The 57671-nt window shown below is 43.7% G+C and carries 57 protein-coding genes, 2 tRNA genes and 1 pseudogene (1 of these 60 running past the window's edge); 5 read left to right on the forward strand and 55 right to left on the reverse strand.

Going from position 1 to position 57671, the window contains the following annotated elements:
* Nucleotides 1–312: 312 nt before the first annotated feature.
* From lysS to cysK, 10 genes and pseudogenes are all read right to left on the reverse strand, one after another.
* Nucleotides 313–1800 carry a lysine--tRNA ligase gene (lysS, locus tag V6B33_RS20530; protein WP_334219522.1) on the reverse strand — a complete coding sequence of 496 codons (1488 nt, stop codon included), beginning with the start codon at nt 1798–1800 and terminating at the stop codon, nt 313–315.
* A 341-nt stretch (nt 1801–2141) separates the two neighbouring features.
* Nucleotides 2142–2366, reverse strand: a complete 225-nt coding sequence (locus tag V6B33_RS20535; protein WP_334219523.1) for a helix-turn-helix domain-containing protein — start codon at nt 2364–2366, stop codon at nt 2142–2144.
* A complete protein-coding gene (gene folK / locus V6B33_RS20540) occupies nt 2318–2845 on the reverse strand; it encodes a 2-amino-4-hydroxy-6-hydroxymethyldihydropteridine diphosphokinase (protein ID WP_334219524.1) in 528 nt (175 codons plus the stop codon). Before folK ends, V6B33_RS20535 begins: the two co-directional genes overlap by 49 nt.
* Before the next feature lies 1 nt (nt 2846).
* Nucleotides 2847–3206: a dihydroneopterin aldolase gene (gene folB, locus V6B33_RS20545; RefSeq protein WP_334219525.1), complete on the reverse strand. Its 360-nt coding sequence runs from the start codon at nt 3204–3206 to the stop codon at nt 2847–2849.
* Nucleotides 3199–4032: a dihydropteroate synthase gene (gene folP, locus V6B33_RS20550; RefSeq protein ID WP_334219526.1), complete on the reverse strand. Its 834-nt coding sequence runs from the start codon at nt 4030–4032 to the stop codon at nt 3199–3201. The genes folB and folP overlap by 8 nt, the downstream gene beginning before the upstream one ends.
* On the reverse strand, nt 4016–4903 hold the full coding sequence (pabC, locus tag V6B33_RS20555; RefSeq protein WP_334219527.1) for an aminodeoxychorismate lyase: 888 nt from the start codon (nt 4901–4903) through the stop codon (nt 4016–4018). The genes folP and pabC overlap by 17 nt, the downstream gene beginning before the upstream one ends.
* Entirely contained in the window at nt 4903–5490 is a 588-nt protein-coding gene (pabA, locus tag V6B33_RS20560; RefSeq protein WP_334219528.1) for an aminodeoxychorismate/anthranilate synthase component II, read from the reverse strand. Before pabA ends, pabC begins: the two co-directional genes overlap by 1 nt.
* Nucleotides 5487–6896 (reverse strand): aminodeoxychorismate synthase, component I, encoded by a 1410-nt coding sequence (gene pabB / locus V6B33_RS20565; protein ID WP_442915574.1) that lies wholly within the window; start codon nt 6894–6896, stop codon nt 5487–5489. The genes pabA and pabB overlap by 4 nt, the downstream gene beginning before the upstream one ends.
* 5 nt (nt 6897–6901) lie before the next feature.
* Nucleotides 6902–7143, reverse strand: a pseudogene (locus V6B33_RS20570) (hypothetical protein).
* 159 nt (nt 7144–7302) lie between these two features.
* Complete coding sequence (cysK, locus tag V6B33_RS20575; RefSeq protein ID WP_334219530.1) at nt 7303–8232, reverse strand: cysteine synthase A; 930 nt, start codon at nt 8230–8232, stop codon at nt 7303–7305.
* 365 nt (nt 8233–8597) lie between these two features.
* Here cysK and V6B33_RS20580 point away from each other — a divergent pair, with 365 nt between their 5' ends.
* Entirely contained in the window at nt 8598–8759 is a 162-nt protein-coding gene (locus tag V6B33_RS20580; RefSeq protein WP_334219531.1) for a hypothetical protein, read from the forward strand.
* A gap of 143 nt (nt 8760–8902) precedes the next feature.
* Here V6B33_RS20580 and V6B33_RS20585 read toward each other — a convergent pair whose 3' ends face one another.
* The 9 genes from V6B33_RS20585 to spoIIE all read right to left on the reverse strand — a co-directional run bounded on the left by V6B33_RS20585 (nt 8903) and on the right by spoIIE (nt 20401).
* Nucleotides 8903–9805 carry a peptidyl-prolyl cis-trans isomerase gene (locus V6B33_RS20585; RefSeq protein ID WP_334219532.1) on the reverse strand — a complete coding sequence of 301 codons (903 nt, stop codon included), beginning with the start codon at nt 9803–9805 and terminating at the stop codon, nt 8903–8905.
* Between the two features lie 25 nt (nt 9806–9830).
* Nucleotides 9831–10712: an Hsp33 family molecular chaperone HslO gene (hslO, locus tag V6B33_RS20590; protein ID WP_334219533.1), complete on the reverse strand. Its 882-nt coding sequence runs from the start codon at nt 10710–10712 to the stop codon at nt 9831–9833.
* Nucleotides 10713–10725: 13 nt separating this feature from the next.
* Nucleotides 10726–11496, reverse strand: a complete 771-nt coding sequence (locus tag V6B33_RS20595; protein WP_334219534.1) for a type III pantothenate kinase — start codon at nt 11494–11496, stop codon at nt 10726–10728.
* 489 nt (nt 11497–11985) lie between these two features.
* Complete coding sequence (gene ftsH / locus V6B33_RS20600) at nt 11986–13959, reverse strand: ATP-dependent zinc metalloprotease FtsH (RefSeq protein ID WP_334219535.1); 1974 nt, start codon at nt 13957–13959, stop codon at nt 11986–11988.
* Nucleotides 13960–14084: 125 nt separating this feature from the next.
* Nucleotides 14085–14633, reverse strand: coding sequence for a hypoxanthine phosphoribosyltransferase (gene hpt / locus V6B33_RS20605; RefSeq protein ID WP_334219536.1), 549 nt, complete (start codon nt 14631–14633; stop codon nt 14085–14087).
* Nucleotides 14634–14636: 3 nt separating this feature from the next.
* Entirely contained in the window at nt 14637–16043 is a 1407-nt protein-coding gene (gene tilS / locus V6B33_RS20610; protein WP_334219537.1) for a tRNA lysidine(34) synthetase TilS, read from the reverse strand.
* Between the two features lie 66 nt (nt 16044–16109).
* A complete protein-coding gene (locus tag V6B33_RS20615; protein ID WP_334219577.1) occupies nt 16110–17102 on the reverse strand; it encodes a protein kinase domain-containing protein in 993 nt (330 codons plus the stop codon).
* A complete protein-coding gene (locus tag V6B33_RS20620; protein WP_334219538.1) occupies nt 17071–17811 on the reverse strand; it encodes a VWA domain-containing protein in 741 nt (246 codons plus the stop codon). Before V6B33_RS20620 ends, V6B33_RS20615 begins: the two co-directional genes overlap by 32 nt.
* 97 nt (nt 17812–17908) lie before the next feature.
* Entirely contained in the window at nt 17909–20401 is a 2493-nt protein-coding gene (gene spoIIE, locus V6B33_RS20625; RefSeq protein ID WP_334219539.1) for a stage II sporulation protein E, read from the reverse strand.
* A 464-nt stretch (nt 20402–20865) separates the two neighbouring features.
* On the opposite strand from spoIIE, the gene V6B33_RS20630 reads away from it, so the two are divergent.
* Both V6B33_RS20630 and V6B33_RS20635 read left to right on the forward strand, forming a co-directional pair.
* Nucleotides 20866–20942: transfer RNA gene (locus V6B33_RS20630), tRNA-Met, on the forward strand.
* A gap of 8 nt (nt 20943–20950) precedes the next feature.
* Nucleotides 20951–21022 (forward strand) — tRNA-Glu (locus V6B33_RS20635).
* 82 nt (nt 21023–21104) lie between these two features.
* Here V6B33_RS20635 and V6B33_RS20640 read toward each other — a convergent pair.
* From V6B33_RS20640 to V6B33_RS20765, 26 genes are all read right to left on the reverse strand, one after another.
* On the reverse strand, nt 21105–21575 hold the full coding sequence (locus tag V6B33_RS20640; protein ID WP_334219540.1) for a DinB family protein: 471 nt from the start codon (nt 21573–21575) through the stop codon (nt 21105–21107).
* Between the two features lie 150 nt (nt 21576–21725).
* Nucleotides 21726–22148 carry a S1 domain-containing RNA-binding protein gene (locus V6B33_RS20645; protein ID WP_334219541.1) on the reverse strand — a complete coding sequence of 141 codons (423 nt, stop codon included), beginning with the start codon at nt 22146–22148 and terminating at the stop codon, nt 21726–21728.
* Between the two features lie 74 nt (nt 22149–22222).
* A complete protein-coding gene (locus tag V6B33_RS20650; protein ID WP_334219542.1) occupies nt 22223–22615 on the reverse strand; it encodes an FtsB family cell division protein in 393 nt (130 codons plus the stop codon).
* Between the two features lie 46 nt (nt 22616–22661).
* The gene (yabQ, locus tag V6B33_RS20655; protein WP_334219543.1) at nt 22662–23309 is read right to left on the reverse strand and encodes a spore cortex biosynthesis protein YabQ; all 648 of its coding nucleotides are present in this window, start codon (nt 23307–23309) and stop codon (nt 22662–22664) included.
* The gene (gene yabP, locus V6B33_RS20660; protein ID WP_334219544.1) at nt 23306–23608 is read right to left on the reverse strand and encodes a sporulation protein YabP; all 303 of its coding nucleotides are present in this window, start codon (nt 23606–23608) and stop codon (nt 23306–23308) included. The genes yabQ and yabP overlap by 4 nt, the downstream gene beginning before the upstream one ends.
* Nucleotides 23609–23694: 86 nt before the next feature.
* Nucleotides 23695–23964, reverse strand: coding sequence for an RNA-binding S4 domain-containing protein (locus tag V6B33_RS20665; protein ID WP_334219578.1), 270 nt, complete (start codon nt 23962–23964; stop codon nt 23695–23697).
* A gap of 22 nt (nt 23965–23986) precedes the next feature.
* A complete protein-coding gene (gene mazG / locus V6B33_RS20670; RefSeq protein ID WP_334219545.1) occupies nt 23987–25453 on the reverse strand; it encodes a nucleoside triphosphate pyrophosphohydrolase in 1467 nt (488 codons plus the stop codon).
* Between the two features lie 9 nt (nt 25454–25462).
* Complete coding sequence (locus V6B33_RS20675) at nt 25463–27082, reverse strand: putative polysaccharide biosynthesis protein (protein WP_334219546.1); 1620 nt, start codon at nt 27080–27082, stop codon at nt 25463–25465.
* 184 nt (nt 27083–27266) lie between these two features.
* Nucleotides 27267–27803, reverse strand: a complete 537-nt coding sequence (spoVT, locus tag V6B33_RS20680; protein ID WP_334219547.1) for a stage V sporulation protein T — start codon at nt 27801–27803, stop codon at nt 27267–27269.
* A gap of 848 nt (nt 27804–28651) precedes the next feature.
* Nucleotides 28652–32185: a transcription-repair coupling factor gene (gene mfd, locus V6B33_RS20685; protein ID WP_334219548.1), complete on the reverse strand. Its 3534-nt coding sequence runs from the start codon at nt 32183–32185 to the stop codon at nt 28652–28654.
* Nucleotides 32186–32357: 172 nt separating this feature from the next.
* The gene (locus V6B33_RS20690; protein ID WP_334219549.1) at nt 32358–32588 is read right to left on the reverse strand and encodes an anti-sigma-F factor Fin family protein; all 231 of its coding nucleotides are present in this window, start codon (nt 32586–32588) and stop codon (nt 32358–32360) included.
* A 237-nt stretch (nt 32589–32825) separates the two neighbouring features.
* Complete coding sequence (gene pth / locus V6B33_RS20695; protein WP_334219550.1) at nt 32826–33383, reverse strand: aminoacyl-tRNA hydrolase; 558 nt, start codon at nt 33381–33383, stop codon at nt 32826–32828.
* A gap of 83 nt (nt 33384–33466) precedes the next feature.
* On the reverse strand, nt 33467–34120 hold the full coding sequence (locus V6B33_RS20700; protein WP_334219551.1) for a 50S ribosomal protein L25/general stress protein Ctc: 654 nt from the start codon (nt 34118–34120) through the stop codon (nt 33467–33469).
* Between the two features lie 219 nt (nt 34121–34339).
* Entirely contained in the window at nt 34340–35299 is a 960-nt protein-coding gene (locus V6B33_RS20705) for a ribose-phosphate diphosphokinase (RefSeq protein ID WP_334219552.1), read from the reverse strand.
* Between the two features lie 14 nt (nt 35300–35313).
* Entirely contained in the window at nt 35314–36687 is a 1374-nt protein-coding gene (gene glmU, locus V6B33_RS20710) for a bifunctional UDP-N-acetylglucosamine diphosphorylase/glucosamine-1-phosphate N-acetyltransferase GlmU (RefSeq protein WP_334219553.1), read from the reverse strand.
* A 1221-nt stretch (nt 36688–37908) separates the two neighbouring features.
* Complete coding sequence (gene spoVG, locus V6B33_RS20715; RefSeq protein WP_172255667.1) at nt 37909–38202, reverse strand: septation regulator SpoVG; 294 nt, start codon at nt 38200–38202, stop codon at nt 37909–37911.
* A gap of 193 nt (nt 38203–38395) precedes the next feature.
* Nucleotides 38396–38770 carry a RidA family protein gene (locus tag V6B33_RS20720; RefSeq protein ID WP_334219554.1) on the reverse strand — a complete coding sequence of 125 codons (375 nt, stop codon included), beginning with the start codon at nt 38768–38770 and terminating at the stop codon, nt 38396–38398.
* 15 nt (nt 38771–38785) lie between these two features.
* Complete coding sequence (gene purR / locus V6B33_RS20725; RefSeq protein ID WP_334219555.1) at nt 38786–39622, reverse strand: pur operon repressor; 837 nt, start codon at nt 39620–39622, stop codon at nt 38786–38788.
* Nucleotides 39623–39692: 70 nt separating this feature from the next.
* Nucleotides 39693–40547 carry a 4-(cytidine 5'-diphospho)-2-C-methyl-D-erythritol kinase gene (ispE, locus tag V6B33_RS20730; protein WP_334219556.1) on the reverse strand — a complete coding sequence of 285 codons (855 nt, stop codon included), beginning with the start codon at nt 40545–40547 and terminating at the stop codon, nt 39693–39695.
* A 258-nt stretch (nt 40548–40805) separates the two neighbouring features.
* Nucleotides 40806–40988, reverse strand: coding sequence for a small, acid-soluble spore protein, alpha/beta type (locus tag V6B33_RS20735; protein WP_334219557.1), 183 nt, complete (start codon nt 40986–40988; stop codon nt 40806–40808).
* A gap of 208 nt (nt 40989–41196) precedes the next feature.
* Nucleotides 41197–41466 (reverse strand): biofilm formation stimulator Veg, encoded by a 270-nt coding sequence (gene veg / locus V6B33_RS20740; RefSeq protein ID WP_064091133.1) that lies wholly within the window; start codon nt 41464–41466, stop codon nt 41197–41199.
* A gap of 383 nt (nt 41467–41849) precedes the next feature.
* Nucleotides 41850–42728: a sporulation peptidase YabG gene (yabG, locus tag V6B33_RS20745; protein WP_334219558.1), complete on the reverse strand. Its 879-nt coding sequence runs from the start codon at nt 42726–42728 to the stop codon at nt 41850–41852.
* A gap of 458 nt (nt 42729–43186) precedes the next feature.
* Entirely contained in the window at nt 43187–44065 is an 879-nt protein-coding gene (gene rsmA / locus V6B33_RS20750; protein WP_334219559.1) for a 16S rRNA (adenine(1518)-N(6)/adenine(1519)-N(6))-dimethyltransferase RsmA, read from the reverse strand.
* A complete protein-coding gene (gene rnmV / locus V6B33_RS20755; protein ID WP_334219560.1) occupies nt 44058–44618 on the reverse strand; it encodes a ribonuclease M5 in 561 nt (186 codons plus the stop codon). Before rnmV ends, rsmA begins: the two co-directional genes overlap by 8 nt.
* Before the next feature lie 129 nt (nt 44619–44747).
* On the reverse strand, nt 44748–45965 hold the full coding sequence (locus V6B33_RS20760) for a ubiquitin-like domain-containing protein (RefSeq protein WP_334219561.1): 1218 nt from the start codon (nt 45963–45965) through the stop codon (nt 44748–44750).
* 251 nt (nt 45966–46216) lie between these two features.
* Entirely contained in the window at nt 46217–46984 is a 768-nt protein-coding gene (locus tag V6B33_RS20765; protein ID WP_334219562.1) for a TatD family hydrolase, read from the reverse strand.
* A 498-nt stretch (nt 46985–47482) separates the two neighbouring features.
* Here V6B33_RS20765 and V6B33_RS20770 point away from each other — a divergent pair, with 498 nt between their 5' ends.
* Nucleotides 47483–48838, forward strand: coding sequence for an IS1182 family transposase (locus V6B33_RS20770; RefSeq protein WP_334219563.1), 1356 nt, complete (start codon nt 47483–47485; stop codon nt 48836–48838).
* A gap of 113 nt (nt 48839–48951) precedes the next feature.
* Here V6B33_RS20770 and metG read toward each other — a convergent pair whose 3' ends face one another.
* A complete protein-coding gene (gene metG / locus V6B33_RS20775; protein ID WP_334219564.1) occupies nt 48952–51012 on the reverse strand; it encodes a methionine--tRNA ligase in 2061 nt (686 codons plus the stop codon).
* Between the two features lie 378 nt (nt 51013–51390).
* On the opposite strand from metG, the gene V6B33_RS20780 reads away from it, so the two are divergent.
* Nucleotides 51391–51672 carry an AbrB/MazE/SpoVT family DNA-binding domain-containing protein gene (locus V6B33_RS20780; RefSeq protein WP_224878283.1) on the forward strand — a complete coding sequence of 94 codons (282 nt, stop codon included), beginning with the start codon at nt 51391–51393 and terminating at the stop codon, nt 51670–51672.
* 49 nt (nt 51673–51721) lie between these two features.
* Here the strand turns inward: V6B33_RS20780 and rsmI are convergent, their stop codons facing one another.
* The 9 genes from rsmI to V6B33_RS20825 all read right to left on the reverse strand — a co-directional run.
* On the reverse strand, nt 51722–52600 hold the full coding sequence (gene rsmI, locus V6B33_RS20785; RefSeq protein WP_334219565.1) for a 16S rRNA (cytidine(1402)-2'-O)-methyltransferase: 879 nt from the start codon (nt 52598–52600) through the stop codon (nt 51722–51724).
* Between the two features lie 29 nt (nt 52601–52629).
* Nucleotides 52630–53373: a tRNA1(Val) (adenine(37)-N6)-methyltransferase gene (locus tag V6B33_RS20790; protein WP_334219566.1), complete on the reverse strand. Its 744-nt coding sequence runs from the start codon at nt 53371–53373 to the stop codon at nt 52630–52632.
* A gap of 175 nt (nt 53374–53548) precedes the next feature.
* Nucleotides 53549–53923: a DNA replication initiation control protein YabA gene (gene yabA / locus V6B33_RS20795; protein WP_334219567.1), complete on the reverse strand. Its 375-nt coding sequence runs from the start codon at nt 53921–53923 to the stop codon at nt 53549–53551.
* A 14-nt stretch (nt 53924–53937) separates the two neighbouring features.
* Complete coding sequence (locus tag V6B33_RS20800; protein WP_334219568.1) at nt 53938–54765, reverse strand: PSP1 domain-containing protein; 828 nt, start codon at nt 54763–54765, stop codon at nt 53938–53940.
* 7 nt (nt 54766–54772) lie between these two features.
* Nucleotides 54773–55756, reverse strand: coding sequence for a DNA polymerase III subunit delta' (holB, locus tag V6B33_RS20805; protein ID WP_334219569.1), 984 nt, complete (start codon nt 55754–55756; stop codon nt 54773–54775).
* Between the two features lie 13 nt (nt 55757–55769).
* Entirely contained in the window at nt 55770–56210 is a 441-nt protein-coding gene (locus V6B33_RS20810) for a YaaR family protein (RefSeq protein WP_334219570.1), read from the reverse strand.
* A 152-nt stretch (nt 56211–56362) separates the two neighbouring features.
* Entirely contained in the window at nt 56363–56692 is a 330-nt protein-coding gene (locus V6B33_RS20815; RefSeq protein ID WP_334219571.1) for a cyclic-di-AMP receptor, read from the reverse strand.
* Nucleotides 56693–56813: 121 nt separating this feature from the next.
* The gene (gene tmk / locus V6B33_RS20820) at nt 56814–57443 is read right to left on the reverse strand and encodes a dTMP kinase (protein ID WP_334219572.1); all 630 of its coding nucleotides are present in this window, start codon (nt 57441–57443) and stop codon (nt 56814–56816) included.
* Between the two features lie 14 nt (nt 57444–57457).
* Nucleotides 57458–57671, reverse strand: partial view of an aminotransferase class I/II-fold pyridoxal phosphate-dependent enzyme gene (locus tag V6B33_RS20825; protein ID WP_334219573.1) — the 3' end only. Its footprint extends 1211 nt past the window's final position; the window shows 214 of its 1425 coding nt (coding positions 1212–1425); its start codon lies beyond the right edge, outside the window; the stop codon is at nt 57458–57460.

Below are 57671 nucleotides of genomic sequence, written 5' to 3' on the forward strand. Positions count from 1 at the left end.
CTACAGCATCAACACCGAAGTGTCAATAACTTTTTTTAAAGTTTTTTGTGTTGTTCGCCGTGTTTTGCGGCAACAGATAATAATATACCACCATATAAACCATGGCGCAAGATGTTTTTTCATGTTTTTTCATCTTTTTTATATTTTATTAGTATGAGTTAAAACATATATTTCCTTATTGTTATTCCACTTCTGGAATAGATTAAACTGGTATCTTCTATTTTTTCATTATCTTTCTTTCGCAGAAGTAGTTGCAAGGCATATATACAAAAAAGCAGCTGGCATCGGCCGCTGCTTTTTTTGCAAATGATATTAGTCGCGATGACGCATTAATGGGAACAGAAGCACATCACGAATGGATGGTGAGTTCGTCAACAGCATGACCAGTCTGTCAATACCGATACCTAGACCGCCTGTTGGAGGCATACCATATTCCAATGCTTCGATGAAGTCGTCATCCATCATATGTGCTTCATCGTTTCCTTCTTCTCTTTCTTTGAGTTGTGCTTCGAAGCGTTCTCTTTGATCGATCGGATCGTTAAGCTCCGTGAATGCATTTGCGTGCTCGCGGCCCACGATGAACAATTCGAAACGATCGGTGAAACGTGGATCTTCCGGATTTTTCTTCGCCAGTGGAGAGATTTCCACAGGGTGGCCGTAGATGAATGTAGGCTGAATCAGCTTATCTTCTACTTTTTGTTCGAAGAATTCATTTACGACATGGCCGTATTGCATATTGTCTTTAATTTCAATGCCATGCTCCTTGGCTAAAGAGCGTGCTTCTTCATCCGACATCGCTTTCCAAAAGTCAACACCGGTATGTTCTTTAACGGCATCAACCATATGAAGCCGGGTCCATTCAGGCTCAAGGTTCACTTCATACTCGCCGTATGGAACCGTTGTTGAACCGAATACTTCTTTAGCGATATGGGCGACCAGATTTTCAGTAAGCGCCATGATGTCGCGGTAATCTGCATATGCTTCATAAAGCTCGATCATCGTGAATTCAGGGTTGTGACGGGTTGAGACCCCTTCATTACGGAAAACACGTCCGATTTCGTATACTTTTTCAAGTCCGCCCACGATCAGACGCTTCAAGTGAAGCTCGATGGCGATTCTCATATACAGCGGCATATCAAGCGCATTATGATGGGTTGTAAACGGACGGGCCGATGCTCCTCCTGCAATGGAATGCATCATTGGTGTTTCCACTTCCAGATACCCATTGTTATCTAAGTATCTTCTCATCGATTGGATGATACGACTGCGCGCGATGAAGGTCTCCTTGCTTTCCTGGCTTGTGATCAGGTCAAGGTAGCGCTGACGATAGCGTTGTTCCACATCTTTCAGCCCGTGGAACTTTTCAGGAAGAGGACGAAGCGCCTTTGTCAGCAGGTGAAATTCTTTCGCTTTTACAGAAAGCTCTCCAACCTTCGTTTTAAAAACCGTTCCTGTAATTCCTACGATATCTCCAAGATCTGCAGTATTGAAGTACTCGTATGCTTCTTCGCCTACTGCATCTTTACGCACATAGATTTGGACTTGTCCTTCTAAATCCTGAAGGTGGGCAAATCCAGCCTTTCCTTTCCCGCGCTTTGTCATGATTCTTCCTGCGATCGTTACAGTAATCTCTTTTTCTTCTAACTCTTCTTTAGAAAACTCATCATATTGTGATTTGATTTCGGATGAGCTGTGTGTGCGGCCAAAACGTTTACCGAACGGATCCATTCCTTTTTCACGGATGGATTCCATTTTTTCGCGCCTTACGCGAAACTGGTCGTTAATTTCTTCATGACTCATGTGTTTTCACTCCTATTCTATCTGCTTTCCTGCTTTACTAGACTGATACGAATATATACCATACTATTTTACACAATATCCGGATTTGTAACACCCCTAAAGTTCCGGTTCTTAGAAGAGTCTAAGAAAACATCGAAAAAGGCCGTCCATCCATGCCACATCACACGAATGAATTCAGCCTTTTTTTAGATTGGTTACCCGGCGTTTACCTGGCTTTTTTTTCTCTTCTTGTTCTTCCCATCGGGGCAAGGATAAGCCCGTTGTCGTCCATTTTGATATAAACGATTTGTAACAAGGATCTTTCCTCCTTGTGATTATGTTCATCTATCAATTACGTGGAATTATTCACTATGTTCCAACTCACCCTGAGGATCAAGATCCTGCAGCGAAATATCGAGCACACCTGCAACCTTCACCAAGAAGTCTTCCTTCGGGATCCGGCTGCCTCTTTCCACTTCCCCCAGTACAGAGACGGAAATACCTAGTTCCCTTGCCAGTCCTTCCTGGGTGAAGCCTTTTAATTTCCTGAATGCACGAACGCGTCTTCCCCATTTATCTGTTTCCATAACCGAACTCCTTCTTTGTCAGGTATTTCGTCCAGAAAGCGAATGAACGGGGTCCTGAGAACAGGGTGCCCCAGAGACGGTTCAAGCTCTAAAAGCGGTATTAGAACGAATGCCCTCTCTTGCATCCTTGGATGTGGAATGAGAAGATTCTCTGATTCAATATTTTCGTGATCATAAAGTAAAATGTCAAGGTCGATTATTCTCGGCCCCCACTTGAACTCCCTTTTTCTCCCAAGGTCAATTTCCACCTGCAAGCATTGCTGTAACAATATTTCTGGACTTAAATCCGTACGAACTTCAATCACCATATTCAAAAATTTACCTTGTTCAGTGAACCCTACTGGTTCCGTTTCGTAAATGGACGATATCTTTAATACATTTATTTTACCATGATTATGGAGGATATTTATGGCTTTTTCCAAATAGGCCTCCCGTTCCCCCATATTCGATCCGAGAGAAATGTATGCGATGCTGTTCATGTTATCGACTCCTTGTAATCTCGACCGCCACCGATTGATAATGGCCGGGTATCGGGGGATCAGGCTTGATTAATGTAATCTTGCAGCTTTCAACGGCCGTAAATGCGCGCAGTATTTCAGAGGAAATCCTTTCTGCCACCGCTTCCACCAGATTAAAAGGCTCACCCTCTACCACTGACTTTGATATCGAGTAGACATCCGCATAGTTAACAGAATCCTCAAGACTGTCACTTCGTCCTGGCTTCCTTAGGTCAAGGTGAAGCTCTACGCTGACACGAAATCGCTGACCCAGTTTATTCTCTTCAGGGAATACCCCGTGATAGCCGTAAAATTCCATTTCTTTCAATATGATTTTATCCATCATCCCGCTCCTTTCCCATTAACGCATCCGTCATCTTTGCCATCCGTGCCATTTCTTTGACATCATGCACACGCACGAGCTGGCACCCTTTCTGGATGCCCCAGCATACTGTCGCTCCCGTTCCTTCCATCCGCTCGTCAACCGGAAGATCCAGCACATGACCGATGATCCTTTTTCGCGAGGTGGCATAAAGAACCGGATAACCGAGGGATACCAGGACATCAACATGCCTCATCATGTCAAGGTTCTGCTCGAATGTTTTGGCAAAACCGATTCCGGGATCGAGGATGATTTGTTCATCCTTCACCCCCGCTTTTTTTACAAGGGTAATACTTTCCTGGAGATCTTGTACCGCATCCCTCATGAACACTTCATACTCTTTATCCTCACGATTATGCATAAGGATGATCGGTACTCCATTTTCTGCCGCCACTTCGGCCATGAGCGGGTCTTTCTTCGCCCCCCATACATCATTAATGATGTGGGCGCCTGCCTCCAACGCCATTCTTGCAGTCTCCGCTTTATACGTATCGATTGAAATCGGTACATCCACTTCCTTGACCAGGGCTTCGATGATCGGGACCACCCGTGCTATTTCATCTTCAGCAGATACGGGGTCATGGCCAGGCCGTGTCGATTCGCCTCCGATATCAATGATGTCCGCTCCTTCCTCGACCATTTCCCTGGCACGCTTCACCGCATTCTGCACAGAGTCATACGATCCCCCGTCTGAAAACGAATCCGGTGTCACATTGAGGATCCCCATAATGAGGGTTCTACGGGTGTAGTCCAATTCATATTTGCCGCACTTAATCGTTTGTGGCATGATGGTTCCCTTCTTTCATGTCTTCAATGGAATATAAGTACATTACATACTTCTGATAATACTCATGAAGCTTTCTGACGTATAGACCGCTGCCGCCTGGATACACCCGGTTTCCCACCTGATTTACAGGGATGATTTCTTGTACCGAATTCGTAAAGAATATTTCACTTGCCGTATCCAGTTCACTTATACGATACAGACCCTCACGGACAGGAATTTGCAGATGTTGTGCCAAGGCCAGAATGAACTGTCTTGTAATCCCGTTCAGCAAACCCGTTTCAATGGAAGGAGTGTGGATCTCCCCTTCCTTTATCCAGAACATATTCGAGGTGATGCCTTCGCACAGATAACCGTCACCTGTGAGGAAGATTCCTTCTTTGTCCGGTGAAGGACCGATTTCTCTTTTAGCAGCGAGATTGTTGAGGTAATGATGAGATTTCAACCTCTCCTCCACTTCGGGTGTGCTCCTTCTTAATTGGAGGATGACACCTTCTTTTTCACGAAGCGGCCGGTGCGGCGGTAATTCCTTTTGAAAAAGAATGATGGTCCGTTTCTCGTAGGGAGCTGTCTGCAGCCCTATTTCGCAAGGTCCCCCCGACACATTCAGCCGGCAGTATGCATCTTCCCATTTATTTTTTCTTAAAAGCGCACGTATGACTTGCCGTATCTGTTCTTCCTGTATATCCGCTTTAATATTAAGTGCTGCAAGGCCATTTCTTAATCTGTCCAGATGATTCCCCAATAAAAATGGGTGACCGTGATACGTGCGAAATGTTTCAAAAACACCGAGCCCGTATAAATAACCATGATCAAAAGGCGAGATGGATGCTTCTGACTGATGAACGATGCTCCCATTCAAATAGATATACATTATGCCGGCATCCTAGCTTTCTTATACGTCTCAAGGAAGTTCTTCAAGATGATCTTACCCTGCTGCGTCATGATCGACTCAGGGTGGAACTGCACACCTTCGATTGCGAGCTCCTTGTGACGGATGGCCATGATTTCCCCCTGGGACGTCTCGGCTGTGATGTCGAAGCAGTCCGGCAGGGTTTCCCGCTTTACGATAAGTGAATGATACCTTGTTGCTTCGAAAGGGTTCGGCATTCCATGAAAAATCGTTTTCCCGTCATGGTGCATGTCCGATACCTTTCCGTGCATAAGCCGTCCGGCACGGATGACGTCCCCTCCGAATACCTGTGCAATCGATTGATGACCCAGGCATACGCCGAAGATTGGTATTTTCCCGGCAAAGTGCGAAATGGCACCGAGGCTGATCCCCGCTTCATCCGGACTGCAGGGACCGGGGGAGATCATTAAGTAATCGGGGGATAGTGCTTCAATTTCCACAACCGTGATTTCATCATTCCGTCTGACGATCAGCTCTTCGCCCAACTCTCCCAAAAACTGGACAAGATTATAAGTGAATGAGTCATAATTATCGATCATGAGTATCATCGTTGTTCCCCTTTTCCTTCCGCCATGGCTTTTGCCACCCAAAGTGCCTTGGCTTTCTTCAATGATTCCTTATATTCATATTTCGGATTCGAGTCGATGACGACACCTGCACCCGCCTGGATATATGCTCTATTTTCTTTCACAAACATCGTCCGGATGACAATATTCAATTCCATATCGCCGTTGACGCCTATCCAGCCGATCGATCCAGTGTAAATGCCTCTCCTCACCAGCTCGAGTTCTTCAATGATCTCCATCGTTCTTATTTTAGGTGCGCCTGTGATCGTCCCGCCTGGAAACACAGAACGGATGACATCGGCTCCGGTTTTGTTCTCATCCAGTGTTCCCTGGACATTTGAAACGATGTGCATGACATGGGAATACTTTTCAATGACCATGAATTCATTGACTTCAACGGTTCCATACTTGCAAACCCTCCCCAAGTCATTCCGTTCAAGATCCACGAGCATGACATGCTCAGCACGTTCTTTTTCATTATCGATGAGCTCTTGTGCCAGTGCTTCGTCTTCTGCAGCATCCTTTCCACGGGAACGCGTACCGGCAATCGGCCTTGTGCTCACTTCCATCCCTTTTTTCTTCACCAGGAGCTCGGGGGACCCTGAAACAATCTGGAATTCAGGGGTCTGGATGTAGCTCATATAAGGGGAGGGATTCAGTTCGCGCAGCTTTTTATAAACAGTGAAAGGCTCAGCCCCAAGTTCCTGAGACTGCCTCACCGATAAATTGACTTGAAAGACATCCCCCTGTGATATATAGTCCTGGATCCTTTTTACCGCTGTTGAAAATTGCTCTTCATCCATTGAGACGCCAATGTCGGCCGCACCCTCGTCAGGCAGCGCGACCTCTTCCGCTTCCTTTTTCCCAAAATGCTCTTGCCACAACGACGTCCATTTTTCCAAGCGGGCATGTGCCATGTCCTTCTCGCCCTGTGTCAGGATCATCGTCCACAGCATTTCATCCCTGTGGTCAAACACGACCCACTCGTCTAAATAAAAGAAGTACACTTCTGGAACCTCAAGGTCATCTTTGCTCAAAACAGGCAGTTTCTCAATTCGCCTGGCGTAATCATAGCTTAGAAAACCGATGACTCCTCCTTGAAAATCCGGAAGATCAGGCTGTCTCTTCGCTTTCAACGGCTGAAGCCATTTTTCCAGCTCGATCAGCGGGTCTCCCATTCTGGTTTCAGTGTTTTTGTCATCGTGAATCTTTAATCCTTCTTCCATACTTTCCAATACCGCTTTAGGCTGAAGTCCGGCAACACTATATCGTCCACCCCGGCCGCTTTCCAGCAAAACATGATGTGATTGATGCTTGCTAAGCTGTTCATATGCTGTGAAGAATTGTTCTTTCGTTGCACGGTTTTTTTGAAAATATAGGTGCTGCACTTCCTTCACACTCCTACTAGTTTATCTATTTTCATGATACATGAAGTTGAAGAAGGTTTCACTGTCGAAAGTTTGGAAGATGCGGATTGTGAGGGATGGTGGGTACAATTTAATACCGCTGTTGATTTCCGTGGAAGAATTCGCTTTCCGCGGGCGGCCAGTAAGCCTCCTCGTCGTAAAAGCTCCTGCGGGGTCTTACCTGTCTCGCTTTTTTCCCGCAGGAGTCTTCATCTTCCACTTCAATCAACAGCTAGATGGTCCTTTAAAATAAACTCATTACTTTAAAGAAGATGGACGAACAGGTTTCCCATGTCGATCGAGCAACTTCACTTATACCAACAATCTACTAGAAACAGCGAAATAAAAAGATCCCGAAGCAAAGGTTGCTTCAGGATCTTTTTATTCATTATTCATCATCAAATTGATAGAGAGGAGTGCTTAGGTAGCGCTCGCCGTTGCTCGGGATGACAGCCAAAACTTTCTTTCCTTTTCCAAGCTCTTTCGCCACTTTCAATGCAGCAAAGATGGCGGCCCCTGAAGAAATGCCCCCAAGGATCCCTTCTTCTTTCGCGGCTCTCCTTGCGTAATCGAAAGCCTCTTCATTGCGCACCTGGATCACTTCATCATAAATGGATGTATCAAGGATTTCGGGGACAAATCCCGCACCGATCCCTTGTATTTTATGGGGTCCCGGTTTTCCTCCGGACAAAATCGGGGAGTCGGTTGGTTCCACTGCGTATAACTTGATGGATGGATAATGCTCTTTCAGAACTTCTCCAGCACCCGTGATCGTCCCACCTGTTCCAATACCGGATACGAAGCCATCAAGCTGGTCACCCATTTGCTCCACGATTTCTTTACCGGTTGTTTCCCGATGAACTTTAGGATTTGCTTCATTTTTAAACTGCTGCGGCATGAAATATCCTTTTTCATTCGCTAGCTCTTCCGATTTGCGGATTGCGCCGCCCATGCCATCGGATCCCGGGGTCAATACAAGTTCAGCACCATATGCACGGAGAAGGTTGCGCCTTTCCGTACTCATCGTATCAGGCATGACCAGTACAGCATTATATCCTTTTGCAGCCGCCACCATCGCTAATCCTATCCCCGTATTCCCGCTGGTTGGTTCCACAATGGAATCTCCCGGCTTAAGATTGCCGGATTTCTCAGCTTCCTCAATCATGGCCAACGCGATTCTGTCTTTTACACTGCTGCCGGGATTCATATATTCCAATTTCAAATATACATCCGCACTATTTTCATCAACCAAACGATTAAGCTTCACAATCGGAGTCTGACCAATTAATTCCGAAATGGAATTTGCAACTCTCACCATTCATTCCTCACTCCTAATCCCAAGTAATTTTGTTGGATTTGTTTACTAAAATGTAACAATATTCAATATATTTGTCAACTAAAAAGCGAAGGGGCTTTGCTCAGAGGCGGGTGGCATAAGCTGAACCGGCCACGAAGGCGCTCTTTGCCTTCTTGGACGGGTTGGCTTATGACATGTGCCTCTAAGCCCTGGAGCTGGATTCAGAAAAGCGGAGGCGGGTTGGTCAGACCCGACAAGCATAAGCCAAATCAAGCGAAAAGGCCGGTCTTTGCCTTTTTGATTGATTTGGCTTATGACCTCGAGGGTCTACCCGCCGGAGCTGGACACTAAAAAGCGGAGGGGCTTTGCTCAGAGGCGGTTGGCTTGTGACATGTGCCTCTAAGCCCTGGAGCTGGATTCAGAAAAGCGGAGGCGGGTCGGTCAGACCCGACAAGCATAAGACGAATCAAGCGAAAAGGCCGGTCTTTGCCTTTTTGATTGATTTGGCTTATGACCTCGAGGGTCTACCCGCCGGAGCTGGACACTAAAAAGCGTAGGCGGGTTGCTCAGACCCGACAAGCATAAGTTCCCTATGCTACTCTATTCATCTTTTATCCCTTCTATGTTTCCTTCAAACTCATGCGATTATGTAAATTAAAAAAGACTGGCCGCTTGAACGCCAGTCTCCCCTTTATTGTTCACTTCCGTAAAACCATTCCACTTCTGCTTCCTCCCAGAAGGCTTCGGGAAGAAGCGGTGACTCCACCTGGTCAATGGCAAGCTGGCGGCGAATTTGTGATTCTACATCGTCATAACTGTAGTTTCTTTCTTTCATGATGTCTTCCAGAAGGTAGATCACGTAATCAGACCCAGATTTCAAAGGCTGACTCCACTCGCCTTCTTTCAACGAATCGAGTTCTTTCGCAGCATCAGGCGATAAAAGCTCCCCGTCTGCAGGGATATAACCAATCTCCCCGCCAAGGTGGGCGCTTTGAACATCAGTGGAACGTTCCATTGCCAGAACATCAAAGCTCGATCCGTTTTCCAGCTCTTTTATGACCTGACCGGCCTGCGATTCATCACGAACTGTAATCTGTTTCAAGTTGTACATTTTCGGGATTGAATACATTTCTTCGTTTTGTTTATAGAAGCTTTTCATTTCTTCTTCTGCGACTTCAACATCTTTTGTCAATAGCTCTTCCAATAATAAATCCGATTTGATCTGGGCTTTGACTGTTTCTTCATCATCTGTGTATTCTTCGTCGAACGAATTATAAACAGAACGGATTAAATCATACTCTTGATTAATCTCTTGTTCAGAAACTGAAATGTCATACTTTTTAGCGACTTTTTCAATGACCTTTTGATTAATCAATTGCTTAAGCTCTTGTTCACCGTATTTTTGTTCGAGTGAATAAAGCCATTCTTCTCTGGTAACAGAATCATCACCTACAGTGGCAACGACTTCGTTTCCTGCTTTTATCCCCCCCATGCTGGAGGATGCCTCAGGCTTTAACCAGAGGAATAAGGTGACAATGTTCGTGACAATCAATAACGCTGCTGCAATCAGTAAAGGTAAACGTTTAATTTTCATTGATTGTAATTCTCCCTAACGAGTTTTACTTTTTTGCTTCATCTTTGAGTTCTTCTAATTCTTTATCCGAGAATACATATGTCTCATTACAGAAATGACATTTCGCTTCTGCTTGCTGATCTTCATCGATTATGTCCTGGATTTCACTTTCGCCAAGGCTGATGATCGCGTTGGCGAATCGATCTTTTGAACATTGACACTTAAATGATACAGGCATCTTCTCGAGGATTTTCACTTCACCTTTTCCAAGCACTTCTTCCAGGACTTCCTCAGGAGTCAGCCCTTTTTCGATAAGTTTAGAAATTGGCGGGATTTTCGATAGTCGTTCTTCTATTTTTGTAATCGTCTCATCTTCTGTGCCGGGCATTAGTTGAAGGATGAATCCTCCCGCTGCAAGGATCGAATGATCTGGATTCACAAGCACTCCGACCCCGACAGAGGAAGGAACCTGCTCCGAAGTCACAAAATAATAGGTGAAGTCTTCTCCGAGTTCACCTGATACAATCGGCACCTGTCCAGAGAAGTGGTCTCTCATGCCAATGTCTTTTACGACGGAAAGAGTCCCTGACGTTCCCACTGCACGGCGCACATCAAGTTTTCCATGCTCGTTCAGATCAAAGTGAACATGCGGATTGGTGACATATCCCCGTACTTCACCCTTGGCATTGCTGTCCACAAGGATCGCTCCGATCGGGCCTCCGCCTTCCACTTTAACCGTTAATTTATTTTCTCCTTTTAGCATGGCTCCCATCATGACACCGGCACTGATGGAACGGCCCAATGCTGCTGAAGCAGTTGGCCACGTATCATGTCTTCTTTGCGCTTCACCAACGGCTTCCGTGCTGTTGACAGCATACGCACGCACCTGGCCGTCATACGCAAGTGCTTTCACTAAATAGTCGTTCATATACAGACTCCTTTCACTGGTTCATGTTTCGTTTATAAATCAATTTCAATCCTTTGAGGGTAAGGAACGGGTCCACAACATCAATGGAGGTCGATTCCTTGGAGATGAGAGCAGCCAATCCTCCTGTGGCAATGACAGTCGGTTCTTCTTTACTTTGCTCTTTCATTCGTTGAACGATTCCCTCAACTTGTCCAACGTACCCATAAAGTATTCCTGCCTGCATTGCCGTAACGGTGTTTTTGCCTATGATATGATCTGGTCTGGCGATTTCAATCCTTGGCAATTTAGCTGCCTTGGAGTAGAGTGCCTCTGTCGAAATGCCGATCCCGGGCGCGATTGCACCGCCCATATATTGTCTTTCTTCATTTATATAGCAATAAGTTGTAGCCGTACCAAAGTCCACGATGATGAGCGGGCCGCCGTATTCGTGGATGCCTGCCACCGCATTGACAATCCGGTCTGCTCCTACTTCACGAGGATTTTCATATTTGATATTCAACCCTGTTTTAATGCCTGGACCAACCACAATCGGGGTGACATTAAAATATTTCTCGCACATACGCTCCAGACTGAACATGATGGGCGGCACAACGGAAGAAATGATGATGCCGTCTATCTCTTCAAACTTCAGATCCACATGTTGAAACAGGTTTTTCACCAGCATACCGAATTCATCTTCGGTTTTATGACGGTTCGTTTCCGATCTCCAATGATATTTTAAATGGTCGCCTTCATACACGCCATATACGATATTTGTATTCCCTACATCCATTACAAAAATCAATATTCTCACCTACTAAGCCATTTGTTTTCACACACTGCCAACATCATACCATATCTTATTATTAATAGGTAAGTACAAAAGCCGTGGACAACCTTTAACCCACATAGGTTTGTATTATTGAATAGACACTTTATATCCCGCTGTTAATTTCAGTGGAACACTTCGCTTTCCGCGGGCTGTTGGTGAGCCTCCTCGGTCAATTGGGCTAACTGTCTAGCTCCAGCGCTTAGAGGCACATGTCATAAGTCAAACCGACCGAGAAGGCAAAGTGCGCCTTCGTGGCCGATTCGCCTTATGCCACCCCCCTCTGGGCAAAGCCCTTCCGCTTTTCGGTTAGGAGTCTTCGTCTTCCACTCCAATCAACAGCTGGAACAGGCTATAACACACAACGTACTTTACACGTTTATAATTTCCCCCAGCAAACCAATTTCATCGATTTAATCATAAAAAAAAGAGGCTGCACCTCAGATGGTGAGCCTCTTTTTCATATTATGTGCGATCTGTTTTGTCAGATTCGTCTTCAGTGGTGGTGTCTTTTGTATCTGCTTCGATTACGTTTTCTTCATTTTTCTTCTGGATGTTTACCTTTACGTCGCTTTTTGTCTCTTTGTCAGATTCATACGTGCGTTCGGGTAATGTTCCGTGATCGACCAGATGCTTGATTTGTGCAGCATCGAGTGTTTCGATGTCCAGTAATGTTTTCGCTATGAGCTCAAGCTTGTCGCGATTCTCTGTAAGAATCTTTCTTGCACGTTCATAGCTTTCTTTGATCAGGCGCTGCATTTCCGTGTCAATATCCTGGGCGATGGCATCTGAATAGTTTTGTTCACTATTGATGTCCCGTCCTAAGAATACCTGACCGCCTTGCTGGGAACCGAATTGAAGCGGTCCGAGTTTATCACTCATACCGTATTCAGTGACCATTTTACGTGCAATACCTGTGGCACGCTGAAAGTCGTTATGCGCACCCGTCGATACTTCGCCGAAGATGATTTCTTCAGCGACACGTCCGCCAAGCAGGCCTGTGATTTTATCAAGAAGCTCCGGCTTCGTCATAAAGTAGCGATCTTCCTTAGGAAGCATAACGGCATATCCGCCAGCCTGCCCGCGGGGAACGATGGTTACTTTATGTACCATATCCGCTTCATCAAGCACTACCCCGATAACGGTGTGACCCGCTTCATGGAAAGCGACGATTTTACGTTCTTTCTCCGATATGACACGACTCTTCTTGGCAGGTCCCGCAATGACACGGTCCGTTGCTTCATCGATATCGCGCATATCAATCTTCTTCTTATCTTCACGGGCGGCAACAAGTGCTGCCTCGTTCAGAAGGTTTTCTAAATCTGCTCCTGAGAAGCCTGGTGTTCTCATCGCGATCGCTTTCAGATCGACTGAATCATCAAACGGTTTGTTTCGGGCATGTACTTGAAGTACAGCTTCACGGCCGATTACATCTGGACGGTCCACCGTGATTTGGCGGTCAAAACGCCCTGGACGCAATAGTGCAGGGTCAAGGATATCCGGGCGGTTTGTCGCCGCGACGATGATGATCCCTTCGTTTGCTCCGAAACCATCCATTTCAACGAGAAGCTGATTAAGCGTCTGCTCACGTTCATCGTGGCCTCCACCCAGACCTGCACCACGCTGACGGCCTACCGCATCAATTTCATCGATGAAAATGATACAAGGTGCATTTTTCTTCGCATTTTCGAATAAGTCACGAACACGGGATGCCCCGACACCGACGAACATTTCGACGAAATCAGAACCACTGATAGAGAAGAACGGTACTCCCGCTTCTCCTGCTGCAGCTCGTGCAAGTAATGTTTTACCTGTTCCCGGAGGTCCTACTAACAGCACCCCTTTAGGAATACGTGCACCTATTTCAGAGAATTTTCGTGGATCCTTAAGGAATTCCACAACCTCTACAAGTTCCTGTTTCTCTTCATCCGCACCTGCTACGTCTTTAAAGCGAACCTTCTTCTTCTCTTCGCTATAAAGCTTCGCCTTACTTTTACCAAAATTCATGACACGGCTGCCGCCGCCCTGAGCCTGGTTCAGTAAGAAGAAGAACAGAATGAAAATGATCACAAATGGAATGATCGTTGTAAAGAACGATACCCATCCGCTTGTTTCTTTGGCCTGTAATACGTTTACATCAATACCCTGCTCGGAAGCTGCAGCATTGATTTGGTCCATTAACTTGCCATCGGTAGTAAGGACATAGGTTAAGAAGGATTCTCCTTCTTTAGCACCCTTTAGCTCTCCTTTTACCTCATATACACCTCTACCAGGCTGAATGGAGAATGATTCAACATCCCCTTTTTCAAGCTGGTTGATGAAAGTACTGTATTCAATATTTTTGGTTGGTTCGTCGTTGTTACTAAAATAACTCACCACACCTATAATGACTAAAAAGACCAGTAAATAGAATATGGTGTTACGAAAGATCCGGTTCATCCCTTACCTCCTCCCACGGGTAAACAAACTAACTAAAATAGTATCATAGTAAATCATGGCATTACAACAAATAGGGCTTGATGTTTTACAATAAAACAATTAGAATATTCCTCTTTAGATTACTCTTATTCCCCAGTTGTATACACTTCAGGTTTCAACACACCGATATACGGCAGATTGCGGTATCTTTCCGCATAATCAAGCCCATATCCAACAACAAATTCATCAGGGACGATGAACCCTACATAATCCGCTACGATATCGGCTTTTCGGCCTGACGGCTTATCTAAAAGAGTGACAATGCTGATGGACTTTGCTTTACGGTAACGGAACAGCTCAACTAAGTAGCTCAACGTCAAGCCGCTGTCGATGATATCCTCGATGATCAGAATGTCACGGCCTTCAACTTTGGTATCCAAATCTTTCACAATCTTCACTTCTCCGGAAGAAACAGTGGAATTCCCGTAACTTGAAACATCCATGAAATCCATTTCCATATGAGTATCCATACGTTTGCACAGATCAGCCATGAAAGGCATTGCTCCTTTCAATACGCCGATTGCCAAAGGAAATTTATCCTGGTATTCCTCTGTAAGCTGCGCGCCTAAACCTTTGATCTTTGTCTGAAGCTCTTCCTCTGAAATCAATACCTTTTCAATATCCTGATTTAACAATGTTCAACTGCCTCCTAGAAGATGATTGCTTTTAAATTGTAATACTAAACTATTTTCCCGGGCTTCCCCTAAATCGTAAATTGATTTCTTCATTCCCGGAACCCAAAGGATCTTATCCTCCGAGTCGACGACGACCGGCCATTCACCACGTAAATGACGGGGGACTTTTTCGTCAATGAATAGGGTTTTAATCTTCTTTGTTCCTTCTAAACCTTTGATTTTCAATCGATCTCCGGTCTTTCTCGTTCGAATGAATAACGGAAGCGCAACGTCTTCGCGATTTATGTACACGCGGTCACCGTTACAGTCGTCAATATCCAATAAAGAATCTTGGAGAACCAATTGAGAACCGTTTGGAAGTGTAAGGGTATCATTGACCTTTAACTCATAACAATAAGGGGCTTGGCCAGACTCTAATTTCCCAAAATGAAAATAACAGGTTTGATATGCCTTTGTTACATGGAGACCCCCAGGTAAATCCAAGCTGGCATTAGGTGAATTCCCCTTTAATATACCCAATACACCATAAATATGTATAGTCGATAAAGAAGATGGTCTTTGTTTGTAAAGATAGTTTAATATTAGATTAATCCCTCTTCTTTGTAAAGGCTCAGCCATTGCAAGGAAGCCTTCAATTTCGAGCGCAGAAAAAACCTCTGTATTATTCCATACCTTATTCAACTTTTCCCTCGTTAATTCCTCTAAAAACACTTCATCTTCTGTTATTTCTTCACTAAATTGTTGAAATTGATGATGAACGAGCGGGTTTTCTTCCTTCAAAAAAGGAATGATCGTCCTCCGGAAGCGATTCCTTGTATAAAGATCCTTATCATTACTGGGATCTAAACGGGGAGAAAGATGATGCTTCCTGCAATAGTCTTCAATCTCTGCCTTCGTAACGGGAAGAAACGGCCTGATGATCTGACCTGGGGGAAATTCACGCTTATACGGGATCCCTGCACGGGCCTTGCCGGCTGAACCCCTCGTCAGTTTCATCAGAATCGTTTCCATCTGATCATCCCCATGATGCCCCAATGCAAGTTTGTCTGCAGAGACAGTATGCATGACTTCTTTGAGGAAATCATATCGAACGTTTCGCGCAGTTTCCTGCAGGCTCCCATTTTTATCTTTCATGATTTTTGAAACATCGATTCTCTCCCCGCAAAAGGGAATCTGCCGCTCCTCACAAAAATGCTTAACAAAAAGGAGCTCCTGATAAGACTCCTCTCCCCGAAACATATGATCGAGATGAGCAGCAACCACTTCGGCTCCCCATTCATTCCTATTCACATGAAGAAAATGAAGCAGTGCCAATGAATCCGGACCACCGGAGACAGCTGTCACGATCCGGTCTCCATCTTCTATTAATTGATGACGTTGAATGAACTCTTTTGTCGCCTTTCCTAACATGTTCTCTTCCTCTTCCCGGCTCATTTTCCCTTATTGTATCAATTTCCCGGCTCAGGTACTACCATTCTACATGAGCTCACCATAGATATACAGGATATACAGCATCGAGACGATCATGATCACCATAACCGTTTCAAGGAAATGACTGGATTTCTTCCGTTTTTGCTGCTGGATCCTGCTCCGTTGTGAAGAAGGAGCAGAAGCAGAGGAAGGTGCCTTCTTTGTCCGGCCTGTGGCGCCCGCGGTGTTTCCTCCATGTGAGATGCCCTGCAATAAATGATTTCTCATTTCATCTGCAGAACGAAAGTCTCCTTCCAGCGCTTTTTCGATTGCAGACTGAAATTTGTGCAATTGATCTTTTGCTGCAACGGCCTTTCTTAATTGTTGTATATTCCCGGTTCCCGTCTTATTGAAACGCTGGGGGTATGCTAGATTGATCAAGATCATAGCCACCGAAAAAAGATCATAAGTAGGTTCAGCTTTTCTGGAACCGCCAAGCCAGTACCCGCGGTCGAAAAACTCGGTGAATTCCTTGATCGCCCTGCCCTGGATGGTCGTTCCTCCGACATCGATACAGCGAATCCTGTATGGGGGACCGGTGACGATGAGATTTTCCGGTTTGAGGTCACCGAACACCCAGCCTTCACGATGAATCCGTTCCAAGTCCGAAAGAAGCTGGGCAATCAGCACACCGGTCCATGAAGGTCCTTTCGATTGTACAAAATGCAATAGATTCACACCCTGGATATATTCCATCACATAAAAATGTATAATCTGCCCTCTCGTCTCCCAATCATCCACCTGATGAAGTTTAGGTCCAAGAGGTGTTCCCTGGACCTTTGAAAACGACTTTAATACATTGACTTCTGATGTGATAGAGACGTTACTGTCACTCATCTTCAATGCCAGGTATCCGGCAGCTCCCTGAACAAGATATACGATTCCGTTGGCACCATATCCCAGCTCCTTTACAATCGTATAAATTTGTTTATACCATTTCCCTCTTATCACAGTCCCAGGAGGGAAATTAAATGGTTTCTTCGAAGTATTGTTCATCATCGCCACGAGAGAGCAATCCCCTTAACGAACGTTTTTTCTTGAAATAGGTCAATGCTTCTGAGATGGCCGGGCCTGTTGGGGTGATGCCGCCTGGAGACAATTTAGAGAAAATGCTCGTAAGTGTTTCGAGCTTTGGCGTCCAATCCAGCAATTTTTCGACATCTTGTCGTTTCCCGGGAAATACAAATACCGAAAATTTATTGTCTCCCATTCTAGCATTCAAGCTTAAAGACAGGTCCAGCAAAGCTTCTTTGACTGTCGGGAGCTTGTGTTTCATGCTTGCAGACGTATCGACAAGAATCAACACTTCCATGTCGACAGACTCTCCCAACTCATCTACCACTTCCATTACTTCCCCTCGCTGATCAGGAGGAAGTTCTTCCATCGAAGCGGATTTGCCGAGAATTTGCTTTAATTCATTATTCACTAATCCTTGCAAGGTCTGAGTCATAGCCTTTCTCGTTACCATCTGGACGGTTTGGGAAAGCTGCTGGGCATAAACGATCTGACTGACACCGCCCCCGGATAAAGCAATCCCTTCGATTTCCTGCATTCCGTTATCATCAATTACATCATTGTCCATTACCCCTATGACGTTTACCGTGATTCCCTGTTCTTTGGCAAGAGCCGCCATTGCGATTGGATCTTCCCCTTGATTCGAGCACCCATCCGTTATTAATAGAATTTGACGAAGTGTACCTGTTTTCATCAGACTCCCCTCCTAATTCAAAAGATGGTATCATCTTCGCCGAACCAGGAGAAATTTATACTTCATTTCACTATTTTTATAGAGGGATCGACCATCCTTACGAAATCCGTTTCTTATCTTTTCCATGTGTTTTTTGTATAGGGATAGACGACCATTTCGGAATATTATGTTTGATTTTCGATACGACGATCGTCATGTCGTCCTCAATGATTCCCGAGCTTGAACGTATCACTTCCTCCATCAGGATATCTGCCACTTCCTGGGGTTCATCGGTTTCGAGTTCCTTCACTTTACGTTTCATCCATAAATCATAGTTTTCCACATGCTTTGGTCCTTCAAAGGCACCATCACTCATCATAATCAGCAGGTCACCCGCTTTTAACTGCTCGGATACGACATCCACATCGAAATCATGCTGCAGCATTCCCATTGGCAGATTGCCGGCTTCTATTTTCATCACCTTGTCTCCCCGTTTAATAAAACTCGGGGTGGATCCGATTTTTAAGAATTTAGAGGATGCATTTTGTAAGTCTATCATAGCCAAATCAAGTGTCGAGAAAATTTCATCATTGGTCCTTAAGGAAAGGATCGAGTTCACAGACTTTATCGCTACCTCCTCTTCAATTCCTGATTCAAGGATTTTTTTGAGCAGTCTGAGCGTTTCGTTGCTTTCATAGTGGGCGCGCTCCCCGTTCCCCATGCCGTCACTGATCGCAACGGCGTATTTTCCTGCACCCAGCTCAATCATCGAATAACTGTCCCCTGAAACAAGCCCCCCTCCTTTGGCGGCATGCGATACTCCGGTATCCACTACAAATTTCTTTGCAGACCTGAATGTCATCTGACAATAACCATTTGGAAATTGAGCACAATCCTCCTTATACACCACAATGTTTTCCCCGAGAATATCCGATAACATCGGGGCGATCAGTTTTTCTCCCTGTCCATGTCCGCCGCAGTATGGAATCGTCATATCGATGTCCACATTTCCCTGTTCCAGGTTGTAGATTTCTATATTCTCTATCTCTATCCCGAATTCATTGATGCTTGCCAGGATCTGTTCCTCCTGAATATGATGATTTTCCCTTTCTCTCTGAATCTCTTTCGCGAAGTTGCCCATGACTTCAGAGACACCGAGCAGCTGATCCGCCACTAGTTTCCTGCTCTCCTTCACTTGTTTTTTAAGTTTTAGATTGGCCTGGTAAAATGTCAGTTCCTGATAGATCGTATCCTGGAGCTTCTTTTCTTTCGTACAATGCTTGTCCAGTTCCCTGTGTAGGCGGGGGGACAGCGGAATTTTCCCTTGATCGAACTCATTCATCACATCTTTCATCAGATTATAGGTTTTATCAAAATTCCTTGACCAGCACTGATCCTTTTTAAAGCAGGTCTGACATGTCTTTTCTGTGACATTGCTCAAGAAATAGTCAAATTCCTTATCTTCCTCCTCTTCGAACCGGTCTTCTATTTGTTGAAAGCTGTTCGATAACGCCTGAAAGACAGAAGAAAACTGGGTGACCCTGTTTGCCGTCACGTCCCTGACCCTTCTCATATATCCCTGCTGCTCCTGCTGGTATTCAGGGGTGCCGGGAATATGTTTGGCAATTTTAACGGCTAGGCTCTGCGGTGTCAGGAACAGCAAGAGGATCGCCACTCCCGATTCATAGAGGGTTTTAGTCAGGACCGTATCACTGTCTCCGTACATTCCCATAAGCAGGGTGGCGATTAACAAACCGATTGCTGCTCCAAATTTCTTCCCTTCTTTCATCAAACCGCCCAAAAGGCCGGAAAAAGCAAGCAAACTCATTTGATAAAAGCTCGCGACATTCGCGAGGCTGAAAATCAGTCCGGTGACGACCCCTACGGTCGAACCGATCGTAGCTCCTGCGACAAATGAAAATAGCAGAACTAAATATCTTGATAAAATATGTTCGATGGACAGGCTGTAAACGGCCCAGCCGATCGTTCCCGTCATGATTGAAGCAAGGAGGATGATCAGGCTGACCACTTCTTCTGTTTTAAGCGAACGTCTTCTGCGCTGCACGGTGACGAGCGGGACGCTTTGAATGAATATATAGGTTAATAGAAACGCGAGGCTCGCTTCGATCATGGCCATCACGCCATTGTAAATCGTTAAAACCTGATCCTGTTGGATGTAATCAAATGCAAGCTTCACTCCCATCACGGTGAATAACACATAGAACGCTACATATTTAAGTTCGTTTTTATGATATTTTTGTGTTAAACGAAAGATTACTAGGAATAGTATCGTGCTTGCGAACGTATAAGTAATACTGGAGAAAGATAATGTGACCGCTCCTGCAAGCAGGCCCAGTAAAGCAATCGGTGATTTTTCCCGCCGGACAAGATAGACAGATGCAAAGAACGGAAGAGCAAACGGAGTCAAATGCGACAGAATAAGTGCCCTTCCCAATAAAAACCCAATAATGAACAGTGCGATCCCTTTTTGAACAAACAGCCATTCCAATTTGGAATAAATCGACTTTATTCCTTTAGACAATTCCAGCCTGGTGTGTTCAATATCTACATTTTGAACAGGTTCTATGGTTGTCTGATTGGCTTTACCCATGTAACAAACACTCCCCATTTACTTTTTTGTAAGGCTCTTTTCACAAACTTGTTGTTTTACTAGCTTGAAAATACCGGCGCTTGGGTATTTTCAATCGTTTAATCGGATCACAGTTTAAGCTTGATTTCGAAAAGAGCACGTAAACACGCTCCATTTCAAACTTCTTCGACAACGTACGAAAAACAACAATTTTTTGAAGAAAAGCTTTTTGTTAAGTATAAATGGGACAAGTTTAAAAGTTTGTCAAAATGAGGGAATGATGCCTAAGAATGTTTCGACGGCATTCTATTCATTCCGTTATAATATTCTGAAAATTTCGGGTTTCGTCTTGTGTTTTTTTGCCAATTATCTTCTATAAATCAGTCGCAGACTGACATGAAGGAATTATGACAAATTCTTTTATTATTTCTGTTGACAAGAATTTTGTTTCTATGTATCATAGATTTTGTGCTTAAAACACATATGGCGGTGTAGCTCAGCTGGCTAGAGCGTACGGTTCATACCCGTGAGGTCGGGGGTTCGATCCCCTCCGCCGCTACCATATTGCACGGCCCGTTGGTCAAGCGGTTAAGACACCGCCCTTTCACGGCGGTAACACGGGTTCGAATCCCGTACGGGTCATAACAAAAAAGCGCATCGGTCAGCCCCGACAAACATTGAAGCTGACAATGAAAAGACTATCCAATACCGGATAGTCTTTTTATTATGCCTTTTCTTTATAAAGCGACTCTTCGATCTGTTTCTGATGGTGTTTGTCGTGCCAGATGAAATCGTCAAAAAACTCGCTTAACGTATAGTGATGATCATCCACTTCAAATGACTGTCCCATCTGCTCTTCATCGAGGGACTCTATGTAATGAAGGATGGACTTTCTTGTTTCGGTGCCTTCCTCGAGTAACCGTTCTTGCGTCACCCCGTCATGAGCATATTTAGCAGCTTCCTGATTGAACACATCAAACTCCGGAAATGAAGGAAGGACAGCCCCTTCCGAAACGTTAGGCAGAACTCTATGGAATATATACTTATCCCATTTAATGATATGCGAAACATTTGCAGCAATCGACCATTTCCCTTCTTCCATGGGTGCGTACCATTTGTCTTCTTCTACACCCTTCAACTCTTTCAACCAGGAAATGAAATAGTCATGATGATTGATCAGTTCTTCTTTTCTCATCTAAAGCCACCTCACATGAATATTTACAAACATATATTCGATGAAGGCGGGGGTAAATCCTCTTTCATAGAACAAAAAAACAGGCGCATTCAACAATGAATGTGCCTGTTCCTGTCTTACAACCTGCTATATTAGTTAATAGACAGCAAGTTAACCTCTTTTCGCCCCTTTTCCACCGCGTCGGGATTCAGTGTTCTTCTTTAAAGATGACAGACGATCTTCACTGTCTTTCAAGAAGCGTGCCATCTTTTGTTCGAAATTCTCCTTCGGACGTACATCGGTTGGTTTGTTGTTACGCGGACGCTGAGGGCGCTGCTGGCGCTGTGGGCGTTGTGGCTGGTCTTTGGCTTTGCGGATGGATAAACCGATCTTCCCATCGTTTTCAACATTAATAACTTTAACTGTTACTTCGTCGCCAACTTTAAGGTGTTCATTGATATCCTTAACATAGTTGTCCGCAACCTCACTAATGTGCACTAAACCAGTTGAACCTTCCGATAACTCCACAAACGCTCCAAAATTTGTAATGCCTGTTACCTTACCCTGTAACTTGCTGCCTACTTCGATTGACATAAAAGAAATGCTCCTCCTTAAAATGATAAAAGATAAACCTTACTATATATTATAGCCAATTAAAAAAAAGAGTGTCAATAAGACACCTCTTCTTCTTCCTTCTTTTTCTCCGGTTCCGGGATATTAAAAATAATTTCGCCTTCATCGGATAAGAAATAATCACGGCGTGCAAGCTTGGCGATGTATTCATCGTCATTAAGCTTGACGATCTCTTCTTCCAAGGCACTTTGGTGATCTTTCAGCTGTTCCATTTTATCTTCAAGCTGTGCTTTTTCTGTGCGTTTTTCTTCTAACATTTGGGCTCTGGAAATGAGAGTCGAGATTAAAAATCCACTAATTGCCAGGACTAAAATAAAAAACAGGGACAATCTTCGAATCAAACACTTTTTTCTCTTGGATGAAGACTTATGTATATGTTCCTGGTGGCGGACATATTCATTTTCCATAGGCGTTACGTTTTTTCTCATTCCCAAACCTCCTTTTTGACTGGAGCAGCGATAAGGTGAAATGCCGCTATTTTTTAAAGCGCGTTTTCACCTTATCTGCGACTCTATATATTTTTTTGATATTGACCTCAAGAATTCCTGCCATTTTATTATATAACTTCTCGACTCTTTTTGTAAGGTGATTCGGCAATAAATTCCATATACCTTTAACAATCCACCAAACCGGACGTAATACGAGCATAATCGCCCATCTCACAATGGAGTAGACCATCTTCAACAGGAAGATTACTGTTTTCAAGAGCCCCTTCGCAAGAGAAAGAACCAGCGTAATCAGTAAAACCACTAACCATTTTATCGGCGAATACACTAACTTTTTTACCATTGAGACCAATAAATTATAAAGCGATATGAAAAAAAGAATCAGTTTTTCCAGCAAGTGAAGAAATCCTTGTTTAAGGAGAGCCTGATAGCCCGCAAAACCGCAAAGCAAGGCGATAAAGATATAGAATCGCAGTTCTCCGAAGTTGACGGAAAAAAGGATATAAAATATCGCAAGAGCTTGAAGTACCCAGAATAACAGGTCGTTCAGGAAAACAAGCCATCTTCTTCTCTGAGACCGGTTTAAGAACCGATTATACGTATCCAGTGTCGCACCAAATAATGCTCCCATCCCTATCATGGAAAGCATGGTGTAAAACTGAGTCGTCAGCGTCATCGAAATAACTTGCTAAAGAGTCCTTTAGCCTTCTCCGCGTTGTGTTCATCCAAATAAATCAGATCGAACACCTTTCCTTTAATTGAGACAACGCCTTTATCGACATCAAGATTCTTCATTTGCAGATTTTGACCTCTTACGGACAGGAGACCCATCACCGTTTCAAGTAGAAACTCCTCATTATCAAAGCTTTCCACTTGCTTTACTCCTGTAATATCCAGCAGCTTCCGGCCCCTCATGATGACATCATGTTCCTGATAGGAAGTCTTGTCTTTGTTTCCATCATAATATTGGTTCATGTTTATCCCTCACATTCACATAGTACAAGCTTTGTACTATATGTATGTAGAAGGGGAGCGATTAAGAACAAAAAGAAGACGGGGATTTACTCTGAATCCTCTTTGATTCTTTCTTCAGAAATGACGGAATACAGGCTGCTTGCATCTTCTTTTTTCGTTGTATCAAGAAGCCTTTCTACTTTTACCCTCATCACTTTCTGTCCAAACCTGACACTTAACTCGTCCCCTACTTTGACATTGGAGCTTGCCTTCGCTTGCGTGCCATTCACCAGGATCCGGCCCTGATCTGCGATTTCTTTCGCCAGTGTCCGTCTCTTGATCAGCCTTGATACTTTCAAATATTTATCCAGTCTCATTGTTACCATCTATAAAACTCCCCTACTCGATATTTTTCTTTTTGGCTTCATTCCAGAAGGCATCCAATTCTTCCAGAGTGAATTCTTTAAAGGACTTTCCAGATTTGCGGACCTGTTCTTCCACATAGGAAAAGCGGCGGTAAAATTTTGTATTGGTCATCGCGAGTGCTTCCTCTGGAAATACGTTGTAGAACCTGGCCACATTGACAAGAGCAAATAAAATATCCCCAAACTCTTTCTTTATCTCTGTTTCATTACCATTCTCTACTTCTTTCTCGAATTCCTTTAATTCTTCCCATACTTTATCCCAGGCGCCTTTAGGGTCACGCCAGTCAAAGCCTGCCTTAGCCGCTTTTTTTTGATATTCATAGGACTTCAGGAGCGCCGGCATTCCCTTGGCGATATCCTTCAGCATGAAGGCAGGCTCTTGGCTTCCGCCTTTCTCCTGCTGCTTAATCTTGTCCCAGTTCGCCTTCACCTGCTCAGTATTTTCTACATCGACGGTTCCGAATACATGTGGATGACGGCGGACCATTTTCGCAGCGATGCTTTCAATCACTTCTTCCATCGTGAACATGCCTTCATCTTCCCCGATCTGTGCATGAAGCATCACTTGCAGGAGCACGTCCCCCAGCTCCTCAATCATGTGATCGATATCATCTTCATCGATGGCTTCGAGTAACTCATAGGTTTCTTCGATCAGATATTTTTTCAGGGATTGGTGTGTCTGTTCCCGATCCCAAGGACAGCCGTCCGGCCCACGCAAGGTTGCGATGATCTCCCTCAGCGTCCCGTACTGCTTGAAAGCAGTCTCCATCTCCTTGACAGCCGGGACATAGAGACTCGTCAAATTACTCAGACCTGCAGCGCGGTCAAGTTCCACCAGCGGGATCCGTTCAATCTTTTCTTCCTTACTTCCCGCAGCCGTCACGAGCACCACTTCGTAATCGTATGGATAAAGCTCCATCAGCGTAAGTTTCACTTCAGAAGCGATGAATGCGTCATAGACCTGTCCGATGATCAGCTGCTGATTCATGTGAACATCCTGAAACCTCAGGCAGGTCCCGTCCAATAACTGAAAGCCGTCGATCGGATCCGCTCCGACAGAAGCAAACAAGGCATCAATGAAACTTTGACCGCCTCCGACTTTCACTTCAATCTTCCCTTGACGGTCAAGCTCTAACAGAAGCTGGACCGTCTTTTCAGCAACGAGCGGATGACCCGGTACCGCATAGACGAGCGGTCCTGCTTCTGCACGCGACACAAGAACCTCGGTTATTTCTTCATATACCTGTTCAAACCGGTCATGTTTTTCATAGATCTCATCGAAGGAGTGAAATACCACTCCTTCCGCTGCCAAATCCATTACCATAGGATGTTCTTTTGTGCGCAGGAATATCGTTTCACTTTCTTTGAGCAGACGATAAACACCTAATGGCAGCTGTTCCAAATCTCCGGCCCCCAGGCCGACAATCGTAATCCTATTCATATGAATCTCCTATCTGCTTTTTATAATTGGCTTGATTTTCTCCATCAGCCTCACCCACTTGCTCCCAAAGGGCAGAAAGCCGAGTTCTTCCTGACTCAGGACATTCCCTCTTAATAAAAGAATGATAAACACCGTGCCGCCTATGAAGACTCCCCCTATAGAGAAGAAGACGGCAGTTACCCGTTCAGGCATCCCATACGTCAATAGCAGCCCATATAGCAGCATCAACCCCTGAAGCACGATAGTCATCGCAGCCCCGCTTAAGATCAATGTTTTATAAAAAGAAAAATCGATCAGTCTGAGCGGAAATATCTTTTTTAACCTCAGCATCATCAGGAGCGTAACCAACGCTAATGATGAAATAGTGGCAAGGGACGCCCCCATTGTCCCGAACACCGGTACCAGAATGGCATTTCCGGCATACTTAAGGGCCACCCCTGCAATGATGCAGATCGCCGGATAATAGATGCTCCCTATGCCCTGAAAGATCCCTGCAAATGTGAGGATCAGGCAGCTGAAGAATATCGACATGCAGAAAACGGCAATCACACTTGAACCCGCAGAGTTCTCAAACAACATCGTATTCGTTGGAACGATGAGGTTGATCAGACCAAGGGACGCTGCAAAGCCTATAATGATACTGATCTTTAATGATAATTGACTGTACTCCCTCACCTGGCCCTCTTTTTTGCCGATGTAAGCACTCGTCACCAAAGGAACGATAGTGAGCGAAATAGAGGTGGCCACGACATTCCCGAGCTGTACGAAAGGCTGCCCGCGGTCATAGATGCCCTTCAGCTTCTTCGCCGCACCCTCCTCCATGCCGGAAGAGGTCAATAATGCATATACATTTAATGAGTCTATGAATTGAAGCAGAATCAACAACATGGCGCTCACGCAGATGGCCGTTCCATCTTTCAACAACCGTTTCCAAATGGACTGATAATCTTTTGCCAAGGTAAAGATTCCCGATACCGCCCTTTCCTTCTTCAGTGCAAGAAAGAAAATCAGGACAATCACTCCTGCAATCCCGCCGGTAATGGAACCGAATAACGCACCGTTACCGACCGTGTAAAGAGAATGGCCTTGAGCGACCAATAAGGTCGAAAACACCAGGATCGTCACCACCCTGATACTCTGTTCGGCAACCTGTGAGACAGCGGTTGGGAGCATATCTTCTTTCCCCTGGTAATACCCTCTCAATGAAGACAGGGGAGGCAGCAGCAAAAAGGACAACGAAATGACCTGGATCAGGGGCATGAGCCTCGGATCTCCCATCCACCCCGCAATCATGCCGGCACCGAAATAGATAATCATAAACCATATCAACCCTACGATACACAGAAACAGGAAGGAGGTCAGGGCCACATCCTTTGCGCCTTCTTCATCTTTTTCTTCAAGCTTCTCAGCGACTAATTTTGAAATGATCACAGGAAACCCGTAAGTGGAAAGCACAATCGCAATTCCGTAAAAGGGGTACACCTGCTGGTATATATAAAAACCGATATCTCCAACGATATTCTGAAAAGGAACCCGATACACCGCGCTTAAGACCTTGGTAACCAATGCAGCCAGCGTCAAAATCATGGCCCCTTTAAGAAATTGCTTGGAGGAATACTGCTTCCTCACCTGGCTTCAAGCCTTTCTATGTAAGACTTTCTATGTACAATCTTCCTTGTGCTATATTATTGTCATTTTATCATAAATGCAGAAATGCGGAAGGGCTTTAGAACTGGTCAAAGATATGTGAAAGCAGCTTAACAGACCCTTCTATTCAAAAAAAAGAAGAGTGGCGGATGCCACTCTCTCCTACTTATGATTCCATTTGTCTTGCTAAGAAGCCAGCTGCCGTTTCCACTGCCTTTTGTTCCACTTCACCAACAGTACGGTCTTTAGAGAAGATAGCAACAGCACCAATTGGGTCTCCATTTGCTACAATCGGAGCAATCGTATAAGAGTTTAAATCTTCACCATGTCCATCAACAAGTTCTGCTTGTCCCTGTTGAGTGTGTAAAAGAGAAGAACGGTCATCCATTACTTTTTCGAGTAGTTCACTTACATTCTTGTTCAGATACTCTTTCTTCGATGCGCCTGCTATGGCGATTACTGCATCACGGTCGCTAATCAGGACCGCACTTCCTAAACTGTCGTATAATGCTTCGGCATATTCCTTTGCAAAATCTCCGAGTTCACTGATAGGAGAGTATTTCTTTAAGATGACTTCTCCGTCACGATCAACGAAGATCTCAAGCGGATCTCCTTCACGGATCCTTAATGTTCTGCGGATTTCTTTCGGAATAACAACGCGTCCTAAATCATCAATACGACGAACAATTCCAGTTGCTTTCATCTATAGTTGCCTCACTTTCATCAGATGATTTTTATTTAGCAAGGCATTCACTTGCATTGAATACATTGCCATTGTTGAGTTTAGTATCTTACATCTTAGAAGTTCTATACACATTCAGTTATTTTTTCTGTAATTTCACTAAAATGCTAGTGCAGGTTACTTTTTCCAAAGTTGGCAGCTGCATTAATACTAATACCCTTATCATAGTAAAATAAACCAGCGAGCGCGTTTACAGTTCAGTTACAAGATTATAACGAATATTAGGATGAAATGTCGAAAACCATCTGGATGTAACGAAAATGAGGGCATAGATGAAACACAATTTAGATTCTTAAATTGTTTGCATCTCCTGAACACCGCTGTTGATTTCCGTGCAAGACTTCGCTTTCCGCGGGTGACCCGTGAGCCTCCTCGTCGCTACGCTCCTGCGGGTAGAAAAGCGGAGGGGCTTTGCTCAGAGGCGGGTGGCATAAGGCGAATCGGCCACGAAGGCGTTCTTTGCCTTCTTGGACGAGTTGACTTATGACATGTGCCTCTAAGCCCCGGAGCTGGACAATTAGAAAAGCGGAGGCGGCTTGCTCAGAGGCGACAAGCATAAGGCGAGCAAGCCGGAAAGGCGCTTTTGCCTTTTTGGCTTGATTGACTTATGACCTCGAGCCTCTAGCCGCCGGAGATGGACAGGTCTCACATTAGCCACTTCTCCCGCAGGAGTCTTCGTCTTGCACTCCAATCAACCGCTGGGTAGTAGATATACATAGCTTGTATCACAAAACTCATTCTAAAAACAGATGAATTATTACCGCTTCCCTCTAATTTGTTTTTCGATCAAAACTATTAGAGGGCTATAATCAAGACACGTGATTTTCCGTTTTGATGGCTGTATCCAGGTTTTTGATGATGTCGTATGCCATATGGAACCACTTTGATGTTTCGAGACGGGTTGTGTTGATGGAAATCTTCAACTTTGACCCTTCCATTCCAAGTCCGACGGCACGGCCGTGTTTGTTGCACAGATCGAACACCTTTGAACCGTCTATCCTGCTGGTTCCTTCAGGGGACATATAGATATTGACCATCTTCTTTTCCTGTTTGATCGCTTCAAGATCTGTATTCCTGGCAAAGATCTTCAGTTCGGTGATGAGGAATAGAAATTCCACTTCTTCAGGGTGTTCACCAAATCGGTCCAGCATTTCTTCCCTCAATTCTTCAATTTCAGGGAGGGATGAAAGTGACCGGAATCGTTTATACATTTCAATCTTCTGATGTCCGTCCTTGATGTAGGTATCAGGAATATAAGCATCCACTTCAATATCCACTTCAAAGGCGGACTCAGGCTTCTTAGGGATATCCCCTTTCCGCTCTTCAATCGCTTCTTTCAGCATTTGTGAGTAGAGATCAAATCCGACAGAATCAATGAAACCATGCTGCTGTGCTCCGAGCAGGTTCCCCGCGCCGCGTATCGTCAAATCCCGCATCGCAATCTTGAATCCCGATCCAAGCTCCGTGAATTCCTTAATGGACTGCAGGCGTTTCTCAGCCACTTCAGTCAGGACTTTATCCTTCCGGTACGTGAAGTAGGAATACGCGACCCGGTTCGAGCGTCCCACCCGGCCACGCAGCTGATACAGCTGCGACAAGCCCATACGGTCTGCATCAAATACGATGAGTGTATTGACATTCGGAATATCGACACCCGTTTCGATGATGGTCGTTGTCACAAGTACATCATATTCACCCGCAAGGAAGCTCAAGATCACCGACTCCAGCTCCCCCTCACTCATTTGTCCGTGAGCGTAAGCAATTCTTGCATCAGGGACGAGCATCGAAATTTCATCCGTTTTACGCTCGATATCTTCCACTCGGTTATATAGAAAGTAAACCTGCCCATTACGCGCCATTTCCCGCTCAATCGCCTCTTTGATCAGAGGGCCATTGTATTCCATGACATACGTCTGTACTGGAAAGCGGTTCTCCGGCGGTGTTTCGATGACAGACAAATCCCTTACCCCCAGCATCGACATGTGCAAGGTGCGGGGAATCGGGGTTGCCGTCAAGGTCAACACATCGATATTCGTCTTAAGCTGTTTAATTTTCTCTTTGTGGGTTACACCGAAGCGCTGTTCTTCATCGATGATCAGCAGACCGATATCGCGGTATTCTATGTCCTTGGATAAAAGGCGGTGAGTACCGACAACGATATCCACCGTCCCTGTTTTCAGTCCTTTGATCGTTTCCAGCTGCTGCTTTCTTGTCCGGAAGCGGCTCAATAAACCGATCTCAATCGGGAAGTCCTGGAACCGTTCTTTGATGGTTTCAAAATGCTGCTGGGCTAAAATGGTGGTCGGCACCAGGAATGCAACCTGCTTACCATCTGCAATCGCTTTGAAAGCAGCACGGATAGCCACTTCTGTCTTTCCGTATCCCACGTCCCCGCACAGCAATCGATCCATCGGCCGTTCTTTTTCCATATCAAGCTTGATTTCATGAATCGACCTTAATTGGTCATCCGTCTCCTCATAAGGAAAGGCTGTTTCGAAATCACGCTGCATATCACCATCGGGGGAAAAGGCGTAACCCCTTGCAGCTTCACGCTCAGCATAAAGTTTGATCAGATCGTCGGCAATATCCTGAACGGAGGATTGAACCTTGGATTTTACCTTCTTCCATTCCGTGCCCCCCAATTTATAAAGCTTGGGCTCTTTACTCTCTGAACCGACATATTTCTGTACAAGCTCAATCTGTTCAACAGGGATATACAGTTTATCGCTGCCTTGATATTTGACATGGAGATAATCTTTATGGACCCCGTTGATTTCCAGCGTTTCCAGCCCTAAATATTTTCCGATCCCGTGGTTGACATGCACCACGTAATCTCCGACTTTCAATTCGGAGTAGCTTTTTATTCTTTCTGCATTTGAAAGTTTCTGCCTTCTCGGTTTCTTTTGAGTTCTTTTATTAAATAGTTCTTCTTCAGTGATGACGGCAAGTTTCTGCATCGGAAGCTCGAATCCATTCGTAAGGCTCCCATTGATCATTTGGACCTGGCCTTTTAATAACTTGGAACCGTCTTCGACAAATGCAATTTCGATTTCATAGTCATCGAGTACACGTTGCAGCTTCTTCACACGATCTTCATCCGGTCCGAGCATTACGACGGTATATTTCCCTTTTTTCCAGCGGTCAAGCTCTGCTTTCAAGACATTCATCTGTCCGTGGAAATTCTGCATCGGTTTAGCTGATACATTGAATATATTCTGAGGGCTCGTATTTGGTATGTGACGCAGAAACAACGAGAAATAAACCTTAGGCAGCTTCGTATTGGCTGTCAAGGACGGGAACTTATGAGACACGGAAAGTTCGTGAATGATCTGTCCATCCTGAAGGAGGGATGTATACCACTCTGCTTCTTCCCTTTCCAACGATTCACTCATCTCTTGGATCCTGCTGTATTCATCAAAGAAAATGACACTGTCACCTGGAAGATAGTCTAGCAAACTACTAGGCGTTTCATAGGCAAGAGAGAGATACTTGAAGATCTGTTCAGGAACCTGCCCATTCTCAAGCTGTGCGATCTCATGCCCAATGTACTCTGTGAGCTTTTCTTTCACACTGTCTGTTTTAATCTTTTTAAGACTTTTCGACATGCCGGTTTCAATCTTTTGGATTAAACTCCCCATGTCTTCATAATTCATCAGGACCTCTGAAGCCGGACCAACTTCAATGGTCTTCAACTTATCAATGGACCGTTGATCATCCACTGAAAATGTGCGGATTGAATCGATTTCGGTATCAAACAATTCAATCCGTACAGGATTAGAAAGGGTGAGCGGGTAAATATCAACAATTCCTCCCCGGAGACTGAACTCCCCCGGGGTGCTCACCATTCCGGTACGCTGATAACCCATTTGAACCAATTGATTCAACACATCATCAAGGTCGATATCTTCACCATACGTAAATGTGATTTGATTCTTTTCCCATTGTTGTTTATGAGGGAGAATCTTTCTTAACCCTGCAACGGGTACAATATAGACGCCTTTTTTATTTTTTGAAAGTTGATTCAATACTTCTATCCGCTGTGACCGGAGCTCGGGGCTTGCCACACTCAGTTCCGCTGCAATCAATTCATTAGCGGGATATAGATAGACCTCATCTTCGGATAAAAATTGAATCAGGTCATCATATATCTTCTGCGCCTGAAACAGGTTATGGGTAACCACCACAGTTGATTTAGTTGTCTCCAGATAAACATCCGCTATATAAGCTGTACGTGAAGAGCCTGACAGTCCGGCCACAAGCTGTTCTGATAATTTCCCTTCAATTCCGCTTATGAGGGATTGAAGTTCTTCGCTTTGGTGAATTTGTTTTAAAATACCTTTCAAGAGTACGCTCCTCCCCGTGGATCTTTCTATCTATTGGTTCAATATTTTCATGAACTCTATGCCTTTAAGCCTGATTAAGCAACGAATAAGATTGTTTAATCAGGCTTGTATTTAAACAGAAAAATGCTTTGGTTCTCTACCAAAGCGTTGCTGCCATTAATGATATAAACACTTACTGAATGATATAATCCAATCCATGATAATCCGGATTTCTCTCCAGACTCTCCTGGCAATCTTCACAAATTGTGCGTACGCGGATATCTCCATTATCCTGATATGTCACCATATGCATACGTTCCTCCTCGGTCAGTTTGTGGATGCCCAGCTGTTCGGAGTGAACCGACACATTGGAGATTGTCCCTACAGCCGTACCACAATGTCGGCAATGATAGTGGATAGCCAATTGATATCCCTCCAATTACATTTATACGTTTAGTATGAACGGAATAGAAGGGACTTATTCAGTTGGCATGTTTGTTTTTCGATTCTAATCACAGCTATTGATTTCCGTGCAAGACTCCGCTTTCCGCGGGCGGTCGGTGAGCCTCCTCAGTCACACCTGTGTTGCACCTAACACGCTTCTCCCGCAGGGGTCTACTTCTTGCACTCCAATCAACCGCTGAAACCGATATTACAAAGTTTAATTAAACCTATTCATTACTTCGATAAAAGGTTTATCAAACCAACTTTCACATGCTTGGACAGAGTTGGAAATGACTTTATCCAGTTCTGCCTGCTCTTCTTTGTTGAATTTACCCAATACATAATCAGGAACACTCATGCCGTTTGTGGGCCGGTCGATGCCGACCCTTATCCGGTTGAAGTTCTGTGTCCCTAAATGTGCAATCGTTGACTTGATGCCGTTATGGCCGCCTGCGCTTCCTTTCTGGCGCAATCGTATCTTACCTACAGGCAAGTCCAGATCATCATAGATGACAAGCAGGTTTTCTTCATCTATATTAAAATAGTCCATTAACGGGACGATGCTTTCCCCGGATAGGTTCATATATGTAAGGGGCTTTAATAGAACGATCTTCTCACCCTTATAGTGATACGTTCCGTATACTCCTTTAAACTTCGATTGATTCAGGGATACACCGAGCCGTTCTGCAAGTGCATCCACGATGACAAACCCGATATTATGCCTGGTTTTCTCGTATTGTGACCCCGGATTTCCGAGTCCGACGATTAATTTCATGCTTCCACCTCATTCTGACCTGTTACTACTAGAATAAACGTAAAAAGCGCAACCTGCAAAAGGTTACGCTAAAAAAGGAAAGATTATTCTTCGGAAGACTTACTTTCTTCACTCGCTTCGGTTTCTCTTCCTTCTTCGTTCTCAGGTATACCAGCTTCCTGTTCTTCACCGGTCGAGATTTCTTCTTCCTGTCTTGGAGCAAGTATGGAAGCGATCGTACGGTCATCTTCTTCATTCAGTGTCACGCTGTATTTATCACGTATATCCGCGATCGTCACGGTGTCACCGACTTGAAGCTCTGAAATATCCACTTCGATTGATTCAGGGATATCCGAGGGCTTCGCTGTAACCGATACTTCATGAAGCGGCTGTTGTAATACTCCGCCGTCCTTCACTCCGGCAGACTCTCCTGTGAGCTCGATACGGACGTCAGCATCCATTTCCTGAGACATGTTAACCGCCAGGAAATCAACGTGTGTAATTTCATCTTTAATATGATCCTGTTGATAATCACTTAAAACGACATTTTGTTTATTACCGTTGATGTTTAAAGAAATGATTCCGTTCCTTCCTACTGAACGAATCGTCTTGATGAATGTAATTGCATCAATCGCGATCGGTGTATTTTCGGTTTTATAGCCGTATACAACACCAGGGATATTTCCGCTGTGTCTAAGCTGAGTTAAAGCAGAACGTTTAAAATCATCTCTTGTATTTGCTTCTAATTCTGTTGCCATGTTTAATCCAACACCTTCCCTAATCTTTTAAAATTGAGTCGAGTTCTATATATATAGTAATTACCCTATTCATATTGGGAATAAACATGTGAATTTCATTTTCAAGTATTCAACGAATTATCGACTTTGTATCGGCCCCGAACCAAAACAACAAGAACCCGCCCTCATCAAGATGAGAGGGCGGGTTCTTGTTCATTGCACAAACACTGATATTAAATCTTAATCGAATAGCGTACTTACAGATTTTTGTTCGTATACACGGATGATTGCTTCGCTGATTAGTTTTGCCACTGAAAGCTGTTTGATCTTGCCGATCATTTTCTCTTCAGGCAGCGCGATGGTGTTCAATACCACTAACTCTTTGATGTTGGAATTCTCGATACGCTCGATTGCAGGACCTGAAAGAACCGGATGCGTACAGCAAGCGAACACTTCTTTCGCTCCGTTTTCAACCAGGGCATTTGAAGCTAATGTGATGGTACCGGCAGTATCGATGATATCATCGATCAGGATCGCCACTTTGCCATCGATGTTACCTACAATGTTCATCACTTCCGCCACGTTTGGTTTCGGACGGCGTTTATCAATGATTGCAATCGGCGCTTTCAGGCGCTCTGCAAGTTTACGTGCTCTTGTTACACCGCCATGGTCTGGAGATACGATGACGATGTCTTCGTTTTTGAGGCCTTTCTCCTGGAAATATTCAGCCAGGATCGGAACACCCATTAAGTGATCAATCAAGATGTCGAAGAAACCTTGAATTTGAGGAGCGTGCAGATCCAAGGTGATGACGCGTGTCGCTCCTGCAGTTTCCAATAAATTCGCAACGAGTTTGGCTGTGATCGGCTCACGTGCTCTTGCTTTACGGTCCTGGCGGGCATAACCATAATAAGGCATCACGATCGTGATCGTTTTAGCTGATGCACGTTTCAGCGCATCTACCATGATCAGCAGCTCCATCAGGTTTTCATTAACAGGTTGAGAAGTGGACTGAATAACGAAAACATCGCAGCCGCGGATACTTTCTTCGATATTAATCTGAATTTCTCCATCACTGAATCGTTTAACAGAAGATTTACCTAGTTCGACGCCAACTTCATCTGCGATTTCTTTCGCAAGTTCATGGTTCGAATTAAGAGAGAATATTTTCAACTTAGAATTAATATAAGAGTTTGGCATGGTGGACCTCCAGTTTATTTCTTGTGATTAAGGTTTTGTACATAATTTTCTTTATTGACCTGGCGAGCCCTAGCAATTGAAAGGGACTCCCCGGGAACATCCTCGGTAATCGTTGAGCCAGCTGCAATATATGCACCTTTTCCAACTTTTACAGGAGCTACTAAATTGGAATTGCATCCAACGAATACTCCATCTTCAATCTTTGTAAGATGCTTGTTCTTACCATCATAGTTGACCGTAATCGATCCGCATCCAATATTGACGTCGCTTCCTACCTCGGCATCACCGATATAGCTCAAGTGAGAAGCTTTGCTTCCCTTTCCGAATGAAGCTTTCTTGATTTCTACGAAGTTCCCGATCTTCACTTCATCCGCAATACTTGAATGGGGACGAATATGAGCGAACGGGCCAATCTGTACATCGGAACCGATTGAACTGTCGTGAGCAACAGATTGCTTCACAACCGTGCGATCGCCGATTGAAGAATCCTTTAATTCAGTATTTGGTCCAATGATGGAGTCTTCACCGATAGAAGATTTCCCTTTAATCACAGTACCCGGAAGAACGACCGTGTCCCTGCCGATTTCCACGCCGGCATCAATGTACGTGTTAGCCGGATCCTGAATCGTCACACCATTTCGCATATGCTGCTCATTGATGCGCTTTTTCATCGTCGTTTCGGCTTGGGAAAGTGCTACACGGTCATTTACGCCTAGTGTCTCATCAAAATCGCCTGTTTGATAAGCGCTCACAATTTCCCCTTCGGTTTGAAGAATCTCAATCACATCAGGAAGGTAATACTCGCCCTGGACATTATCGTTTGATACTTTTTTAAGCGTATTGAACAATGCTTTATTATCAAAGCAATACGTACCTGTATTGATTTCTTTCACTTTTCTTTCTTCATCTGACGCATCTTTATGTTCGACGATGCGCTCCACCAAACCTGAATCGCTGCGGATGATCCGTCCGTAGCCATCAGGTGATTCTGTGTGTCCGGTCAGGATGGTTGCTTTTGCACCTTTTTGCTCATGATGCTTCACAAGTGCTTCCATCGTTTCTCCCTTGATAAGAGGAGTATCTCCGCATACGACCAGCGTTGTACCGTCTACATTACCCAGTACATCTTCTGACTGCATGACCGCGTGGGCTGTACCCAGCTGTTCTTCCTGAAGGGCGAAATCACTCTTGCCTTCCAAGTGGGATTTCACGAGCTCGGCACCGTGACCGATGATCGTGACGGTCTTCTCTATATTTAATGTTGAAATTTGGTCGACCACATGTTCCACCATCGGCTTGCCGCACACAGGATGAAGAACTTTATATAACTTCGATTTCATTCTTGTGCCCTGTCCGGCAGCTAATATAACGGCATATCGTTTTGTCATTTTTGGTCCTCCAATAACCTTTTTATCCATAACGAATATATCCTAAAAACTCTTTCATTTCAAGGATAGAGAAAAATATACATATATTTGTCAAGTAATAGATTCTGTTTGTGTTTGCACGAATAAAATTAGTAATGCTTTAATGAAGATTTTCTTTGAACGCTGCTATTGATTTCCGTGCAAGACTTCGCTTTCCGCGGGCGTGCAGGGAGCTGTTTTCCTAACGGGTTCGGATTTCGAATACAAAAACTAAATTAACACACCAATTGGCTGTCCTATTCGTAACTGAATTAAACTGCTTCTTTTCTTTTTGTTGATATATATAGGGTTTAATAAAGTAAACGGTAAATCCGCCCTGAATTTCGAACCCTTTTTAACATGGGGGCATAAGTTTTGTCAGCATGAAATTCGCATGCTAATTGTTATACCAATTGGTGTGCTACAAAAGATTTTTACTGGCAGGGGGTGGATGTTGATTTTTGAGAGGCAGATAAATGAAGCAGACATTTTTTCACCCTTCATTGTGAGTAACCTCTGATTGTTTTAATAAAGGGAGATTTTCCTGTTATCCTGCAGAATCGGGCTAGGTTCGGGGGATATAAGGGGAGTTTTTCCCGTTAAGGCAAGGTAAAATGGTTTATTTTCATGCTTTTGGAGTAAATAGGGGGAATGTTTCCCTCTATTTACTCAATATTTCGTACTAATTCCTCAATAAGAGGAATTTCTCCCCTTATTTTGGTAGGTTATTTTATGGAAATTAGTGTATATGATTAAGTCGTTCATTTTGTGTAAAATCCACAGATGAAGTCTCCCTTCGGTACTTAAATCGAGGTCATGCATGATACTCTCTATCGTACCAAGGGGGCATTTTTTATGCACACTTCAAAAACTTCGATATAAACGCAATTTTACTTTATTACAGGAATGCTCCTCGTCGGGCTCGCTCCTGCGGGGACTCACATAAGCTACTTTTCCCGCAGGAGTCTTCGTCATGCACTCCAATCAACCGCTGGTACCGGTAATTATATATTGTTTATCTCCTAACAATACTAATCCCGCTATGAATTAATAGACTGTACAAGTTAAACGAGCTAACATTTCTCAAAAAATAAATGAAAATATTTTCAAAAGGAGGTTTTGAGAGGAATAAATCTGGGTATTTGGTAGAAAAGAAAAAAAGAGCACTACTGTGGAAGTAGGCTCTTGTTGCAATAGACTCTTTTAGGAAGCGCCAGCTTCTTCTAACTCCACTTCTTCAAGTTCACCTAGACGGTGATACTCTGATAACACAGCATCTTGTATCTTGCCGCGAGTACCCGAATTAATCGGATGAGCGATATCACGGAATTCCCCATCAGGTGTCCGTTTACTTGGCATCGCTACGAATAAGCCATTGTTCCCGTCAATTACACGAATGTCATGAACAACAAATTCGTTATCCAGCGTAATGGATGCAATCGCTCTCATGCGGCCGTCAGTGTTAACCCGTCGTAATCTTACGTCTGTTACTTCCATTTTGTTCACCACCTTTTTCCCTAGATGAAATCTACTGTATGTATTCAACGACTTTACCAGATATTCCTTCTTATAATGTAAAATTTTTTGAAAAATTTTATTTTTCACTTAATCAAGCAACTGTTTCTTTTGACCTAATGAACAAATGCAAGTTCCCGGAGATACCCGTAAAACAAAAAAACACCCGTGAAGATTACTTCACGAGTGCAATGACTTCAATTTCAACCAGGGAATCTTTAGGCAGGCGGGCAACTTCTACACAAGACCGTGCAGGTTTGTGTGTATCGAAATATTCACCATACACTTCATTGATGGCACTGAAATCATTCATATCTTTAATGAATACTGTGGCTTTCACTACGGTATGAAGTGAAGCTCCTGCTTCTTTCAGAACAGCTTGAAGGTTTTGAAAGACCTGATGGGTCTGAGATGCCACATCTCCGTCAACCATCGTTCCTTCTGCCGTTAATGGAATTTGTCCTGAACTGTAGAATAAATTATTCACTATGATCCCTTGAGAATATGGTCCGATTGCTGCAGGTGCTTGATCTGTTGAAACAACACGCAAAGTAACTGCCTCCCTTTATGGTAAGAATGTCAGATTTGATTGAAAGTAATTTCCTTCTTTTAAGGAAATTTGCTTATTCTTCTCGTTTACGTCAGATAATTTCAATAGTGAAACATAATCGTCCACTAAGCGTTCTTCGGCATTTTCCGATTCTACCAATACACCGATGCCTTTCATTTCAGCATTGAATTCTTCCAGAAGATTCTTCATTCCGTTCACGGTTCCCCCGGCTTTCATGAAATCATCGACAACCAGTACTTTCGATCCTTCTTTCAAGCTTCTCTTTGAAAGAACCATCGACTGAATCCGTTTGTTGGAACCAGATACATAATTGATGCTGACCGTTGACCCTTCGGTTACACGGCTGTCCCTTCTTACGATGACGACCGGAACATTCAAGTAAGAGGCGATGGCATTTGCAATTGGAATCCCTTTTGTTGCCACTGTCATGATGACGTCGATTTCCTTTTCAGCGAATGCCGACGCAAGGAGCTTCCCTACTTTTTTCATCAAGAGCGGATTTCCAAGCAGATCTGTCATGAATAAGTAGCCGCCGGGGAGAAGGCGGTCTGAACTTTCCATATGCTGACAGAGCTCTTCGATCACTACCATCGCTTCATCGCTGTTTACCTTAGGGATGTACTTGACTCCCCCTGCCGCTCCCGGTACCGTTTGAACAATTCCTATCCCGCGTCCTTCAAAGGTTTCTTTAACAATCGTCAAGTCTTCACTGATGGAGGACTTGGCAGAACCGTAACGCTCAGAGAAAAATGTCAAAGGTACAAGTTGGTGAGGGCGTTCTAATAAGTAATGGGTCATATCGATCAATCGTTCACTGCGCTTAAACTTCACCAAAACTACCTCCTAAATCCGAATATTGTAATGTAAATATATCATTAATATACGGATTTAAGCAAGACGCTTATTCACCAAGCATCCGCACTGCAAATACTTGGTCACAGAACCCTCTTAATCCATTATAGATTCGGTGAAGTCTTGATTCATATTGCACTAATCCATATACTGTCGGCCCGCTTCCGCTCATCAATACAGCATCCGCTCCGAAGCGTTCCATCTGGTCTTTGATCTGAGCGACCTCAGGATACATATCCAGGGTCACCGATTCCAGCACATTCCCAAGATTCGAGCAGATGTCACTGTAGGAGTTGCGATTGAGTGCCGAAATCATCGCTTCTGTACTGGGGTGCTGGACATTTGATACATTCAGGTTTTTATAAACGTCCGCTGTTGAGACCCCTATGGTCGGCTTGGCCAGGATGACCCAGCAATTCGGCGGAGCAGGCAGATGTTCAATCTTCTCTCCGCGTCCGGTAGCAAGTGCCGTCCCTCCGTAAACACAGAAAGACACATCAGAGCCAATCTCAGAGCCTAACTCAGCGAGCTCGTCCAGACTGAGTCCCAGATCCCATAAACGATTCAAACCTTTCAAGGTGGCAGCCGCATCACTGCTTCCCCCTGCGAGACCTGCTGCAACCGGGATCACTTTATCAATGGAGATCGCGACTCCCTTTTTGATATACAGTCGATCCTTTAACAGCTGTGCTGCCTGATAGGCAAGGTTTCTTCCATCATCCGGTACAAATCGATTGTGAGAGAGAATCTTGATCGTGTCATCTGGAAGATTAGTGAGTTCAATTCTATCTGCCAAATCGATGGTGGTCATAACCATCTCAACCTCATGAAATCCATCGGGGCGTTTATGTAAAACATCAAGTGATAGGTTAATTTTTGCCGGCGCCTTCACTAATAACCTCATTTCATCACCTTCTTACCATTACTCTTTTCACTTATTGTATCATACACTTCTTTCGGAAGTGTCATCATCTTTCGATACTCATACAAATATGATATTTTACCACGTTACCCGGGAATAGAAAAGCTCTGCTGATGAAATCAATCTTTGAACACTGTTGCTTATCAATTCATGCTGCCTATCAAAAAAGGATTACCTCAGAGTAACTGAAGTAATCCTTGAATGGTACGGATAAAAGGTTGATTATCTTAAAGAAAAGCACTATTGGCCGTTACGGGAAACCAGCTGTTCGCTTGCACGTTCGACGGCGCGTTTCACCATGTTCCCGGCATCTCTTGCTGTAATGCCGCCCCAGCCGTCTTTCTGAACAACGTCATAGAACCCAAGTTCCTGTGCAAGTTCTTCTTTTAATTGGTCAGACATGATTCCTCTTCTTCTGCTCATCATGTTACCCCCTTTTGGTGTACCATATGTTTAATATGTGTCCAAAAGGACGAATCTTTACTAGGGGGAATAAACCAATTATAGAAAGATTTTCAGCTGATGATTTCCTTGGGAGACTTCGCTTTTCGCGGATAAACGCAAACGATTGTTCAAGGAAAGGCAAAAAATAAACTCTTTTAGACAAATAAAAAAGCAGCAAACGTATAGTCTACTGCTGGCTAAAGATGATACTTCCTGTTGCTTCATCATAAAATGTTAATTGGACTGTCTCAGTGAGAACATCTGCATAGCTGTAAGAAACTCGTTCGAACGCATTCTCTTCCTGGTCAAGCTGTACCACAAATACAGAAGGATACGTTTCGGCTAGAACGCCTGAACGTTCAATTGTTTTTCGACGTCCACCGTTTGCTTTAAGCATTAATCGTTTCCCGAGATTGGAATCAAGGGATCTTTTAATGTCGGCTAATGTTTTTGGCATTTCGCTTCCACCTCACTGTTAAAAATTATAACACATTATGTAATTTTAGTCAAATAAATTTATAATTTTAACAAGAAATTTAAATACCTGTCAACACATTTTATTCAACAAAAAATACGTTTTTTCTACATCTTTACCTTTCCCTGGTAATTGCGAAATTATGTAAACTATTTAATTTGAGGAAAATCTCCTGCCCGGCAGTCATTTACACAGTCACTTTCCCTATGCAGGAGAAGGGTTTTGAAGGAGGTCGCTTTCCTCGAATTCACCTTTGGACAAAATATGCTTAACCGAATACCCGTTTGGCACCATTGTTTTGGAGTCAAAAATAAACCCCGCAATCCACATAAAATTGCAAGGTTTCAGTCATTATGTCGAAAAGTTTATTCCTCTTCTTCGATTTTATAGGGCATACCCGTCCGTAACACGCCCTTCGTTTCTACACCGCCCACCCCCTTGTCTCCGGTCAATGTATTCCGGATCACGTCCCATACATTCACAGAGTCCTTAAAAGCTGTGTAACTGATCTTCGCTACAATATAAACTGGATCGAGGGCATGTATATTGACCCTGGACGGCGAGCTTGCAAAATTCGCACCTGCATGGATAAGAGATTCAAAATGAGACTGACAGGCACCTGCAAAAATAACGAGCTGATCCAAGTGGGGATACCTGCTTCTGACTTCCCTTACCGCTTGAACAAAATATTTAGAATGTCGGTAAGCATTGATATCTGACTTTATCCCTTTTGCTTTGGAGTATGCATCATGACCCGTTATCACGACAATATTCGGTCTATATTTATCAATGAGGGGGCCAATTTCATGCGGCATTTCCGTCTCGCTGCAATGAACACCCTTCACCGGCACTCCGATTTTCTCATAAAGATCTAGACATTTTCGTAAATAGCTGGGATCTCCATCAAGATGAAGAACTTTACCGGGAACCTGGAAATAGTTAAACTCATCTCTATAAGCATTCGTCATCGTGTATTCTTGCTTTCGCTTAAGGAGCTCAATATCCTGCCGAAACAAATCAAAAGACTGCTCTTCCATTGAACGGAACTCTTGAATGATCCGGTCCTGCTCTCTAGGGTCCATCTTCTTCAAATCATGAAAAGGAGCATCCGCTATTAATCGATAATCTTCCCCGTAAAGCACTGCCGTTGTCAGCCCGTCTATCAGGCGGATATCGATGACTCTGAACAAGATATCACATTTATATGAAAGACGACCCACGACATCATTGATTTCGATCTTCACATCTGTCACTCCCATGGACTTACATTCATTAAGCGGGACAGGAAATAGCAAATAAAGGCAGACGGCATCCGCCCCTTCCATTCGCTGCGTATGTTCCTGTAAGTAATTATTCCCTGTGATAACCTATGCAGGGCATGGGTGTTAGGTGTATGTAAATGAATCTTGCTGCTTTCCTATTGGTGAAAACGACTAGATTGGAGCGTTTCGGCCGATGCGTCCCTAACTCGTCTTCAATAGTTCACCATATGCTGACTTTTTAAGATTCATGCGTGAAAATTTCAATTTATGCTGACTTTCCTGGATTTATGCGTACTTATTCGGGTTTATGCTGAAAAAATAAGTTATATGCTGGTTTTTACAAAAAACAGGATATGCCTATGTATTACCCTACAAAACAAAAGATCGTCTTCCGAAATCATCACTCTGATTTCAGCAGACAGTCTCAATTATGCAACGGATTAGTGAAAATGCGGATAAAGTGCGTCGCTTAACGCACCAAATTCCTGAATGGACAAGGTCTCGCCACGTCTGGCAGGCTCCACTTCCGCTTTTGATAAAGCTTCTAGTATAAACTCTTTCTTTTCTTTCCCATCCGGCAGCTGGCTGGTCAGATTGTTCAGTATCGTTTTTCGGCGCTGAGCGAACGATGAACGGGTCACCGTAAAGAAGAAATCCTCATCGATCACGTTCACAGGAGGCTTCTCTCTCTTCGTCAAACGGATGACGGCAGAGTCTACATTCGGCTGCGGCATAAAGACCGTTTTCGGTACCGTCATGACCATTTCCGCTTCCGTGTAGTATTGTATCGCAATGGATAAAGAACCGTATTCCTTTGTCCCCGGTTTGGCCGAGATCCGGTCTCCGACTTCCTTTTGAAGCATGACACAGATCCCCCTGATCGGCAGGCGTTCCATTAAAAGCTTCAGAATGATGGGTGTCGTCACGTAGTAGGGCAGATTAGCCACCACCATGATGTCCTCAAAGCCTTCAAGTTCTTCCTGGATGATCGACTTTACATCCGCTTCCAAAACGTCCTTATTGATGATTTTCACATTGTCATAAGGAGACAGTGTATCTCCAAGAATCGGAATCAGTCTTTGATCAATTTCAAATGCGACCACTTTTCCTGAAGTGCGTGCAAGGTGCTCTGTCAAGGCACCGATTCCAGGTCCTATCTCAATGGCGGCAGTGTCCTTTGTCAGGCCTGCATGTTCGGTTATATTTCGCAGAATATTGGGGTCGATCAAAAAGTTCTGGCCTAGGCTCTTCTTGAAAGAAAAACCGTATTTCCCTAATATCTCTTTTGTACGCAGCGGGGTGGCAATATCTTTATGCATTGGTTTCCTCCTGAATAATTTCCATTAACGCACGTTTGAATTCATCCTTCTGGATATTGAACATCATCAAACGCTTATGAAGCTGTTTACCATTAGTGTATCCGATTCTAAGCTTCTCACCAAGTGCTATTCTCCTGTCCTTCGACTGCGGGCTCCCGATAAGCCCGGCATCAAGCAGATCGTCCTTAGTGATAATTTCAATACTGTCATCCTCAATCATATGAGCTTCCCGGAGGGCTTCCCTTATCACTTCAGGAGAAGCATGCTCTACACCTATCCCTCTCCCTGACTTGGGCAGGGCGTCCTTTTTATGTACAAAGGCGTGCTTGCATCCTGGAACAGCCTCACTCACGATATTTCGGATACGTTCCCCCGGAAAGTCTGGATCTGTGAAGATGATGACACCCCTTTTTTCCTGTGCATGCCTTATTTTTTCGATGGTGTCCGCAGAAACAGCGGATCCGTTTGTTTCTAATGTATCGGCTGAAACTGCCCGCTGAATCGCTGTCGTATCATCTTTACCTTCCACCACAATAATTTCTTTTATTTTCATAAAACCTCCAAAAAAGTTGAAACTTATTTTTCGTTACGTTCGTCTAATCAGTAGAACTCAATAATTTTATTATATCTGAATCCACTAATTGCTTATACAAAAAGAAAAAGCAGGAGAAGACCCCTGCCCTTAGTCTAATATTTTCACTTTGATCGTTTTTCTTCCCCAGCGATACGCATCCGACTTGGAAGAAAAGAAAACATCTATCTTGTTTCCTCTGATTGCACCGCCCGTATCAGCCGCCACGGCATAGCCATATCCATCTACGTATACTTTCGTACCTAAAGGAATGATGGAAGGATCGACTGCAATGACTTTAATACCCGGGTTAGCCTTAAGATTGATTCCTGTCGCCGTATAACCTGAACATCCGTTACATGAAGCAGTATAGGCTGTCGAGCTGACGTAGAATTCCCTGCCGCCGCTTTCTGCTGAGGCTGCTGATGATGAGCTGCCGCGTGAGACCTGAGCGACGAGAACCTTGGTCCCGACATTCACAATCTTATCCTGGCTGTCTTTCACCACTTTTTCACTGACTAACTTCCTGGAAACTTCTTTTCCATTTTCCTTCACGATTTCAAATTTCTTTTCAACAAGACCCTTTTTACCTTCCTGCACGATTTCTTCTTTGCCTTTGGAAAGGTCTGAGTCTTTACGAGAAACGACAGTAAAGTCAGTTGTCTCTTCCACTACATCGGTGACTTTTTCAACCCGAACGACATTTATGACATCATTTGCTTTCACTTCTGTGTCTAAACCTGGTTCAACGCGATCGGTTTTATTAAGTTTGATTCCCTGTTGCTTTAAAAAGTCAGCGACCGTAGTCGAAGTGGACCATACCTGTTGCTTTTTGCCTCCTTCCACAAGCTGAAGTGGAAAGGCTGCCTCAATGGTAATCTTCATGTCCCCGGTGATCTTCTTTGACAGGTCCGGCTGAACCTTATCATGTTCCCCTAATTCGATCTTGCTCTCCGATAGTAACTCTTTTACGGTATCGGCATTGGTCCAGATTTTTTTCTTCTGATCACCAACGGATACTTCCACCTGTTTTGCCGGTTCCCAAACGACCTTCATATTGTTTGTAACCATTGTTGTTCCCGAGGGATACAAATAGTCTTCTGAGCGGGTTGAAATCTCTAATTCTTTTAATATATCTTGAATTGTGTTTGCATGCGTCCTTATCTCTTTTTGCTCGCCGTCCAAGGTCAATGCTACAGTGTTTTTGGAACCTTCATAAAAAAGAATTCCGAAAGCTGCTGCAGATGCTGCGATGGTTGCAATTGCAGCGATCCATTTCCTTCGGCTCAAAGACTTGGAAAACAGGCTTTTCATGTTTTCAAACTTCATGAAAAACGCCTCCTTTTCTCGGAGTGATTATATAGAGTATTCCAGAGAGTGTCAACCCTTACTTCTTTTTTCTTAATCTAGCAAAATATTGAAAACCGGAGGAACATAGGACATATTATGCAGAAAAAAAGAGAAAAAGAAAAGGGAGAGTTATCGACATGGTTATCCTATGAAAGACAAAAGCCTTGTAGAACTTTTTGTTTTCATTAAACATTCGGACAAGCTCCCTCAATTCTCGACACCATTCGATGTCAGTTTATGTTGAATAATTTATTTGCATTTTCGGTTGTGGCCGCTTCTACTTCTTCTAATGAGATGCCTTTCAACTCTGCTATCTGTTCCGCCACCAGCTTCACATACGCAGGCTCATTCCGTTTCCCTCTATTCGGATGAGGGGCAAGATACGGACAGTCCGTTTCGATGAGAAGCCTTTCCAGGGGAATTTCCTTCGCCACTTCTTTCGGTTTCTTGGCGTTCTTGAATGTGACAGGTCCCCCAAGGGAGATATAGAAGTTCATGTCGACACACTCTTGGGCAATCTCGGGGCTCCCGCTGAAGCAGTGCATGATCCCGCCTACTTCTTCCGCCCCTTCTTCCCGAAGAATATCGACAATATCCTGAGTGGCATCACGGTTATGTATGACGATCGGCAGTTTTACTTTCTTCGCTAAGTGAATTTGTTTTCTGAACACGTCTTTCTGAGTTTCCTTCGGTGATTTATCCCAATGATAGTCAAGGCCCATTTCACCGAGTGCGACGACTTTCGGATGATTTGAGAGTTCTTCAATCCAGACGAGATCCTCATCTGTCATATCAATCGCATCTACAGGATGCCAGCCTATGCTTGCATATAGAAAGTCATAACGTTCCACCAGCTCCATGGCTCTTTCGATGGTAGGGCGGTCAAAGCCGACTACGACCATCTTTCCGACTCCGGTTTCTTTCGCTCTTGAAATAACCTCCTCGAGATCTTCATTGAATTGTTCAGCGTTCAAATGAACATGTGTATCAAATAACATGTATGACACTCCTTGTATTTAAAATAATTTTATTATAAAAATGAGTGACAAGCATCTCAGTCACGTAACATTTTGGTTACAAATTATGGATGGCGGATAAGTTGATTCTCCCGCTCCCTGTATAAAACACTTATATTTTCCGCTTTTGATTTCCTCGGGAGTCTTCGTCCTGTACTCTAATCAACAGCCGGATCAAGCTAAAAACATTCTATTATGTCATTACTATTATTAACTTCCTTCGTTCATTGTATAGGCTTCAAATCAAATTCTAAAATAATTTGATTCTTTCTCCCTCATTAATTATTTCTATATAACATTCTTCTGATACTCATCTATTTAAATAATAATAACTCTCTCCTTGATACTATTCTGACATAAGAAAAGGATGTTCCACGTGGAACATCCTTCAGCTTGTAGACAAAGTCTAAGAATTAGACCAAGTCTACAAGCTTTTTTTGTATAATGGAATGGAATCGATTATTTTGTGGGGGATATAAAATGTTATCAAAACACGTTGAGGATGGAAGAAATCAAATTGAAATGGTTGCGTTGGACCAACTTGTTCCAGAGGGTCATCTGGTTAGGAAGGTTGAACAAGCGATTGACTTTGAATTCATTTATGACCTGGTCAAAGATAAGTATTGTTTAGATAATGGTCGACCGAGTATTGATCCCGTCGTTCTTATTAAAATGGTCTTCATACAATACCTTTTCGGCATACGCTCAATGCGTCAAACCATAAAGGAAATAGAAACCAACGTGGCTTATCGATGGTTTATTGGTTATGCGTTCACCGAGAAGATTCCTCATTTTTCAACCTTCGGTAAAAACTACGCTCGACGCTTCCACGATACAGATCTATTTGAACAAATTTTCTATCGCATTCTGAAAGAAGCGATGACCAAGGGATTGGTGGATCCATCCGTTGCGTTTATTGATTCTACTCATGTAAAAGCGAATGCGAATAAGAAGAAATTTGAAAAGAAAATAGCCCGAGTCGAAACCAGAACGTATCAGACTCAGTTAGATGAAGAGATCAATATCGACCGTGAGGAACACGGAAAAAAGCCCTTCCCCCCACAGAATAAAGAAGAGTCAAAAGAAATAAAAGTCAGCACGACAGATCCTGAAAGTGGTTATTACGTAAAAGATGAGCGCGAAAAGCTGTTTGCGTATTCTTTTCATACGGCAAGCGACTCCCGGGGTTTTATCTTAGGTTCTCTCGTCACGGGAGGAAATGTTCACGATAGTCGGATGTTGGACAAGCTCGTTATTCAAGTCACGGATAAAGTCGGTAAGCCCAGTTCTATCGCTGTTGATGCGGGATATAAAACACCACACATCGCTAAATTCCTCATGGACCAAGATATCAGACCTGTTATGCCTTATACACGCCCGAGAACGAAAGACGGATATCTTAGAAAATACGAATATGTTTACGATGAATATTTTGACTCCTATCTTTGTCCCGAAGGACAAATTCTACCTTACCGCACGACGACAAGAGACGGGTACAAACAATACGCTTCAAATCCACTGGAATGTAAAGACTGTCCTCTCTTAGAACGTTGTACGCAAAGTAAGAATCACACCAAAATGATTCATAGACATGTATGGCAGGATTACATAGATGAAGTAGATCATTTGAGACATACAGAACTTAATAAAACTCTATATGCGAAACGCAAAGAAACGATTGAACGAGTCTTTGCGGACGCAAAAGAAAAGCATGGCATGCGTTGGACGACCTTAAGAGGTCTTAAAAAAGTTTCAATGCAGGCGATGCTTACGTTCGCTGCCATGAATCTTAAGAAATTGGCAAACTGGACATGGCGAGGACCATGTCCAGCCTAAAAAAGAAGAAAAATCTTTTAAAATAACAGAAAACCCCACCTTCGCTTAACGCAAAGGTGGGGTTTGTCTACGGTCTGAAGGATGTTCCACGTGGAACATCCTTTTTGGTTTGTTTATTTTACTTTTGTTCCATTCGCCAAGGTTTGATCAACTGTTGCGAGAGAAAGCGTGCCATCTTCTTCCCCTGCGAGAATCATCCCCTGCGAAAGTTCACCTCGTAATTTAACCGGCTTGAGGTTCGTTACGCAAATTACTTTTTTCCCGATTAATTCTTCCGGTTGATAGTGTTTGGCAATTCCTGAAACCACCTGTCGTTTTTCGTAGCCGAGATCAAGTTGTATTTTCAGAAGTTTATCCGCTTTTTTGACTGGCTCGGCATTTACTACCTGTGCCACTTTAAGCTCTACTTTCATGAAATCGTCAATCGTGATTTCTTCGCTTTCGTCCGCGGCGGGAACTTCTGGTTTTTCTTCTTCAACAGGCTTGCTTCCCTGCATTTTTCCCTTGATGTAGTCCACTTCCTCTTGAAGGTCAAGTCGAGGAAAGATCGGCTCCCCTTTTTTCACGATTTCGGTTCCTTCTGGAATCGCACCGAATGTTTCCAAACTCTCCCATGTTTGAAGCTTTTCATCATGCAGGTTCAGCTGTTCAAAGATTTTCTTTGGTGTTCTCGTCAGGAATGGCTGCAGAAGAATGGCGACTCTGCGTAGTGATTCGGCAAGGTGGCTCATCACGCTGCCTAATTCTTCATTCTTTTCTTCCTCTTTTGCAAGTGACCAGGGCTGTGTTTCATCGATGTATTTATTTGTGCGGCTCACCAGCTGCCAAAGACTTGATAACGCAACCGAGAACTCCATGTTTTCCATTGCCTCTTCGTACTTATTCACCGTTTCCTTATTGATATCTAACAAATTCTGATCGAACTCCCCATTGGAGTGAACATAGGCAGGAATGACGCCGTTGAAATACTTGTTGATCATCGCAACCGTTCTGTTCAGCAGGTTCCCAAGATCATTTGCAAGATCGAAGTTGATGCGTTCTACAAATCCTTCCGGAGTGAATACTCCGTCGGAACCGAATGGTACTTCCCTCAATAAGTAATAACGCAATGAATCCAGTCCATAGCGGTCGATGAGTGTGATGGGATCGACAACATTCCCTTTCGATTTAGACATTTTACCGTCTTTCATCAATAGCCATCCGTGCGCAAATACTTTTTTAGGCAGTGGAAGATCCAGTGCCATCAGCATGATCGGCCAGTAAATCGTATGGAAACGGACAATCTCTTTCCCTACTAAGTGAACATCTGCCGGCCAATATTTCAAGTAATTCTTATCGTTTTCGCTGCCATATCCTAATGATGTAATGTAATTGGACAGGGCATCGACCCATACATAAATCACGTGCTTTGGATTGCCAGGAACCTTGACACCCCAATCAAAGGTGGTTCTCGATACCGCTAAATCTTCCAAGCCGGGCTTGATAAAGTTATTGATCATCTCATTCTTGCGGGATTCCGGCTGGATGAATTCAGGATTTTCGTTATAGTAAGCGAGAAGGCGGTCAACATACCTGCTCATTTTGAAGAAATACGATTCTTCTTTTACCTTTTCCACAGGGCGTCCGCAATCCGGGCAGTTCCCGTTTTCCAACTGTCTTTCGGTAAAGAATGATTCACATGGCGTGCAGTACCAGCCTTCGTATTGGTCAAGGTAGATATCCCCTTGATCAAGCAATTGTTTGAAAATCTTTTCGACAATGTCCTTATGGCGTGTTTCCGTGGTACGGATGAAATCATCATATGAAATATCCAATTTCCCCCATAGTTCCTGGATGTCTTTCACGATTCCATCTACGTAGCCTTGAGGACTGACACCTTGTTCTTCAGCTTTCCGCTGAATTTTCTGTCCATGTTCGTCCGTACCCGTCAAATATCTGACATCGAATCCACGCATTCTTTTGTAACGGGCCATCGCATCCCCTGCCACCGTCGTATAGGCATGGCCAATATGTAAATTTCCACTTGGATAGTAGATTGGAGTTGTAATATAGAAGGTCTTCAATTTTTCTTCCACTTTCGCTTCCTCCTCTTTCTTTCTATAATACCCACATAAATATTCGAGAGTCTTCGAATGGTATTTAGTGGGTTTTTTTGAAATCGTCTTACCTATCATCTTAACCTCTTATCTCATCAAAATATACCTAAAATATAGCGTTTCTGCAACTACACACTATCTCCGTTGATTCATGTCGAAAACAGAGGTGGTTCTTGTCGTTTATTGTCGAATTATACAATAAATAAAGATTCTTCGACAAAACTAGTTTGATTACAATAATATTAAATTGGTAATACAATTATTTACAATAGTTCGTAAAGCTTGTCATACCAACTTTCTTTCTGTAAGTTATTTTAAAAAATTTACAAATATAATTATTGACGATAGCTGAAATCGTTGGTATGATATTACCAGATACAGAAAAATGTCGAATATTGACGAACCTTTAACAAACTAGAGAGATAAAATAAAATATTTTATGGAGGAGAATTTTACATGAAATCTACAGGTATTGTAAGAAAAGTTGATGAACTAGGACGTGTCGTTATTCCAATCGAGCTTCGCCGTACACTTGGCATTGCTGAGAAAGATGCACTTGAGATCTACGTTGATGACGAAAGAATCATCTTAAAGAAATACAAGCCAAGCATGACTTGCCAAATCACTGGTGAAGTTTCTGATGACAACATCAAGCTTGCTGATGGCAAATTGATCTTAAGCCGTGAAGGTGCAGAGCAATTAATTAAAGAAATTCAAGATTCTTTTCAAGCAAAATAATCTTTTACTATAATAAATAGAAGGGCTGAGTCCAGACTCAGCCCTTTTCCTATTCTGTTTCCACATGAAACGCCTGATATACATCCCTCTTGGGAATGCTTCGTTCTTTGGCGACTTCTTTAATTGCCAATTTGGAGGTCATTTCTTTTTCTTCTATATAATACTGAACATGATCTTGTAAAGAGTAGTCTTCCCACCATGCTTCTTGCTCTTCCTCAGCTGGGTCCTGATTCCCTTCAATGAGCAGACAGAATTCCCCTCTTACTTCTCCATTTTCGGACCACGAGATCACTTCCTCCAAAGAACCGCGGATGAATTCTTCAAATTTCTTTGTCAACTCGCGGCAAATGACAATCTCCCGGTTGCCAAGTGCCTGATGCAATTCTTTGAGTGTGTCCTTCAGTCGATGGGGAGATTCATATAGTATAAATGTATCCGACACCGCACGGAGCCTTTCCAACTCAGCCCTTTTCTCTTTCTTTCCCCTATGTAAAAAACCGTAGAAATAAAATGGCTGCGGCGCTAAACCAGAGGCGATCAAAGCGGTCAAGGCAGCATTCGCTCCGGGAAGGGGAATGACGGGCAGCTCATTTTCAATGGCGGCTTTCACCAGTTCATAGCCGGGGTCGGAAATGGACGGCATCCCGGCATCACTGACAAGAGCAATCGTTTCTCCCTGTTCCATTTTCTCGATCAGCTTAGGACCACTCGTTTCTTTGTTGTGCTCATGATAACTGATGATCGGCGTATCGATGTCAAAGTAATTACTGAGCTTCTTCGTATTTCTTGTATCCTCTGCGGCAATGACATCCGCCTCCTTCATGATACGGATTGCCCTGAACGTCATATCTTCCAGGTTCCCTATTGGGGTTGGTACAAGATAGAGGCTGCCTTTGCCGGTTTCTTCAAAGCTTTTTTGCTGGTTCATGGGGAAATCACCTCCTGATTTCATACATTCTATTCTTTTCCGTAAAGCATTTCATGTACTTCCGGAGAATATTCACTGTCCTCATTGTACACAAATAATGGAGGCAGTATCTTTAAATCCGGTTTGCCGTCTTTGATGCCTTCGATGAGAAGCGTGTTGGCTTCTTTTCCCGGCCTCGGGTAGACGAGCCTCATCCGCTTCGGTTCCAGGCGATGCTTTCTCATCAGCGACAGGATATCCATCAGCCTTCCGGGTCTGTGGACGAACGCAGCCTTTCCTCCTTGTTTCAGCAGGTAACTGGCTGCCTGGACCGTATCCTCCAGGGTACAAAGGACTTCGTGGCGGGCGATGGTAAAGTGTTCGTTCGTGTTTTGTATGGCGGTAGGAAGCGTCTCGAAATAGGGAGGGTTACACGTGACGACATCATAATGAGAGTGATGGAGAAGCTTGTTTATTTCCTTTACATCCCCCAGCTTCATCGTTACCTGATCCTGAACGCCATTGTACCGGATGCTTCTTTCGGCCATGTCCAAGAGTCGTTGTTGTATTTCCACACCAGTGATTTCCACTTCTGTCCGTGAGCTGAATAAGAGCGGTATGATACCGTTTCCCGAACAAAGATCGACCACTTTGCCCCTCTTTAACGGCAAGTAGCTGAATCTGGCCAATAATATGGCATCCAATGAAAAGGAAAATACCGAAGGACTCTGAATGATCCTCATGTTTTCAGCGAGTAAATAATCTAATCTTTCATCTTCTTTTAATACAACCATGTGTTTCCTCCATCTGTGTTTCCTTTTCAGGTAGAAACGCGGGCCGTTCCTTTCCGTTGCGGACTATAAGGCATTGCGAAAACAGCACGCGAAATGAATATTCAATAAAAAGGACCAATCCTGTCGAATGGATCAGCCCTTTTCTTTATCTTATTGTTAGCATTGAGGTCCGTCTTTATTTCTTGTTTAAGAAAGAAAGGCAGAACAAGCAATCCTCGTCCTTGCGCGGACTTCCAAAGTGGATGTTGCAGATATGGAAGCCCTCCTGGTAAAGCCGGGCAAGATTATCATAGCCTTCCCCGATATCCAGTTGTTTATCTTCTAAGTCCGACTCACTCGTCGTACCCGCATCGCCTGTTGTTTGTTCCTTTTTCGGTGAGTTCCCCGTCTGTTCCAGTCTTCGGCGCAAATGTTCGTTCTCAAGCTTAAGAGAATGATTCTCCTCCAGCATCTCAGCCAGGCACTGCTTAAGCTCGCCTAATTGATTATATAAATCACCGATTTGTTGTTCCATATTGCTGACTGAATCAAAGAACTCTTTTTTATCCACGACACTACACCCCGTTACTCTGTGGCTTGGAATGATACGGCACCTTCGTTATTTATTTCATCTAAAGTGAATTCCAAAACACGTTCTTCTTCCTTGATCTCGACTTGAAGCACGCGTTCCAAAATATTAAGACCTACCACTTTACCTTTCCCATGAGGTGTCTTAATCACTTCACCAATATCAGGCAATTCTTCTTTAGCTGCTTCATATTCGTCATTTTCGTACTTCAGACAACACATTAAGCGGCCGCACAGCCCTGAGATTTTGGTAGGATTAAGGGACAGATTTTGATCCTTGGCCATTTTGATGGATACTGGTTCAAAATCTCCTAAAAAGGTCGAACAACAAAGCATACGGCCACATGGACCGATACCACCCAGCATTTTCGCTTCGTCTCGAACGCCAATCTGACGAAGTTCAATGCGCGTACGGAAAATAGAGGCCAGGTCTTTCACCAGCTCCCGGAAATCAACACGCCCATCAGCAGTAAAATAGAATATGACTTTATTACGGTCAAATGTATATTCTACATCTACTAATTTCATATCCAATTGATGCTGATTGATTTTATCACAACATACGTCATAGGCTTCCTGGGCAGAAGATTTATTCTCTTCCACCGTTAAGCGATCCTTTTGATCAGCGATCCGGATCACTTTTTTCAAAGGAAGCACTACATCATTTTCACCGACTTGCTTTTTTTCTACAACTACTTTCCCAAATTCAACCCCGCGAACCGTCTCGACGATCACATAACTGTTCTTACCGACATCCAGTTCTCCGGGATCGAAATAATAGATTTTTCCCGCTTTTTTAAAGCGTACTCCTACAACATGGTACAAAAGACCATCACCCCTGCAGTTTTAACATAAGCTGTTCTACCAGCAGCTGAGAATTCATATTGGCGTTTAATTTGCGTTTTGCTTCAAGTATGGCCGTCATACTAGTAGAAAGACGGTTTGTCGATACTTGAAGTGCGTTTGATTTCCATTTTTCCTTTTGGTCGGGGTAGACGAGCTGTTCTTCTTTTCCTAACTGGATCTGAAGTAAGTCTTTATATATTAGAAGTAAAAGATCTAATGCTCGATCAACTTGATCTTTTTCTTTGAAGTGCTGTACAAAATCCTCTTGAATTTTCACCATTGCTTGGAAGGGACTTTTCTGGAGGACTTCATATAATTTTAACACTATTATTCTTGCTTGTGCAAACCACTCATTTTGACATATTTCTACAGCTTCTTCATATCGATTGGTCAAATTGGCTGCCATTGACGCCATATGAGGCTGCATGCCCTCTTCCATCAATTGTTTCGTCAGATGTTCTTTTGGCAGCGGTTTGAATGAAACCGTCTGGCACCTTGAAAGAATGGTAGGCAGTATTCTATGAATATTTTCCGTGATAAGGATCGCCGTGGTGTCCGCCAAAGGTTCTTCCAGAAATTTCAATAGACTATTGGCGGCGTTCACCGTCATCTTATCTCCGTGAACGATGATATAAATCTTTTTCTTCGATTCGACCCCCGTTTTAGAGAACTCTTCCTGAAGCGATTTGATCTGCTCTTTTTTTATCGAAAGTCCATCAGGTTCCACAAGATGAAGATCCGGATGATTTCCATTATTGATCCGTCTGCAGTTAGAGCATTCTTCACATGCTTTGCCGCCTTCCCGATTCTCACACAGTAAGGATTTCGCAAAGAGCATGCTTACTTCCTTTTTCCTGGTGCCTTTTTCACCTTCGAATAAATAGGCATGGGCAACACGGTTCTTCATGATGCTGTTTTGAAGCATCTGCAGAACCACAGGCTGAAACGATTGTAATTCTTCAAACTTCATGTCTACCACTCACTTACATATAGAGATTGATCAGCAATCCCTTTATTTCTCCGATTTTCCCCAATACATCGATCGACTTCTTTTCCTTATCCATCACCGCTTCGGTTAAATCGACAAGCTGCTGATCGATGGTTTCGACGATATTGAGCTTTCTTCCTTCGCCGTATTGATTCCATGTATGAGACTGCTTAAGGTCCATACCGAAATCAACGGCTTCCCTCACAAACTTTTTAACAAGCGTTTTGTATTTTGCAAGGTCCTTGAAGGTTCTGGAGTTCGCTAAACGGTTGCCTGCATCTTCTATCGTGCCCAAAAGCTTATTCAGCTGGTCCATTTGCATCTTTTGATCATGCTTCTGGACAAGCTGACCGAATCTCACTTGATTCGTTCCAGCTGTCTTGCTTTCCTTCTGAAGTTTATCTAAAGACACACGGGTATCCTGATTGATCTTCATTCTTTAAACTCCTCGCTTTGAGTAAGGCTCTTTTCGCAAACTTTGTTGCTTTACACATTAGAAAATCGGGCAATGAATATGCTTGAGTTCGTACAAACTTCATTCATTCTCCATCATGTACGTAAGCAGCAATCCAATAGAAAGAGCCTTGATTAAAACTGATGGAACTGATCGACAGGAAGCACAAATACCGTGGCTCCCCCTACCTCAACCTCTACCGGGTACGGAACATACGAATCTGCATTTCCTCCCATCGGGGATACAGGCGCGACCAATTGATCACGTGACTGGCAATTTTCCTTGATTACCTGCAATGCTTTATCTACACGAATATCTTCAGTCCCGATGATGAAAGTGGTATTCCCCGATTTCAGGAACCCCCCGGTACTCGCAAGTTTTGTCGAACGAAAATTATGCTCCATCAACGCATTAGACAAACGATTACTATCTTTATCCTGAACAACCGCCATAATGACTTTCATATGTGGTTTCCTCCGTTTCAAAGACATATACTTCCTTCTATTATATCAATAAATACCCTTCACTAACATCTTTCCATAAAAAAAGAAGACAACCTCTTTATAGAAGCTGCCCCTCAATCTGCTATTCGATGAATTTCTTCACGATTTCATATGCTGCTGAAAATACTTCTTCTTTCGTCCGGCTTGCATCGACCACCTGGATCCGTTCCGGATACTGGTTGATCAATGATTGATACCCTTCGCACACCCGTTCATGAAAATCAATGGATTCAAGATCCAGACGATTCACTTCCCTGCCATCATGCCGTGCGATCCTCTGTAACCCTGCTTCGGGATCGATATCGAAATACAGCGTGAGATCCGGCATTCTATCCTCAATGGCAAATTGATTGATATTCATTACCTCAGTCATCCCGATCCCCCTTGCATTCCCTTGGTAAGCAAGAGAGCTGTCAATGAACCGGTCACAGATGACGATCGATCCGTCCTCGAGTGCCGGAATCACCTTCTCCACTAAATGCTGCCTTCTGGCTGCCGCATACAATAAAGCTTCTGTTCGTTTATCCATCGCCGTATTCTCTTTATTCAGTATTACTTCCCTGATCTGCTCAGCGATCGAAATGCCGCCCGGCTCCCTTGTCTGCATCACATCATAGCCATCTTTTACAAGCTGTTCATACAACTCACTTAGTATCGTTGATTTCCCAGCTCCTTCTGGGCCTTCAACCGTAATAAAGATTCCCTCTTTCATGTTCAAACCTCCGTCTATCGATAAACCCGGACATACCCTTCGCCGAGACGATGATAGCCTTGTATATTCGCTTTATTATTCACATACTCTTGTAATCGCAGTATTATTTTCTTTGAAATCATTTCTCCCGGGATCAATAATGGGATCCCCGGCGGATAAGGGGTCACCATCTGTGAAGCGATTTGCCCTTCTGCCTCATCCATACACACCCAAGTTTCTTCCTTTCCC

This window comes from Mangrovibacillus sp. Mu-81 (assembly GCF_036867415.1).
In the GTDB taxonomy this organism is placed as follows: domain Bacteria; phylum Bacillota; class Bacilli; order Bacillales; family Bacillaceae_B; genus Rossellomorea.

Bases quoted from the DNA above. Each gene is read 5' to 3' on its own strand.
- V6B33_RS20640 (WP_334219540.1), bottom strand. From the start codon at position 21,575: ATGAGAAAAGAAGAACTGATCAATCATCATGACTATTTCATTTCCTGG.
- V6B33_RS20535 (WP_334219523.1), bottom strand. From the start codon at position 2,366: ATGGAAACAGATAAATGGGGAAGACGCGTTCGTGCATTCAGGAAATTA.
- rsmI (WP_334219565.1), bottom strand. From the start codon at position 52,600: ATGAACCAGCAAAAAAGCTTTGAAGAAACCGGCAAAGGCAGCCTCTAT.
- V6B33_RS20620 (WP_334219538.1), bottom strand. From the start codon at position 17,811: ATGAAAACAGGTACACTTCGTCAAATTCTATTAATAACGGATGGGTGC.
- V6B33_RS20765 (WP_334219562.1), bottom strand. From the start codon at position 46,984: ATGTTATTTGATACACATGTTCATTTGAACGCTGAACAATTCAATGAA.
- V6B33_RS20645 (WP_334219541.1), bottom strand. From the start codon at position 22,148: ATGTCAATCGAAGTAGGCAGCAAGTTACAGGGTAAGGTAACAGGCATT.
- mazG (WP_334219545.1), bottom strand. From the start codon at position 25,453: ATGAATAGGATTACGATTGTCGGCCTGGGGGCCGGAGATTTGGAACAG.
- rnmV (WP_334219560.1), bottom strand. From the start codon at position 44,618: ATGAAAATAAAAGAAATTATTGTGGTGGAAGGTAAAGATGATACGACA.
- V6B33_RS20650 (WP_334219542.1), bottom strand. From the start codon at position 22,615: ATGAGAAAAAACGTAACGCCTATGGAAAATGAATATGTCCGCCACCAG.
- lysS (WP_334219522.1), bottom strand. From the start codon at position 1,800: ATGAGTCATGAAGAAATTAACGACCAGTTTCGCGTAAGGCGCGAAAAA.
- tilS (WP_334219537.1), bottom strand. From the start codon at position 16,043: ATGTTAGGAAAGGCGACAAAAGAGTTCATTCAACGTCATCAATTAATA.
- pabC (WP_334219527.1), bottom strand. From the start codon at position 4,903: ATGTATATCTATTTGAATGGGAGCATCGTTCATCAGTCAGAAGCATCC.
- V6B33_RS20760 (WP_334219561.1), bottom strand. From the start codon at position 45,965: ATGAAGTTTGAAAACATGAAAAGCCTGTTTTCCAAGTCTTTGAGCCGA.
- V6B33_RS20665 (WP_334219578.1), bottom strand. From the start codon at position 23,964: ATGAGACTGGATAAATATTTGAAAGTATCAAGGCTGATCAAGAGACGG.
- glmU (WP_334219553.1), bottom strand. From the start codon at position 36,687: ATGACAAAACGATATGCCGTTATATTAGCTGCCGGACAGGGCACAAGA.
- V6B33_RS20735 (WP_334219557.1), bottom strand. From the start codon at position 40,988: ATGAGCAGAAGAAGAGGAATCATGTCTGACCAATTAAAAGAAGAACTT.
- veg (WP_064091133.1), bottom strand. From the start codon at position 41,466: ATGCCAAAAACATTAGCCGACATTAAAAGATCCCTTGATTCCAATCTC.
- folP (WP_334219526.1), bottom strand. From the start codon at position 4,032: ATGCCACAAACGATTAAGTGCGGCAAATATGAATTGGACTACACCCGT.
- spoVG (WP_172255667.1), bottom strand. From the start codon at position 38,202: ATGGAAGTAACAGACGTAAGATTACGACGGGTTAACACTGACGGCCGC.
- spoIIE (WP_334219539.1), bottom strand. From the start codon at position 20,401: ATGGGTAAAGCCAATCAGACAACCATAGAACCTGTTCAAAATGTAGAT.
- ftsH (WP_334219535.1), bottom strand. From the start codon at position 13,959: ATGAACCGGATCTTTCGTAACACCATATTCTATTTACTGGTCTTTTTA.
- pth (WP_334219550.1), bottom strand. From the start codon at position 33,383: ATGAAATTAATCGTCGGACTCGGAAATCCGGGGTCACAATACGAGAAA.
- yabQ (WP_334219543.1), bottom strand. From the start codon at position 23,309: ATGACGCTGACGACTCAGTTTTACACCATGCTTTCCATGATAGGGATG.
- ispE (WP_334219556.1), bottom strand. From the start codon at position 40,547: ATGAGGTTATTAGTGAAGGCGCCGGCAAAAATTAACCTATCACTTGAT.
- holB (WP_334219569.1), bottom strand. From the start codon at position 55,756: ATGAAGTTTGAAGAATTACAATCGTTTCAGCCTGTGGTTCTGCAGATG.
- V6B33_RS20585 (WP_334219532.1), bottom strand. From the start codon at position 9,805: ATGAAAATTAAACGTTTACCTTTACTGATTGCAGCAGCGTTATTGATT.
- spoVT (WP_334219547.1), bottom strand. From the start codon at position 27,803: ATGAAAGCAACTGGAATTGTTCGTCGTATTGATGATTTAGGACGCGTT.
- V6B33_RS20705 (WP_334219552.1), bottom strand. From the start codon at position 35,299: ATGCCAAACTCTTATATTAATTCTAAGTTGAAAATATTCTCTCTTAAT.
- folK (WP_334219524.1), bottom strand. From the start codon at position 2,845: ATGAACAGCATCGCATACATTTCTCTCGGATCGAATATGGGGGAACGG.
- V6B33_RS20770 (WP_334219563.1), top strand. From the start codon at position 47,483: ATGTTATCAAAACACGTTGAGGATGGAAGAAATCAAATTGAAATGGTT.
- yabP (WP_334219544.1), bottom strand. From the start codon at position 23,608: ATGAACCAATATTATGATGGAAACAAAGACAAGACTTCCTATCAGGAA.
- V6B33_RS20790 (WP_334219566.1), bottom strand. From the start codon at position 53,373: ATGGTTGTATTAAAAGAAGATGAAAGATTAGATTATTTACTCGCTGAA.
- hslO (WP_334219533.1), bottom strand. From the start codon at position 10,712: ATGAACGACTATTTAGTGAAAGCACTTGCGTATGACGGCCAGGTGCGT.
- pabA (WP_334219528.1), bottom strand. From the start codon at position 5,490: ATGATACTCATGATCGATAATTATGACTCATTCACTTATAATCTTGTC.
- V6B33_RS20700 (WP_334219551.1), bottom strand. From the start codon at position 34,120: ATGGCAACAGAATTAGAAGCAAATACAAGAGATGATTTTAAACGTTCT.
- V6B33_RS20780 (WP_224878283.1), top strand. From the start codon at position 51,391: ATGAAATCTACAGGTATTGTAAGAAAAGTTGATGAACTAGGACGTGTC.
- V6B33_RS20815 (WP_334219571.1), bottom strand. From the start codon at position 56,692: ATGAAAGTCATTATGGCGGTTGTTCAGGATAAAGATAGTAATCGTTTG.
- metG (WP_334219564.1), bottom strand. From the start codon at position 51,012: ATGATAGGTAAGACGATTTCAAAAAAACCCACTAAATACCATTCGAAG.
- folB (WP_334219525.1), bottom strand. From the start codon at position 3,206: ATGGATAAAATCATATTGAAAGAAATGGAATTTTACGGCTATCACGGG.
- V6B33_RS20615 (WP_334219577.1), bottom strand. From the start codon at position 17,102: ATGATGAACAATACTTCGAAGAAACCATTTAATTTCCCTCCTGGGACT.
- rsmA (WP_334219559.1), bottom strand. From the start codon at position 44,065: ATGCATAAAGATATTGCCACCCCGCTGCGTACAAAAGAGATATTAGGG.
- cysK (WP_334219530.1), bottom strand. From the start codon at position 8,232: ATGGTGAGAGTTGCAAATTCCATTTCGGAATTAATTGGTCAGACTCCG.
- V6B33_RS20810 (WP_334219570.1), bottom strand. From the start codon at position 56,210: ATGAAGATCAATCAGGATACCCGTGTGTCTTTAGATAAACTTCAGAAG.
- tmk (WP_334219572.1), bottom strand. From the start codon at position 57,443: ATGAAAGAGGGAATCTTTATTACGGTTGAAGGCCCAGAAGGAGCTGGG.